Source organism: Maribellus luteus, assembly GCF_003576475.1.
GTDB classification, from domain to species: Bacteria; Bacteroidota; Bacteroidia; order Bacteroidales; family Prolixibacteraceae; genus Draconibacterium; species Draconibacterium luteum.
On the sequence record NZ_QWGR01000011.1, the window covers coordinates 57672 to 115342 of the forward strand.

46 protein-coding genes (2 of these 46 cut by a window edge) are annotated in these 57671 nt (G+C 43.5%); 27 read left to right on the top strand and 19 right to left on the bottom strand.

Annotated features, from left to right (window positions below; all coding sequences use genetic code 11):
* Positions 1-652, bottom strand: partial view of an arginine deiminase gene (locus D1614_RS16895; RefSeq protein ID WP_119439154.1) — the 5' portion only. Its footprint begins 608 nt before the window's first position; the window shows 652 of its 1260 coding nt (coding positions 1-652); its start codon is at positions 650-652; its stop codon lies off the left edge, out of view.
* 109 nt (positions 653-761) lie between these two features.
* Here D1614_RS16895 and D1614_RS16900 point away from each other — a divergent pair, with 109 nt between their 5' ends.
* From D1614_RS16900 to D1614_RS16910, 3 genes are read left to right on the top strand one after another with little or no spacing between them, the layout of a single operon-like run.
* Complete coding sequence (locus tag D1614_RS16900; protein ID WP_147384290.1) at positions 762-1346, top strand: DUF4294 domain-containing protein; 585 nt, start codon at positions 762-764, stop codon at positions 1344-1346.
* Between the two features lies 1 nt (position 1347).
* Complete coding sequence (gene thpR / locus D1614_RS16905) at positions 1348-1914, top strand: RNA 2',3'-cyclic phosphodiesterase (RefSeq protein WP_119439156.1); 567 nt, start codon at positions 1348-1350, stop codon at positions 1912-1914.
* Entirely contained in the window at positions 1911-2237 is a 327-nt protein-coding gene (locus D1614_RS16910; protein WP_119439157.1) for an antibiotic biosynthesis monooxygenase family protein, read from the top strand. The genes thpR and D1614_RS16910 overlap by 4 nt, the downstream gene beginning before the upstream one ends.
* A 246-nt stretch (positions 2238-2483) precedes the next feature.
* Here the strand turns inward: D1614_RS16910 and D1614_RS16915 are convergent, their stop codons facing one another.
* Both D1614_RS16915 and D1614_RS16920 read right to left on the bottom strand, forming a co-directional pair.
* Positions 2484-3902, bottom strand: a complete 1419-nt coding sequence (locus D1614_RS16915; protein WP_119439158.1) for a sugar transferase — start codon at positions 3900-3902, stop codon at positions 2484-2486.
* 95 nt (positions 3903-3997) lie between these two features.
* Positions 3998-4861 carry a Gfo/Idh/MocA family oxidoreductase gene (locus tag D1614_RS16920; protein WP_119439159.1) on the bottom strand — a complete coding sequence of 288 codons (864 nt, stop codon included), beginning with the start codon at positions 4859-4861 and terminating at the stop codon, positions 3998-4000.
* Positions 4862-5020: 159 nt separating this feature from the next.
* Between D1614_RS16920 and D1614_RS16925 the strand changes: the two genes are divergently transcribed.
* From D1614_RS16925 to D1614_RS16950, 6 genes are all read left to right on the top strand, one after another.
* Entirely contained in the window at positions 5021-5674 is a 654-nt protein-coding gene (locus tag D1614_RS16925; protein WP_119439160.1) for a protein-L-isoaspartate(D-aspartate) O-methyltransferase, read from the top strand.
* Position 5675: 1 nt separating this feature from the next.
* Positions 5676-6314, top strand: coding sequence for an MBL fold metallo-hydrolase (locus D1614_RS16930; protein WP_119439161.1), 639 nt, complete (start codon positions 5676-5678; stop codon positions 6312-6314).
* Positions 6315-6420: 106 nt separating this feature from the next.
* The gene (gcvP, locus tag D1614_RS16935; protein WP_119439162.1) at positions 6421-9294 is read left to right on the top strand and encodes an aminomethyl-transferring glycine dehydrogenase; all 2874 of its coding nucleotides are present in this window, start codon (positions 6421-6423) and stop codon (positions 9292-9294) included.
* Positions 9295-9341: 47 nt separating this feature from the next.
* Positions 9342-10145, top strand: a complete 804-nt coding sequence (gene ispE, locus D1614_RS16940) for a 4-(cytidine 5'-diphospho)-2-C-methyl-D-erythritol kinase (protein ID WP_119439163.1) — start codon at positions 9342-9344, stop codon at positions 10143-10145.
* Between the two features lie 177 nt (positions 10146-10322).
* The gene (locus tag D1614_RS16945) at positions 10323-10658 is read left to right on the top strand and encodes a hypothetical protein (RefSeq protein ID WP_147384292.1); all 336 of its coding nucleotides are present in this window, start codon (positions 10323-10325) and stop codon (positions 10656-10658) included.
* A 129-nt stretch (positions 10659-10787) separates the two neighbouring features.
* Positions 10788-11798, top strand: coding sequence for a PorP/SprF family type IX secretion system membrane protein (locus tag D1614_RS16950; RefSeq protein ID WP_262707224.1), 1011 nt, complete (start codon positions 10788-10790; stop codon positions 11796-11798).
* 3 nt (positions 11799-11801) lie between these two features.
* Here D1614_RS16950 and D1614_RS16955 read toward each other — a convergent pair whose 3' ends face one another.
* The 5 genes from D1614_RS16955 to tgt all read right to left on the bottom strand — a co-directional run bounded on the left by D1614_RS16955 (position 11802) and on the right by tgt (position 19833).
* On the bottom strand, positions 11802-15440 hold the full coding sequence (locus D1614_RS16955; RefSeq protein ID WP_119439166.1) for a PKD domain-containing protein: 3639 nt from the start codon (positions 15438-15440) through the stop codon (positions 11802-11804).
* A gap of 83 nt (positions 15441-15523) precedes the next feature.
* Positions 15524-15847 carry an acyl-CoA carboxylase biotin carboxyl carrier protein subunit gene (locus tag D1614_RS16960; RefSeq protein ID WP_119439167.1) on the bottom strand — a complete coding sequence of 108 codons (324 nt, stop codon included), beginning with the start codon at positions 15845-15847 and terminating at the stop codon, positions 15524-15526.
* A gap of 17 nt (positions 15848-15864) precedes the next feature.
* On the bottom strand, positions 15865-17409 hold the full coding sequence (locus D1614_RS16965) for an acyl-CoA carboxylase subunit beta (protein ID WP_119439168.1): 1545 nt from the start codon (positions 17407-17409) through the stop codon (positions 15865-15867).
* Between the two features lie 213 nt (positions 17410-17622).
* Positions 17623-18699, bottom strand: coding sequence for an LptF/LptG family permease (locus D1614_RS16970; RefSeq protein WP_119439169.1), 1077 nt, complete (start codon positions 18697-18699; stop codon positions 17623-17625).
* Positions 18700-18705: 6 nt separating this feature from the next.
* Positions 18706-19833, bottom strand: coding sequence for a tRNA guanosine(34) transglycosylase Tgt (gene tgt, locus D1614_RS16975; RefSeq protein ID WP_119439170.1), 1128 nt, complete (start codon positions 19831-19833; stop codon positions 18706-18708).
* Between the two features lie 184 nt (positions 19834-20017).
* On the opposite strand from tgt, the gene D1614_RS16980 reads away from it, so the two are divergent.
* Genes D1614_RS16980 through rsmG form a run of 3 tightly spaced genes read left to right on the top strand, consistent with a single transcriptional unit; the run spans position 20018 to position 22399 of the window.
* Positions 20018-21181: a glycosyltransferase gene (locus tag D1614_RS16980; protein WP_119439171.1), complete on the top strand. Its 1164-nt coding sequence runs from the start codon at positions 20018-20020 to the stop codon at positions 21179-21181.
* Positions 21163-21771 (top strand): RNA polymerase sigma factor, encoded by a 609-nt coding sequence (locus D1614_RS16985; RefSeq protein WP_119439172.1) that lies wholly within the window; start codon positions 21163-21165, stop codon positions 21769-21771. Before D1614_RS16980 ends, D1614_RS16985 begins: the two co-directional genes overlap by 19 nt.
* The gene (rsmG, locus tag D1614_RS16990) at positions 21740-22399 is read left to right on the top strand and encodes a 16S rRNA (guanine(527)-N(7))-methyltransferase RsmG (RefSeq protein WP_241558128.1); all 660 of its coding nucleotides are present in this window, start codon (positions 21740-21742) and stop codon (positions 22397-22399) included. Before D1614_RS16985 ends, rsmG begins: the two co-directional genes overlap by 32 nt.
* Before the next feature lie 63 nt (positions 22400-22462).
* Here the strand turns inward: rsmG and D1614_RS16995 are convergent, their stop codons facing one another.
* Entirely contained in the window at positions 22463-23509 is a 1047-nt protein-coding gene (locus D1614_RS16995; RefSeq protein ID WP_119439173.1) for a 6-phosphofructokinase, read from the bottom strand.
* A 205-nt stretch (positions 23510-23714) separates the two neighbouring features.
* On the opposite strand from D1614_RS16995, the gene D1614_RS17000 reads away from it, so the two are divergent.
* On the top strand, positions 23715-24473 hold the full coding sequence (locus D1614_RS17000) for a 3-keto-disaccharide hydrolase (protein WP_119439174.1): 759 nt from the start codon (positions 23715-23717) through the stop codon (positions 24471-24473).
* A 195-nt stretch (positions 24474-24668) separates the two neighbouring features.
* The gene (locus D1614_RS17005; RefSeq protein WP_119439175.1) at positions 24669-25082 is read left to right on the top strand and encodes a hypothetical protein; all 414 of its coding nucleotides are present in this window, start codon (positions 24669-24671) and stop codon (positions 25080-25082) included.
* An 86-nt stretch (positions 25083-25168) separates the two neighbouring features.
* Here the strand turns inward: D1614_RS17005 and gldB are convergent, their stop codons facing one another.
* Positions 25169-26185, bottom strand: a complete 1017-nt coding sequence (gene gldB, locus D1614_RS17010; RefSeq protein ID WP_119439176.1) for a gliding motility lipoprotein GldB — start codon at positions 26183-26185, stop codon at positions 25169-25171.
* 146 nt (positions 26186-26331) lie between these two features.
* Here gldB and D1614_RS17015 point away from each other — a divergent pair, with 146 nt between their 5' ends.
* Positions 26332-27975, top strand: a complete 1644-nt coding sequence (locus tag D1614_RS17015; RefSeq protein WP_119439177.1) for an NAD+ synthase — start codon at positions 26332-26334, stop codon at positions 27973-27975.
* Between the two features lie 24 nt (positions 27976-27999).
* On the opposite strand, the gene D1614_RS17020 is transcribed toward D1614_RS17015, so the two are convergent.
* The gene (locus tag D1614_RS17020; RefSeq protein WP_119439178.1) at positions 28000-29223 is read right to left on the bottom strand and encodes a DUF6051 family protein; all 1224 of its coding nucleotides are present in this window, start codon (positions 29221-29223) and stop codon (positions 28000-28002) included.
* A gap of 369 nt (positions 29224-29592) precedes the next feature.
* Between D1614_RS17020 and D1614_RS17025 the strand changes: the two genes are divergently transcribed.
* On the top strand, positions 29593-30294 hold the full coding sequence (locus D1614_RS17025; RefSeq protein ID WP_119439230.1) for a Crp/Fnr family transcriptional regulator: 702 nt from the start codon (positions 29593-29595) through the stop codon (positions 30292-30294).
* Between the two features lie 56 nt (positions 30295-30350).
* Here the strand turns inward: D1614_RS17025 and D1614_RS17030 are convergent, their stop codons facing one another.
* Both D1614_RS17030 and D1614_RS17035 read right to left on the bottom strand, forming a co-directional pair.
* A complete protein-coding gene (locus tag D1614_RS17030; RefSeq protein WP_119439179.1) occupies positions 30351-32822 on the bottom strand; it encodes a bifunctional UDP-N-acetylmuramoyl-tripeptide:D-alanyl-D-alanine ligase/alanine racemase in 2472 nt (823 codons plus the stop codon).
* 2 nt (positions 32823-32824) lie between these two features.
* The gene (locus tag D1614_RS17035) at positions 32825-33400 is read right to left on the bottom strand and encodes a thymidine kinase (protein ID WP_119439180.1); all 576 of its coding nucleotides are present in this window, start codon (positions 33398-33400) and stop codon (positions 32825-32827) included.
* 66 nt (positions 33401-33466) lie between these two features.
* Between D1614_RS17035 and D1614_RS17040 the strand changes: the two genes are divergently transcribed.
* The 8 genes from D1614_RS17040 to D1614_RS17075 all read left to right on the top strand — a co-directional run bounded on the left by D1614_RS17040 (position 33467) and on the right by D1614_RS17075 (position 47524).
* Positions 33467-34279 carry a DUF8457 domain-containing protein gene (locus D1614_RS17040; protein WP_119439181.1) on the top strand — a complete coding sequence of 271 codons (813 nt, stop codon included), beginning with the start codon at positions 33467-33469 and terminating at the stop codon, positions 34277-34279.
* Positions 34272-34952: a 16S rRNA (cytidine(1402)-2'-O)-methyltransferase gene (gene rsmI / locus D1614_RS17045; RefSeq protein WP_119439182.1), complete on the top strand. Its 681-nt coding sequence runs from the start codon at positions 34272-34274 to the stop codon at positions 34950-34952. The genes D1614_RS17040 and rsmI overlap by 8 nt, the downstream gene beginning before the upstream one ends.
* Before the next feature lie 49 nt (positions 34953-35001).
* Positions 35002-35724 carry a YjjG family noncanonical pyrimidine nucleotidase gene (locus D1614_RS17050; RefSeq protein ID WP_119439183.1) on the top strand — a complete coding sequence of 241 codons (723 nt, stop codon included), beginning with the start codon at positions 35002-35004 and terminating at the stop codon, positions 35722-35724.
* An 813-nt stretch (positions 35725-36537) separates the two neighbouring features.
* A complete protein-coding gene (locus D1614_RS17055; protein WP_119439184.1) occupies positions 36538-39738 on the top strand; it encodes a SusC/RagA family TonB-linked outer membrane protein in 3201 nt (1066 codons plus the stop codon).
* Between the two features lie 18 nt (positions 39739-39756).
* The gene (locus tag D1614_RS17060; RefSeq protein ID WP_119439185.1) at positions 39757-41202 is read left to right on the top strand and encodes a SusD/RagB family nutrient-binding outer membrane lipoprotein; all 1446 of its coding nucleotides are present in this window, start codon (positions 39757-39759) and stop codon (positions 41200-41202) included.
* Positions 41203-41260: 58 nt separating this feature from the next.
* Positions 41261-42046 (top strand): hypothetical protein, encoded by a 786-nt coding sequence (locus D1614_RS17065; RefSeq protein ID WP_147384294.1) that lies wholly within the window; start codon positions 41261-41263, stop codon positions 42044-42046.
* A 759-nt stretch (positions 42047-42805) separates the two neighbouring features.
* Positions 42806-46063: a SusC/RagA family TonB-linked outer membrane protein gene (locus D1614_RS17070; RefSeq protein WP_119439231.1), complete on the top strand. Its 3258-nt coding sequence runs from the start codon at positions 42806-42808 to the stop codon at positions 46061-46063.
* A 12-nt stretch (positions 46064-46075) separates the two neighbouring features.
* The gene (locus tag D1614_RS17075) at positions 46076-47524 is read left to right on the top strand and encodes a SusD/RagB family nutrient-binding outer membrane lipoprotein (protein WP_119439187.1); all 1449 of its coding nucleotides are present in this window, start codon (positions 46076-46078) and stop codon (positions 47522-47524) included.
* A gap of 311 nt (positions 47525-47835) precedes the next feature.
* On the opposite strand, the gene D1614_RS17080 is transcribed toward D1614_RS17075, so the two are convergent.
* Positions 47836-49257, bottom strand: coding sequence for an amidophosphoribosyltransferase (locus D1614_RS17080; protein ID WP_119439232.1), 1422 nt, complete (start codon positions 49255-49257; stop codon positions 47836-47838).
* 559 nt (positions 49258-49816) lie between these two features.
* Between D1614_RS17080 and D1614_RS17085 the strand changes: the two genes are divergently transcribed.
* The 3 genes from D1614_RS17085 (at position 49817) to D1614_RS17095 (ending at position 52390) form a co-directional block, all read left to right on the top strand.
* Positions 49817-51610 (top strand): S41 family peptidase, encoded by a 1794-nt coding sequence (locus D1614_RS17085; RefSeq protein WP_194086713.1) that lies wholly within the window; start codon positions 49817-49819, stop codon positions 51608-51610.
* 131 nt (positions 51611-51741) lie between these two features.
* The gene (locus D1614_RS17090; RefSeq protein WP_119439189.1) at positions 51742-52032 is read left to right on the top strand and encodes a nucleotidyltransferase family protein; all 291 of its coding nucleotides are present in this window, start codon (positions 51742-51744) and stop codon (positions 52030-52032) included.
* Positions 52025-52390 (top strand): HepT-like ribonuclease domain-containing protein, encoded by a 366-nt coding sequence (locus tag D1614_RS17095; RefSeq protein ID WP_119439190.1) that lies wholly within the window; start codon positions 52025-52027, stop codon positions 52388-52390. Before D1614_RS17090 ends, D1614_RS17095 begins: the two co-directional genes overlap by 8 nt.
* A gap of 48 nt (positions 52391-52438) precedes the next feature.
* Here D1614_RS17095 and D1614_RS17100 read toward each other — a convergent pair whose 3' ends face one another.
* From D1614_RS17100 to D1614_RS17120, 5 genes are all read right to left on the bottom strand, one after another.
* Positions 52439-53704 (bottom strand): asparagine synthetase B, encoded by a 1266-nt coding sequence (locus tag D1614_RS17100; RefSeq protein WP_119439191.1) that lies wholly within the window; start codon positions 53702-53704, stop codon positions 52439-52441.
* A 137-nt stretch (positions 53705-53841) separates the two neighbouring features.
* Positions 53842-55365: a replicative DNA helicase gene (gene dnaB, locus D1614_RS17105; protein WP_119439192.1), complete on the bottom strand. Its 1524-nt coding sequence runs from the start codon at positions 55363-55365 to the stop codon at positions 53842-53844.
* 124 nt (positions 55366-55489) lie between these two features.
* Positions 55490-56482, bottom strand: coding sequence for a D-alanine--D-alanine ligase (locus tag D1614_RS17110; protein ID WP_119439193.1), 993 nt, complete (start codon positions 56480-56482; stop codon positions 55490-55492).
* A complete protein-coding gene (locus tag D1614_RS17115; RefSeq protein ID WP_119439194.1) occupies positions 56475-57521 on the bottom strand; it encodes an RluA family pseudouridine synthase in 1047 nt (348 codons plus the stop codon). The genes D1614_RS17110 and D1614_RS17115 overlap by 8 nt, the downstream gene beginning before the upstream one ends.
* A 5-nt stretch (positions 57522-57526) precedes the next feature.
* Positions 57527-57671, bottom strand: partial view of a PASTA domain-containing protein gene (locus tag D1614_RS17120; protein ID WP_119439195.1) — the 3' end only. 662 nt of this gene lie beyond the right edge of the window; 145 of the gene's 807 nt are visible here — the last part of the coding sequence; the start codon falls outside the window, past its right edge; the stop codon is at positions 57527-57529.

A 57671-nucleotide genomic window follows, 5' to 3' on the forward strand; every position in this document is an offset into this window, starting at 1 on the left:
CGATCACAAAAATATCTTCGCGGGCAATCTGAACATCGCCGCCTTCGATGGTGGAGCGCGGATGCACCTGGATTTCAGAAGCCGGTTTTGACGGGTTTAAAACAGTTGTTTCAATCTCGGGATGATGGTTAAAGATGGCATCCATGATCATCGACTCGCGTTCGCGAACCGGGTTGGCCATTTTTCCCACCAGCATGCTGTCGTTCATTCCCATGGCCGAGTCGCGCGTGAAAAACAGATTGTGCAGCGGTCGCAACCAAAAACGTTCGTTGCTGAGGTAGTTGGTCAGGTTGTTCTTCTCCAGTGCAACACCTTCTATCAGCAGTTTGCTCATTACATCCGCCGGAGTGTTAAGCAGCGATCTGCTGAGCTCATTTTTTTCGAGCGTGCAAATGTCGTTTAGTAACTGGCGTCTCACTTCCTCTTTTTCAAGAATAACCGACAGCAGGTCTTTTACCTCGAAAACTCGGGTAACTTTTTGCAACACACCTTTTAACTGTGCGTATTCTTTCGAGGCAATCGAAAGATTCAGAATGTCGCTGTACAAGGCCCGTTCGGCATTTTCGGGTGTCATGTTTTCTACTTCCGACCCCGGTGTGTGCACAATTACGCCTTCCAGTTTGCCGATCTCAGAATGAACGCTTGTCTTCATACTTCGTATAGTTTTTTAGTGGATCAAATATATAAACTTTGCTTGGCCTGTAATGGATTAATTATTTATTCGTTCTACTTTTACACGGATAATTTTTAAAAACATTCGCTTGAGGAAATGGGTATTGATATTGGCAGGGCTTCTGATGGCGGGGCTTACACGGGCACAACAACCTGAGCGGAAAGAAGTAAATCTGGGCATAATTCAGAACGGCGATACCGTGGTGTTTAAAAACATCAAGGAAGTGATTGTTTTTCCGGAACGAGAGTTTAAGAACAAACGCGACTACCGGCGTTATTCAAGGTATGTGCAGAAAGTGAAAAAGGTGTATCCTTTGGCTGTTGAAGCGCGCGAACTGCTGGTTGAATACCAGCCGCGGTACGAAGCGCTGGAAGACCGGGGCGATCAACGAAAGCTGATGAAGAAGCTGGAGAAAGAGCTGCTCGATAAACACAAGAACGAACTGAAGAAATGGTCGATCTCCGACGGTAGGATCCTGTTAAAGTTGATCAACCGCGAAACCGAGCGAACACCCTACAGCCTGATTCAGGATTTCAGAGGAGGCTTTAGCGCCGTGTTCTGGCAGGGCATTGCCAAGTTGTTTAAAAACGACCTGAAAGCCGGCTACAATCCCGATGACGAAGACAAAATGCTGGAAGAAATTGTAACCTTAATTGAGTTGGGGTATCTATAAAATGAACAAGGAAATAAGAACTTTTGTTGCGGTTAAAATCATTCCGGAGAAAGCATTGATGGATCAGTTTCAACAGTTCAAAAGTATTTTTAGGGGCGATGGTATCAACTGGGTGCAGGAAGATAATTTCCATCTTACTCTTCGGTTTTTGGGGAACACGTCCCGTTTCCAGGCAGAACAATTATCGGAACGTTTTGCTGAAGTAGCCAGCGGTTTTACTTCTTTTGAGTTTGCAGTAAAAGGTGTCGGTTATTTTAAAAGCAAGGGCAGTCCGCGTGTGCTGTTTCTGAAAATCAGTGATTCGGAACAGCTGTCGGCTTTGGCATCAGAAATTGAGACGTCGGTAGTTGCTGCCGGTTTTCAGGAAGAACAGAAAGCATTTCGTCCACACCTTACGCTAGGCCGAATCAAGCACTTGGGTAACCGCAATCGTTTTTGTTCGATTGTTGATGATTTGCCGGAGGCTCTTTACCAGCGGGTGAAAGTTTCGGAGTTTATTTTTTACCAGAGTATTTTGCGGCCGGAAGGGCCCGTTTATCAACCCATAGAAACATTTCAGTTAAAATGATTGCACAAACACCACAACCACCGTATTACGCGGTGATCTTTACTTCGGTACGAACCGAAACCGGCGATGGCTATAGCGAGATGGCTGACAAAATGGTTGAGCTGGCTAAAAAGCAACCCGGATTTCTGGGCGTAGAAAGTGCCCGGAACGAAATCGGAATTACGGTTTCTTACTGGGAATCGCTGGAAGCAATCCGAATGTGGAAAGCGAACATTGACCATTTAGAGGCACAGCTTTTAGGAAGAAAGAAGTGGTATAAAACTTATAAGACCCGAATTACAAAAGTGGAACGGGATTATGAGTTTGATGGGCTGAAGAGTTGAAGGACTGAAGGATTGAAGGATTGATGGACAGAGGGACGGAATGCAAGAATGCTTGAATGGAAGAAAACCGAGACATCGAACCTCGTTTAGTTGCCTATTGAATTTTGCCTATTGCCTATTTTGGGTTGATGGACTGATGGGCTGAATGCTTGAATGCAGAAATAAGCTACGAGCTGCTAGCTGTTTCGGCAATACAGCATCTCCGCAACACAATAATACCACATCTCTGAACTTTGAACACTGAACTCACTTCCCATTTCCCTTCACACTGACCATAACCGTATAGATCAGTATTTTAAAGTCGATGTAAAGCGAGATGTTTTTCAGGTACATCATATCGTAGGGAAGCCGTTCTAGCATTTCGTCGACATTGGATGCATAGCCGTATTTTACCTGCCCCCACGAGGTGATTCCCGGCCGCAGTTTGTGCAGGTGGGTGTAATAAGGCGCACGCTCAACTATTTGTTTTATGTAGAATTCTCGCTCGGGGCGCGGCCCTACCAACGACATTTCACCAATCAAAACGTTGTAAAACTGCGGGATTTCATCGAGGTGTGTTTTTCGCAAAAAACGGCCAATTTTGGTGATTCGCCCGTCGTCTTCCGAAGAGAGAGCAGGGGTGCCATTCTCGGCATCCTTTACCATGCTGCGCAGTTTATGAATATGAAAAGGCCTTCCAAAGCGGCCAACCCGCTCCTGTTTGTAAAACACCGGTCCGTGCGAAGTGCTTTTTATGATAACCGCGAGCACAACAAAAACCGGGAAAAACAAAATCATGGCAATCAGCGAAAAAAGAACATCGAGCATTCGTTTGGTGTTTTCCTGCCAGGCAGGCATTAATCCGTTGCTGATTTTTATAAGTGGGCTGCTGTAAATCGTATTTACTTTAACGGTTCCCGAGAGGAAGTCGTACAGGTCGGGAATGCCCCAGATCGTTACCTGCCGGTTTTCAATTACCGTAAGAATTTCGCTGGCTTTGGCTTCTTCGTGGGGTTCAAAAGCCAGGATCACTTCTTCGATGTTGTTTTGCTGAAGAATGTTTAAAATATCGTCGATCTCTCCCAGGTTGGGTAAATGATCTTTCAGTGCATCTTCGTTGTTGTCTTTCAGCGCAATGTATCCCACAAATTTATTTCCGGCCGGACGCAGCTGACTGTTCATGTCCTCAAAAAGTTTCAGGGCCTTTTTATTGCTGCCGACAATCAGTGTGTTGAACCCGATTTTACGCCGGTGAATTTTATGGATGGTTCCGGTGGTTAATACCAGCCTGAAAAAGTAAGTCAAAGAGAAATGTAGTCCGAATAAAACCAGCAGCGACTGGTAGTAGTTTTTGTACGATTCAATCCAGTCGTCGAGCATAAAGGCAAAGAAAAGTACGATAACACCCACTACGGACGTAGCAAAAGTCTGTCCCAGTTCGAGTAACCGGGAGCGGCGGAAAATATTCCGGTAAAAACCGGTGATGTAATAAAACAAAATCCAAAAGGAAGGAATGATGATGAGCGCCAGGAAAAACTGGGGAGTGAGCTCAAAAGGCACATCCCAGCCTCCAAAAAACTGGGGCTCAATAATCTCTTTCCGATAGATAAAAAACAAACCCCAGGAAAGGGCTGCTGCCAGAAAATCAAAAGTAAGGTATTTGACGACCTGCCGCTTTTTGTTCATTCGCTCCGATTAAGTCTGGTTCCGTTTATTTGCAATTCAGCAGTAAAACGGACGACCTGGATTTTTATTGCCGCAAAAGTAGGCTTTTACATTCACTAAAGGGAAGAAAACTGCATCAATTTGCGGTTGATCTTTTGCACCACATGCATGGCAATCAGGTAATCTTCGAGGCAGCTGTTTTTCTTTACCTTTTTTTCGATGGTTTGCACAAAATGATCGAACTCGTTTGTGCGGGAGTATTGGTCGAGGTTCACCGCCTTGTTGTTGCATAGAAATGTTCCCTGCGTAAAGTTGAAGGCCACAAACTGGTTGTCGGCGTATATTCTGATTTTGAAATCGTTGAGCGATTCCAGTTTGCCGTAATTAAGGCTGATAACCGAGGCGTCGTTGAATTCGAGGCGCACGTTGGAAAAACGGGAGCTGTTAAAGCCTGGAAAAGCAACCGCGCCTATTTTTTTGGGGCTGATACCTGTAATGCCAAGCAGCATCAGCAACATGGTATACAACGATTCGCTGGCCGTTCCGCCGGGTTCGAAGTTCGAATATTCGATGAAGGCAGGTGTGTGCACGTTTTCGTTCATCCACTGAATGGCCGGTGTGAAATAGTATGGATTAGTGATTTGTACCACCGATCCCGATTCGTTGGCGAGCTTGTTCAGTTCGGTACATTCGTCGATCGTAAGTGCCGGATGTTCGGTGCAGAAAATATGCTTCGACTTTTTGATCATTTCCTGCATGAGCCTGAAGGCGTGCGGAGTGGAGTTGTCCATCAGAATTACATCGGCACGTTCAACCAGTTCCACCCGGTTAAATTCGGGTACCGAGTAATGAAAGCTATTTAGCTGGGTATGACTCCCAACGGAGGCTTTCCCTATGATGTTTACTGAAGAATTTTCCTTTAATTTTAATGCATGAGGTTCCAGAATAGCTGTCTTCCCAATTAGCCCGACATTCATCATTTTTCCAGATATTTATACGGTTTCAGCAAAGGTAAACGTCAGTTTCATATAAATTTGATATGTCAGCGCTAATTTATTAACGTTAAATGTTAATATTGAACAAGGGTGCGCCTCGTTTAAAAGGGGCAATTCGTTTAATTTTGTGATTTAACTTCAGGAATGGATCAAAATGATAATCCTCGTCACCAGGGCCTCCGCAAAAAGCTGGTTGACGGATTGAAAATAAAAGGAATACGAAACGAGAATGTTTTGGCGGCCATCGGAGAGGTGCCGCGCCACCTGTTTATGGACAGCGGGTTTGTAAACTTTGCCTACAAGGATCAGGCTTTTCCTATTGGTGCCGGGCAAACCATTTCGCAGCCCTACACGGTGGCTTTTCAAACGCAGCTTCTGGAGGTTGAGAAAAACCAGAAGGTTTTGGAAGTAGGCACTGGTTCGGGCTACCAGGCAGCAGTTTTGTGTGCCATGGGAGCTAAAGTGTTTACCATCGAACGGCAAAAAGAGCTGTACAACAAGGTGCATAAGTTTCTGCCTGCAATCGGGTATTCGCCGGCCTGCTTTTTTGGAGATGGCTACAAAGGCTTGCCTACCTTGGCTCCTTTCGACCGGATTATTGTTACTGCCGGTGCTCCCACTGTTCCGCTTCCCCTGAAATACCAGTTGAAAGTGGGCGGGAAAATGGTGATCCCGGTGGGTGACAACAATAAACAGGAAATGTACGTTGTTAACCGTGTAGGCGAAAACGACTACAGGATTGAAAAACATGGCCGCTTTTTATTTGTGCCCATGTTGAAAGGAATCGTTAATTTCTGATATGATAACAATACAAAAATTTGTAGTGAATCCTTTGGGTGAGAATTCCTACATTCTGTCGGACGAAACAGGCGAATGTGTGTTTGTTGATCCTGGGTTTTATTACACCGAAGAGAAAGAAGAAGTAAAGGAATACATTGCTGCAAACAAGCTAAAACCAGTCATGATTGCCAATACGCATTGTCATTTCGATCATATTCTGGGGGTGGAATTTGTGCGCGAACAATACGGAATTCCGTTTTATGCCCATGCCGAAGATGCTTTCCTGGTGGAACGGTCGGTTAGCCAGGCACAGATGTTTGGTTTCGATATGCAGGAGGTAAAGCCAATGGACGGCTGGTTGCACGAAGGAGAAACACTCAAATTCGGAAACACCAAAATGAAAATTCTTCATGTTCCCGGGCACTCGCCGGGACACGTAGTTTTTTACTCCGAGGAAGAGAATATTCTGGTTGTTGGCGACGTGCTTTTTTACGGAAGCATTGGCCGGACTGATCTTCCGGGAGGAAATTACGATACCTTGATTTCGGGTATCAAAACAAAATTGTTAACGCTTCCTGAAGATGTTAAGGTGTATTCAGGACACGGACCCGAAACATCGGTTGGCGTTGAAAAATGGTCGAATCCGTTTTTAACGTAGACAAAAAGTTCATTGAAAGGAGTTGTTGGTTTAAAATCATTTTTTGAATGCCCGGCTCCGACTAATTTTGTAGAAAATTCAATCAAATAAATTAATTCATTCACAAATGTCTCAGGATAGATTCGTAACCCGCCACATTGGACCGCGGAACCACGAAATAGCAGAAATGCTGGAAGCAATTGGCGTATCCTCTATGGAGGAATTGTTGGAACAAACCGTACCTTCCAATATCAGGTTAAAGCAACCCCTTAAATTGAACGAGGGTTTGTCGGAGCGGAAATATTTCAGAAGGATTCTGGAACTGGCATCCAAAAACAAGGTGTTCAATACGTACATCGGCATGGGCTATTACGATACCATTACTCCGGCAGTAATTTTACGTAATGTGTTGGAAAGCCCGGCGTGGTACACTTCTTACACTCCCTACCAGGCGGAAATTTCACAGGGACGATTGGAGGCTTTGCTCAATTTTCAAACCATGGTAAGCAGCCTTACCGGAATGAAAATTGCCAATGCTTCGCTGCTCGATGAGTCGACTGCCGCTGCCGAGGCCATGGTTATGATGGCCAATCTTCGTTCGCGCCAAATGGTGAAAGCGAATGTAAATACGGTTTTGGTGGATGAAAAAATGTGGCCGCAAACCCACGATGTACTCAGAACAAGAGCACTTCCGCTGGGATTTGAACTGAAAATTCAGCCCAAAGACAGTTTTGAATTTGATGAGACTGTTTTTGGTGTTATCGTTCAGTATCCGGATTCTAACGGCGAAATCACCGATTATGCAGAATTGGTTGAGAAAGCACACGAAAAAGAGATAAAAGTGGCCGTGGCAGCCGATTTGCTTTCGCTGGCTATTTTAACACCTCCCGGTGAGTGGGGTGCTGACATTGTGTTTGGAAGCACGCAGCGCTTTGGCGTTCCGATGGGATATGGTGGTCCGCATGCAGCCTTTTTTGCTGCACGCGAAGAATACAAAAGACACCTGCCCGGCCGCATCATCGGTATTACAAAAGATATTCACGGGAAACGCGCGCTGCGCATGGCGCTTCAAACCCGCGAACAGCATATTAAACGCGAAAAAGCAACATCGAACATTTGTACTGCCCAGGCCCTTTTGGCCATTATGGCAGGTTTCTTTGGCGTTTATCACGGTCCGGAAGGAGTTGTGGCGATCGCTCAGCGCATTCATAATATTGCTGCTTTCCTGTCGCTCGAAATTGAAAAACTGGGATACAAACAGCTCAATACAAACTTCTTTGATACCATCCGGATTGAACTTCCGAAGCATGTAAAACGCGAAGACATTGAATGGTTGTCGCTGGATTTGGAAATGAACTTCCGCTATTTCGAAAACGGAAATGTGGGAATCAGTATCGACGAAACAACCAACCCGCAGGACATTGCGTGGATTATTGAGGTGTTTGCCAAAGCGGCGAATAAAAAATTCCAGGTGGCAATGGAATATCCCAAGGGATTTGCAGTAGATGCAAAATTTGCCCGTACCAGCGAATTTATGACCGAAGAGGTTTTCAATAAATACCGTTCGGAGACTGAAATGCTCCGCTATATTAACCGATTGGCACACAAAGACATTTCGCTGACCCAGTCGATGATTTCGCTGGGGTCGTGTACCATGAAACTGAACGCTGCCACAGAAATGCTGCCATTGAGTTGGATCGAATTTAACGGTCTTCATCCTTTTATTCCTAAAAACCAGGCACGTGGTTACCAGGAAATGATGGAAGAGCTTCGCCGCGATTTGGCAGAAATTACGGGTATGGCTGATGTAAGCCTGATGCCCAATTCTGGAGCTGCGGGTGAATATGCCGGATTAATGGTGATCCAGGAATACCACAGAAGTCGCGGTGACGATCAGCGCGATGTGGTACTCATTCCTGCTTCAGCCCACGGAACCAACCCTGCCAGTGCTGTAATGGCCGGTATGAAAGTGGTGGTGGTTGCCTGCGATGAGCGCGGAAACGTGGATATGGCCGATTTGCGCGCCAAAGCTGAACTGCACCGCGACAGGTTGTCTTCTTTTATGGTAACTTATCCTTCTACTCACGGTGTGTTCGAAGCTTCCATTATCGAAATGTGTGAGGTGATTCATGATAACGGCGGTCAGGTATACATGGACGGTGCGAATATGAACGCACAGGTAGGTTTGACCAATCCCAGAATGATTGGCGCAGACGTTTGTCACCTGAACCTGCACAAAACATTTGCGATTCCGCACGGTGGTGGCGGCCCGGGTGTTGGCCCGATTGGCGTTGCCAGTCACCTGGTTGACTTCCTGCCTTCGCATCCGGTGATTAATAACGGACATATTGGTATTACGGCTGTTTCGGGTGCTCCATGGGGAAGTGCTTCGGTACTGCCAATTACTTACGGTTACATCAAGATGATGGGCGCCGAGGGACTAACCGAAGCTACAAAAGTGGCCATTCTGAATGCCAATTACATTGCCGGAGCATTAAAAGACAATTACGGTGTTTTGTACACAGGCGAAAACGGCCGTGTAGCTCACGAGCTGATTCTGGAATGCCGTCACCTGAAAGCTTCATCCGGAATTACAGAGGAAGACATTGCCAAACGGCTAATGGATTACGGATTCCATGCTCCAACGCTTTCATTCCCGGTTCATGGAACACTGATGATCGAACCAACAGAGAGCGAGTCGAAAGCGGAGTTGGATCGCTTTATCAGCGCCCTGAGTTCGATTTTTGAAGAAGTGAAAGAAGTGGAGACAGGAGTGGTAGATAAAGAAGATAACGTGCTGAAAAATGCACCACATACTGCTGAAAGTATTTGTGCCAACGAATGGACACATGCCTATCAGCGAGAGAAAGCCGCTTACCCGCTGGAGTGGGTGCGCGAAAACAAATACTGGGTTCCGGTAGGCCGGGTAGACAATGCCTGGGGCGACCGAAACCTGATTTGTACCTGTGGTTCGCCTGAAGAATACGAAGCATTCAAATAAAAAGCAGAGCCATCCGTATTTTCGGATGGCTTTTTTATTTTTGTGCCATGATATCGTTTCCGAATGCCAAAATAAACATAGGACTGAACGTTGTTTCCAAACGTGCAGATGGTTACCATAACCTGGAAACGGTATTTTACCCGGTAAAGCTGGCCGATGCTCTCGAACTGGTTGAATCAGAAAAACCGGAATTTTCAGCGTCAGGAATACAAATTGACGGAGCACCTGAGAGTAATCTTGTTTTCAAAGCTTACCATTTGTTACAATCCAAATTCAATTTGCCGCCGGTTCATCTTCACTTGCATAAGGTTATACCTTTTGGTGCGGGCCTGGGAGGCGGTTCTGCCGATGCTGCTTTTACCCTGAAAGTGCTGAATGAATACTTTTCATTGGAATTGAATGACGATCAATTGGAAAAGTATGCGACAACACTGGGAGCCGATTGCCCCTTTTTTATCCGGAACAAACCTACCTTTGCGCATGGTATCGGGGATCAATTCGAGGCAATCGAGCTGGATCTTTCTGGCTATGAAATAATTCTCTTAAAACCGGAATTTTCGGTTGGCACTGCCGATGCTTACCGGAACATCATTCCTCAAAAATCAGATTTTGATCTTCGAAAACTGGCTGATTTGCCCATTGAAGAATGGAAAGACCGGGTGAAAAATGATTTTGAAAAATCTGTTTTTCCGCAGTTTCCGCAAATCGCATCCCTCAAAAATCTGTTGTACGAAAACGGTGCAGAGTATGCTTCCATGTCGGGAAGTGGTTCGGCCGTTTACGGCATTTTTCGCCATTCACCGGTAGATTTGGCTAAATTCACCCCTCCAGGTATTTTTATTTACCGATAGTTTTGGCTTTTCGCCGACCTTAGGATTTCATTAACATTTTTTTTATTCTTTTTAACAACGAAGGGTGTAACCTTTGTATCCGTAAATAGTCTATTAAACTGAAGACAGAAACAGAAAAAAGACCTTAAAGAAGGCAAACAGAAAACAACAGAAAGAAAACAATTAACAAGAAGAAAGATGAAAACTAGAATGAATCACTTAGCTGCAATAGCCATTTTCGCGATCATAATTTTTACCGGAAATGTGAATGCACACGAAAACAAAGCAAAAGCCTCGGGCCATGAAGCATTGACTGAAACTTCGCTGCAGATTGAAAACTGGATGACTGACGAGCACGTTTGGAACGTACAGGCAGCACCCGGTACTGCTCGCGAAGCTGAAGCAGAATTGAAAGTGGAAAGCTGGATGACGGATCAAAAAGCATGGGAGCTTGCCTACCTGGCAGCCACCGAAACCGAAGGTGAGTTAGCACTAGAAGACTGGATGATGAACAACACATATTGGAAGATATAAGTTAAAGAACGCGATTAGTTTTATTTGAATTTTAGGGGTTGTCAGTAATTGACAGCCCTTTTTGTTTGGGGTCTTTTATAATAAGCACCTTTTAAAATATATATTTGCGAACGAAAGAAAAACCGAACTGTGTCAAGGCTAAAACTCAATATCCTGTTTTACGTTTTATTTTTAACCTCATTTTCTTTGGCAGGACAGGATGTTTCTTTTTCCCAGTTTTATGCCAATCCGTTGTATCTAAATCCCGCATTTGCAGGAACCATGGGAGTGCCCCGAATAGCAGTGCAATATCGGAATCAGTGGCATGCATTTGATAATGCTTTTACCAGTTACACGGCCTGTGTTGATGTTCCTGTGCCCAGACTGAGAGGGGGCGTTGGAGTGTATTTTTTGAATGACCTGCAGGCTGACGGTGCACTGAACGCTTACCAGATAAATGCAGCTTATTCGGTTTTTGTTCCCCTTAGTGAAGATTTTGTGATGAATGTTGGTATTCAAGCTGGATTTAACCAGAATTCTTTGCGTGTGAGTGAATTGGTATTTGCTGATAACGTAGATATTGTTAGTGGGAATCATGGCGTTTCAGGAGAATTGGCATACTTAACAGATCCGAATTATTCATTTTGGGATTTTGGAACGGGTGCCTTGGTCTACAGTGAACGCTATTTTGCCGGGGTTTCAATAAACCATTTGTCGGAGCCCTACCACAGCCACTCTTCCGGTGAACTGTCAGGATCCAGGCTAAACAGGAAATATACTGGGCACTTTGGTGCAAGGCTCCCCGTGTATTTGCATGGGCATCTTCGGAAAAAGTTTGATATCTCTCCGCAGGTGATTGTACAGAAACAGGGCGATTTTCAGCAATTCAATTACGGATTGTTTGCTACCAAACGAGGGATTGCCGTTGGTACCTGGTTTCGCCAAAACTTCGGGTTGCGATACGACGCTGTTATTTTATTGGTCGGATTTGTTAGGAGTAGGTGGCAGTTTACTTATAGTTACGATTTTACGGTATCAGGATTGGCCGGAAACTCTGGTGGAACAAGCGAGGTCTCACTTGTGTTTCTGTTGCGTGAGAACAAAAGAAAAAGCCGGCTTCCGTTTTATGAGCAGTATTACGACGAATTCGGAGAAATGTGATACTTAGCGTATCAGCAGTACCTGCCCTTTTGGCTCGTGATCAAAACCCTGGATGTCTTTATAATGAGCTATCCAGATGTAATTCCCCATTGGAGCTTTTCCTCCTTTTCTGCTGCTGCCATCCCAGGGCGCATTCGGAGAATGGGACTCAAAAACAAGTTGTCCCCAGCGATCAAATATTTTTAAATTGAAATTATTTTCGTCTGCTCCAAGACCAACCGGCATGAATGTCCGGTTTTCAGAAATTTCACTGTCGGGTCTGAATGCATTGGGGGTAAATACCGTAAATGGTAAAATTTTGATACTAAAATCGGTTGTGTCCTTGCATCCAAATTTTGATTCAATAATAAGTTGGGTAACGAATTCACCCAGGTTTGTAAAAGTATGTACCGGGTTTTCTTCAACCGAAGATGTTTCGTCGCCAAAATCCCAACTATAAAAATCTGCACTTTCTGAGTAATTTGAATAAGTAATAGTTGAATGCTCGAGTAAGGCTATCGGATAGTCTACTTCAAACGCTGCAACCGGTTTGGGATGTATCCAGATCCAGTCTTCTTTTTTCAGGGTATCACGGCATCCGGTTTCCTGTGATAAGGCCATTACTGAAACATCAAAACGGCCGGAGTCGGGGAAATAATACAAACGTGAATTCCCTGTGAGATAAGGCAAGGTGTCAGTCAGCCATGTATAATTAATGTAGTTGTCTTGTGATGTGGTTCTGATTTCAGTTGAAAAAGGTTGACATCCTTCTTCATCAAAAGTTGAAATATCAAATTTTGGTTTTCTTTTTAGAGTTAAATCGGTGGGCTGGCTAACACAACCAAATTCATTTACGTGTAAAATTGCTTTGCCAAAAGGTTCATCCAGAATCATGGTAATGGTGTCATTTCCCGGACCTGACTGATGCGCACCTTCAAAACTCCAAAAACAAAGAGAAGAGTCAATACTGTTCACATAAATAATTTGAGTAGAATCCGGATGACAGGTGGTTGTATCTGCAATTATTTCAGCAGTTGGAGTGGGGAAAACCTTGATCATACTGTCGATCTGGAAGCCGATTTGACACCCTGATAAACTGTTGGTGATTAACAAGCTTACATCATAAAATCCCGGATTCTGATACAGGTGTTCGACTGCTTGCATATTGCTGGTTGGAGATCCATCTCCAAAATCCCACTCAAAACTCAGCGCATCCTCCACTTTTAGTTCTCCTTTAAAAGAAACGGTTAGGGAATCACAACCGCGAGATCTGGGTGTTTCCAATACAAAATCGGGATTTGCTCCGAGTAAGGATGAGGTGGTGTCGCTCCAGCAGCCGTTTTCTTCCACGAAAAGCGTGAGGTACGGATTTGTATTGTACGCTCCAACTGAAACAATAAAATGATTCCAATCAAGCGAATCGATGAGTTTGGCACCACCATAATCCCAAAAGTACAACGCATTCTCGGATGCATTCCCGGTGTATTTTACTTCTCTAGAATATCCTTTGCATTTATCATTCGGATCGTCAACAAATATAAATTCAGAAGTTGGGGTGGGATAGAAGCCGATTTCGAAAGTGTCTTTTACCGAACATCCATCAACGGTTGTTAATTGGTAATAGATTTCGTATTGCCCCCAATCCGGAGCATCGATACTTGCTTGCCTATGGCTTGTATTGGTAATTTTTACTCCCGGATCATTTGAACTCCAGGTAAAACTGTTGTTGTAGTTCCATACATAATCGGGTGTTCCCGAAATATCAACGCTTAGATCGCATTGTTTTGTGTTGCACAATAGATGTTCTCCCCTTAGGTCAATATCTGGCACAGGAAAGACGACCAACTTAAAAGTATCTTTGTCGGTACAATTGAATTTGTCCCAAACAGTTAATCGGTATTCACTTGTTTTATCGGCCATAATTGTTTGGGAAGTGGATAAAGTATCGTTGTTCTCATTTTTCCAGAGGTACTTCATAAATTCATTTGTAGCATTCAGTTCAATCGAGTACGGCGAGCATCCTTCATCAGAATCAATTTTCAAGTCAACATCCGGAGCGCTGACATAAACGAATATGGAGTCTTCCAGTTCGCATCCGTCGATCGTAGTTGTTTTAACCTGATATTTACCTCCTGTAGTCACTTCCATACGTTGCGTCTGATCTCCGGTATTCCAGGTGTAAGTGTCAAAATAAGGACCGGCATCGAGAATTCTTGAATCGCCATTACAAAGCAACAATGTATCGCCGTTAAAATCGATGCTTTTTCCCAGGTCAAGTACCAGATCGAGATTAAAGCCAACCCCGTAACCATACGATTCAACGCCACCATAGCCGTATACATAGGCCAGAAATCCTCTGTTTTTATTGGTGTTGACAATTTGATGGGTGCCGGTTGAAATTTCCTTTTGGGCAAACGAGTAATCGCTGTCGGGAAAAGGTTGGAATTCTCCTGCAATGGAATTTCCGTCAAATCTGATGTTATTTACTTCTTCAGTAAGCGTAACAATGTTTACATAGTATCTTGCGATCTGATCCGAATTATAAGCAACAAAAGTGACATCGTTTTTTGTTTGTGTGGTCGAGCTTAGTATAATCATGAACGGGTCTCCATTGCCGTTTGTATAGTTGTTGTCAACGTCTCTTGATTGACTGAACTGTGCGACCATGATTGGCTGATCTCCATAAATCTTTTTGGGGTCGTTGTGATAGAACACAAGTTCTTTGAATTCCCCTTTATTCAGCGAGAACGGATCAAGTCCTGAAATATAAACAGTTGTATTGTCGTAGGCTGCCATGATCCGGTAACGATCCTGTTCTCTTGATTTTAAAGGAACCGCATAATATTCCCGGCCCCATGTATGGATGGGTGGGATTTGTTCGTACAGATGGTCCCAGCAGCACTTTCCTGTCGGAACACGGGTGCTCAGTGAGCCGGAATAAAAAGCAATAGGTTTGCTTGAATTTATAAAGCTCCCGGTTAAGTCTCCCTGTCCCTGGTCTCCGGTATTTACTTCATTTTCTGATTGAACCTGAAATATCTGGCCTCTATTCAGTGTTACTGTGAAAGTAGAATCTTTTGGCCTGAGTTTGTCCGTAATTTTTGAGGGGGTTATTGCTATTAAGGTTGAATCTTCCGCTGCAACAATCAGAAACTCGCTGTTACGACCATTGCCTTTGGTGGGATTGTTCAGGTCAATGTCGGGCTCGTAACACATGGCATAATATTCTTTCCCCAATGATTCAACGGGGTAAATAACAGCAACATCGGCAGAATTTTGGTCCCAGTTAAGGGCGTAAACATTTACCGGTTTTTCAGAAACCAGGTGAATCCCTTTTCGTTGAATTTCTTCTGAACCAATTGCTTCCACAGTCTCCCAGGGGAGTTGTATCTGTATCGAACTATTGGCATTTACGGCGAGTGATTTTGAGTATACGTTTGAGCCATTAGCATCCTCGCCAACGGTGATGGTAATGTTGGTTTTTTCGCGGGCAGTTACAGTAACTTCGAGGTAGTGACCATTATGGTAATTCCGGCTTTCCATAAAACCAAACCAAAACTCTTTTCCTTCGGTAGATCTGCGGCATGGATTGCCTGTTTCCTGTGCTGAAAGCAGACCAAAGGAGCCGAAAAAAGCAATGAGTAGAAGTAATCTAAAGTTCATAAGTCGGATCGAAGCTAAATATTATTTACAAAAAAACCGCAAAAGGAATCCTTCTGCGGTTTTTTTTATGCTTTTAGCTTCGTTTACGCCGGTTTGATTTCAAGCATCAGGTGGCGTTTCGGAATAATTTCGTCTTTCTTTATGTGGATTTTTACAATCACGCCATCAAAAGGCATGCGCACCTGGTTTTCCATTTTCATGGCTTCCAGCAGCAGAAGCGTTTCGCCTTCTTTTACCTTTTGGTTTGTTTTTACAAAAATGTCCACAATGGTTCCCGGGATGAACGAGTAAATAAGATTCTCGTTGGGCGTTTCATAATTTTCCCTGTTCTCAAATTTTTTAGTATAGGTCGTCTTGTAAACCGCCCCCTGTATAATCAGGTTTTTAAGCTCTTTTTGATCTTCCATTTGGTAGAATTTTACGATTAAAACGGTGGAATTCCATGTTTTTTGTTAGGCATGGAAGCCGTTTTGTTTTCAGAAACCTGTAGTGCATGTAAGATACGCGAACGGGTTTCTCCCGGTTCAATAACTTCGTCGATATAACCCTGTGCAGCTGCTACATAAGGGTTGGCGAATTTCTCTTTGTATTCCTGAATTTTTAGCTGACGCATTTGTTCCGGATTCTCCGCTTCCGAGATTTCTTTCCGGAATACAATGTTGGCGGCTCCTTCCGGTCCCATTACTGCAATTTCGGCGGTTGGCCAAGCAAACACAAAGTCAGCACGCAGGTGGCGCGAGTTCATGGCAATGTAACCACCTCCGTATGCCTTGCGAACAATAACGGTGATTTTCGGAACGGTAGCCTCACTGTATGCATAAAGAATTTTGGCTCCGTGACGGATAACTCCGGCATGCTCCTGGTCAACACCCGGCAGGTAGCCTGGCAGGTCTTCCATGGTCACAATCGGAATGTTGAAAGCATCGCAGTAGCGGATGAAACGGGCTGCTTTATCCGAGCTGTCGCAGTCAAGAACCCCTGCAAGTACCATCGGCTGGTTGGCCACAAAACCTACAGTTTCTCCGTCCATTCTACCAAAACCAATAATGATGTTGGGCGCAAATCCTTCCATTACTTCAAAGAATTCAGACCCGTCGGTAATGCTCTTGATCAGTTCGCGCATATCGTAAGGAATCCTTGGATCTACCGGAACGATATCGTCGATGGCTTTTCCTTTTAAAGGTGCTTTTGGTTTATGGGCAAGCGCTTTTTTCAGGTTGCTTCTTGGGATGTAACTGATCAGGGTTTTGATTTGCTCAAAACATTCCAGTTCCGTTTCAGCATAAAAATGTGCGTTACCTGTAATTTCGGCGTGAACTTTGGCTCCGCCCAGTTCTTCCATCGAAATTTCTTCGCCCAGTACCGATTTAATTACAGACGGGCCGGTAATAAACATTTTAGAAATATTTTCTACCACAAATACGAAGTCGGTAAGGGCCGGAGAATACACAGCACCGCCGGCACAAGGACCGAGAATTACCGAAATCTGAGGAATCACACCCGAGGCCAGAGTATTGCGGAAAAAGATTTCGCCATAACCGGCAAGCGAGTTTACACCTTCCTGGATACGTGCACCACCGGAGTCGTTGATCCCAATTAACGGAACCCTCATTTTCAGAGCGTGGTCCATAATTTTGGTGATCTTACGGGCGTGCATCAATCCCAGCGAACCTCCGGCAACCGTGAAGTCCTGGGCAAAAATACATACCGGTTTATTGTAAATAGTTCCTGTTCCGATGATCACACCGTCTCCATGAAGGGTCTTGCCTTCCATGCCAAAATCTTTGGCTGCGTGTTCAACAAACAGATCGTATTCGTGAAATGAGTTTTTATCGAGCAATGCGAGGATACGTTCCCGTGCAGTCAGTTTCCCCATTGCAGCTTGTTTCTCAATGGCTTTATCTCCACCACCTTTTTGTACTTCTTTCTTTCTTTTGCGAAGATCAAGTACGTTGCTTCTTAGTGACATAAAGTTTTTTTTAAGTTATAAATTAACCCTAAGATTCCGGGTCTTTTTTAATAAGCGAAAGCAAAATTATAATTTTTTTCAATTGCCATTTGTAAATGCAATTATGTACTACGTAAATTCACATAGTGAGGTTCGAATTGTTCGAATTATAGTATTCTTTGTTTGAAAATTGTTCGAATACCTTGTTTCTAAAGCGGTGCAGAATTGGCAAAACTATTTAGCCGCCCAACGGTAAACAAAGAAAGCAATTACTGCATAACACAGGTTGGGAATCCAAATAGCCACAAAAGGAGGCGTGCTTCCGCTAATGGCAAAAACGGTTGAAATTTGCATAAAAAGAATGTACGAGAAAGCCAGCAATAGACCGATTCCAAGGTGCAATCCTAGTCCTCCTTTTATTTTACGCGATGCCAGGCTCATGCCGATAACCGTTAAAATAAAAGTCGAAAACGGGTTGGCAATTCTTCGGTGTTTTTCCAGCTCCCATTCCACGTAGTTGATTCCCCTCATTTTCATGAGTTTTATCTCTTTCAGGAGATTGGGAGTTGTGTACGTTTCCATTTCGTTTTTCATGACCACAAAATCCTGCGGAGTCATACTCAATGTTGTATCGATCTGGTAACCTTTGCTCAAATCTTCATGATCATCATAAATCACCCGTTTCGAGTAATTGTTGATGACCCATTTTTGAGTTTCTTCTTTCCAGCTAATGCTTCGGGCCGTCAGTTTCTCTTTCAGTTTACCGTCTTCAAATTTTTCGAGGGTGAAAGGTCTGCCAACATTGTTGCTAAAACTCTTCATATAAATATAAACCCCCGGTTCAATCTGGCGATGAATGTTATGCTCTGTATTTACTGTGTTTGATTTTATATATTTTTCGCGGAAGCCGATCATGGTTTTATTGGCTGGCGGAATAATAAAATTACCCAGTAAAAAGGAAAAAATCCCGATAATCAGTGCCGAAACCAGGTAGGGGCGCATAAAGCGCGAAAAGGAAACACCGCTGCTTAAAATGGCAATAATTTCGGTGTTGTACGCCATTTTTGAGGTAAAATAAATAACCGCAATAAACGTAAACAGCGGGCTGAAAAGGTTGGCAAAGTAGGGGATGAAATTCAGGTAGTAATCAACAATAATATCTTTTGTCGGAATTTCCTTGGAGAGGAATTCATCCAGGTTTTCAGAAATGTCAAAAACAATGGCAATGCTGAGTATTAATGCAATGGCATAAAAAAATGTACCCAGGTATTTCCAGGTAATATAAAAATCAATTGTTTTATACCACTTCATCTTCACCTACAGTCTGTGTTTTAATTTAAGCACCATTTCGTTTTTCCAGCTAACAAAATCGCCGCCCAGAATTTTTTCTCGGGCAGTTTTTACCAGCCAAAGATAAAAAGCCAGGTTGTGCTGGCTGGCGATTTGAGCTCCCAGCATTTCTTTCGAAATAACCAGGTGACGAAGATAAGCTTTTGAATACTGGTCAACAAACGAAGTCCCGTTCGGATCGATGGGAGAATGGTCGTTTTCCCATTTCTGATTGCGGATGTTGATGATGCCTTCGCTTGTGAACAACATGCCGTTGCGGCCGTTGCGGGTTGGCATCACACAATCGAACATATCTACCCCCCGGTGTATGCCTTCCAGTATATTTACGGGTGTACCAACTCCCATCAGGTAACGCGGTTTGTCTTGCGGCAGATCGGCAGTTACCACTTCGGTCATTTCGTACATTTCTTCTTCGGTTTCTCCCACCGACAAGCCCCCAATGGCGTAACCGTTGGCATCAAAATTACGGACATGCGCCACTGATTGCCTGCGCAGATCAGCATAAGTTGCTCCCTGTACGATCGGGAAAAGCGACTGCGAGTAGCCGTACTTAGGTTCGGTGCTGTTAAATCGTTTGAAACAGCGGTCGAGCCAGCGCCGGGTAAGCTCCATTGATTTTTTTGCATAATCGTAATCGGCATCTCCGGGAGTACACTCATCGAATGCCATCATAATATCGGCCCCGATCGAACGCTGGATGTCCATCACACTTTCCGGAGTGAACTGATGATACGAACCATCGATGTGCGACTGAAAGCGCGCACCCTCTTCGGTGAGTTTTCGCAGGTCTCCCAGCGAAAAAACCTGGAAGCCTCCGCTGTCGGTCAGTATGGGGCGGTCCCAGCCATTGAACTTGTGTAACCCGCCTGCTTTTTCAATCACGTCAATCCCCGGCCGGAGGTATAAATGATAGGTATTTCCAAGGATGATTTCAGCTTTTATATCATCCCTGATATCGCGTGTATGGATTCCTTTAACCGATCCGGCAGTACCAACCGGCATAAAAATCGGAGTTTCTATTTTTCCGTGGTCGGTGGTAATTACACCCGCTCTGGCCCGTGAGTTATCAGTAGTTTTTTCTAACAGAAAATTCATTCACCTTAAATTGATGGGCAAATATAGATATTTAACTTTAATTGAAAGGACATAGAGAATAGTGCCCTTGTTAATAAAAACTAATTCATGTAAATAAATATCGGGCAGATTTCAAGCCTGATTCTTTTTAAATTCCCACATTTGCCCTTAGCAATGATTTTGATTTACCGAATTAATTTTCTGCATGAAACAAGCGATTCTGGATAGCCTGAACGGGATGTCGGTTACAGATTGGATCGTTCCTGGCATTTTTTTGTTTGTTTTTCTTTGCCGCTTTTACTACCTGCTGTTTTTTTCGGCGCGGGTGGTATTTAGCAGCCGGAAAGAAGTAATTGTCAACCAGAAAGCCAGGCAACCCATTACTGTATTTCTGACCGTCAGGAACGAGGAGGATAACCTGCGAAAACTGTTGCCCCAATTACTTGGGATTAAAGACGACTGTTACGAAGTCGTCGTGGTGGATGATTATTCGCTCGATAATACTTTTACTGTATTGGGGAGTTTTAAACATTACCCGAATTTTCACTTTTCATCGCTTAACGAAGAAACTCGCTTTTCGGTAAAGCTGGCGCAGAACATTGCATTAAAGGCCGCTCAGCACGAATGGGTGCTTACTTTGCCCATCGAAACTACGGCAGTGGGGAAAGACTGGATCAACGGTTTTTCGGTAAACACAACCACCGATAACCGGAATGTAATGATGGGATATTCAGGAATTCAACGCAAGCCGGGGTACTTCAATTTGCTATACCGTACCGAAAACTTTTTGCAGCAGTTACGCAGCGTGGGATATGTGGCCAACGGTATTCCTTTTGTATATTTTGAAGATAACGTGGCTTTCCGAAAGGAAGAATATTTTAAACTCGGCGGATATGGTCAGAAAACAAAAGAAGCGTATGCCAACCTGGAGTTGATCATTAACCAGTTTATCACAAAGAAGAAAACGGTGTTATTGTTCAATGAAAACACCTGTATTACAAAAGAGGTAGAGACAAACCGCGACGATTTTTACAATTTGCTCAACCGAAGTTTCAGAATCGAAAAGTATTTGCCCGCCTGGAAAAGAACCTTGCTGGGCTTCGATACGCTTACCAATTTGTTGTACACGCCTTTGCTGATTGTGCTGTTTGTTTTTTATTTTGATCTGTGGCCCCTTTTTGTGGCACTGGCCGGGATTAAAATTATGTTACATCTTATCCTTCTGAAAATCACCTTAAACCGTTTGAAGGAACGTAAAATATTCCTATCTTCGTTAGTGTACGGTTGGTTAATGCCTTATTTCAAGACTTTTTACAAGTGGTATTTTAACCAGTCGGCACGCCGAAGCAAATGGAGGATAAAGGTGTAATATTATCGGACAAAGCCCGTCAGGATTACGAACTCGTCAAGACCGCTTTAACGGGTGACGAAAAAGCTTTTGCCCGGCTGTTAAACCGATACAAAGACGCCATTTATTTCATGCTTCTGAAAATGGTGAATAACCGCAGTGATGCGGAGGATTTAACGCTGGAAGCTTTTGGCAAAGCTTTTAAAAGCCTTCATCAGTATTCGCCCACCTATGCTTTTAGCACCTGGTTGTTCAAAATCGCCTCCAACAATTGCATCGATTTTCTTCGAAAGAAAAAAGGTGTGCAGGTTTCGATCGAGAACAAAGACCAGAACGAGAATAACGAGCCACTCAAACTTAAATCAAAAGACCCCGATCCGGAAGAACGCTTGATCAGGCAGCAAAAAGCCATTCTGCTTCGGAACGTAGTTCGAAAATTAAAGCCACGTTATCAAATCCTGGTTGAGTTGCGTTATTTTAAAGAGTATTCGTACGAAGAAATCGCAAAAGAATTAGCTTTGCCGCTGGGTACGGTAAAGGCCCAGTTATTCAGGGCGCGGGAAATGCTTTTTAAAATGATTGAAAGTACCGAGATTGGTCAACGAGATTAACGATTTTATGGATATTCTGTTAAAATATTTTTTCGGATTAAGCGATCAGCAGATTACTCTCTTCCGGCAACTGGAACCTTTGTATGCCGAGTGGAATGCACAGATTAATGTGATTTCAAGAAAGGATTTCTCAGAGTTTTACGAACGGCATGTATTGCATTCGCTGGGAATTGCAAAACTGATCCGGTTTAATAAGGGGACGAAAATACTGGACGTCGGTACGGGTGGTGGATTTCCTGGAATTCCTTTGGCGATCATGTTTCCGGAGGTACAATTTCATTTGGTGGATTCTATCGGGAAAAAAATAAAGGTGGTGCAGAATGTGGCTGATGGGCTGGGTTTGAAAAATGTAACAGCAGACCAAATTCGCGCCGAGCAACTGACCGATAAATACGATTTTGTAGTTAGCAGGGCTGTTACCCGTTTGCCCGAGTTTGTTCCGTGGGTGCAGAAGAACGTATCCAAAAAACAAATAAATGCTTTGCCAAACGGAATTATTTACCTGAAAGGTGGCGATTTAACTGAAGAGCTGAAGCCGTTTCGGAAAAGGGTGTTTGTACAGGATTTATCGGCTTATTTTACCGAAGAATTTTTTGATACCAAAAAGGTGGTTCACCTGCCTTTGTAAAAAACGTCCTCCGGTTTTCGGAGAACGTTTATGAGATTACTTTTTGTATGTAATTTTTCTCTTTTACAAGAATTCGTCCCCAAAAGAAACACCCATTTTCCGGGCTTTGGAAATCAGCGGATGGTCTTTATCCACAAGGCGTAGTTTCCCGCCCACATCTTCCAGCGGTACCGTAGTTAAATCGTTGTCTTTAACGGCTACCATTGTCCCAAATTTCCCTTCGGCAATACACTGTGCAGCAAACGATCCGTAACGAGTGGCCAAAATCCGGTCCATTGGTGTGGGCGAGCCTCCCCGTTGAATGTAACCCAGTACGGTTTCGCGGGTTTCAATTCCGGTGTATGTTTGAATGGATTCGGCAATGTGCGATGCAGCCGACTTGTTTTTGGGGTGTTCAATGCCTTCTGCCACAACTACAATGGAGTAAGGCTTGTTGTCTTCGTAGCGGCTTTCAATTTTTTTGCAAACCGAGCGGATGTTGTATTCCAGTTCCGGCAGCAAAATAATATCGCCTCCGCCGGCAACGCCCGAGTACAACGCCAGCCAGCCGGCATGGTGGCCCATGATTTCGATGATCATTACCCGTTGGTGGGAGTTGGCAGTTGTATGCAGCCGGTCCATGGCTTCGGTGGCAATCTGAACCGCCGAATCAAAACCAAAAGTAACATCGGTACCCCAAACGTCGTTGTCGATGGTCTTGGGAATACCTATCACATTGAGCCCTTCTTTCGAAAGCAGGTTGGCTGTTTTCATGGTGCCGTTTCCACCGATACAAACCACGCAGTCGAGCCCCAGGTTTTCGTACGTTTCAATAATCTTTTCAGGCTTGTCGTTTTCGCCGCCGTCTTCTTTAACGAGTTTATAAGGCTTCTCGCGCGAGGTGCCAAGTATAGTGCCTCCCAGGGTTAAAATGCCCGAGAGTTTTGATTCTTTTAATTCAATGTAGTCGCTATTGATCAATCCGGTATAGCCGGCATTAAACCCCAGGACTTCCATGCCATACTCCACAATAGCGGTTTTTCCCACTCCCCGAATGGCTGCATTCAAGCCAGGGCAATCTCCTCCGGCCGTCAGAATGCCGATCTTTTTTTGCTTTTTTGAATCACTCATAATGAATTTTTCTATTGGATAATTGCAATATTATCCGAATTTACAAAAGTTGTTTTGAAAATGTGGCGATCAAAAGTCTTTAAATTGTATTTGGATTAAAATTTGTTTTTTTCTGACTGACAAGCTTAGTTTTTGATATTTTTGTGGTGTTACCGGGAAACCGGTGGCAAGAATTTTAATCTTTAACCAATTAAATTTTTATCCAATGAGAAGATTTTTTGCCTGCTTGTTAGCAGTGGCATTTGTTTTTACGATTTCTTGTAAAAGCTCAAAAACCGGAGGTTCTGCCGGAGTAAACCAACTTAGCAAAAAAGAAAAAGAAGAGGGCTGGGTTTTGTTGTTCGACGGAAAAACAACCAATGGCTGGAAAGGTAATAACAAAGACCATTTTCCAACAGCCTGGGAGGTTGTTGACGGAACTTTACATTTTAAAGGCTCAGGTGCCGGTGAAGCCGGAGCCAAAGACGGTGGAGATATTATTACAACCAAAGAATATTCAAACTTCCGCTTGAAACTGGAATGGAAAATTTCTCCCGGGGGAAATTCAGGTATTTTTTATTTAGGAAAAGAAACTCCGGGATGGCCTATTTACAAAACGGCTCCTGAGTGCCAGGTGTTGGATAACGAAAGACATCCGGATGCACGTGCAGGAAAAGACGGTAACCGCATGGCCAGCTCGTTGTACGACCTTATTCCTGCTGTTCCGCAAAATGCCAAACCGGCAGGCGAGTGGAACCAGATTGAAATTGAAGTGTACAGAGGCAGTGTGTGGCACCGCATGAACGGAAAAACAGTGGTTGAATACCACTTGTGGACCGACGACTGGAACGAACTGGTAAAGGGCTCAAAATTCCCTGGCTTGAATCCTGACTGGGCAAACATTGCCAAAGAAGGCGTAATCGGCTTGCAGGATCACGGTGATGATGTTTGGTTCCGGAATATTAAAATTTTGGTAACTGATTAGTTGCTGCAGTAAATAAAATACGAAGCCCGGGAAGTTTACTTTCCGGGCTTTTTTTGATTAAAAAAAGAATACAATGTAAATGCTTATAATCAACAGGTTGTGGATGATTCTCTAAAAAAGGTCAAAGAATGGCGCAACCTTTTGCCTAAAAAACGAATCTATTGGTAGGACGCTTATTTTTTAAACCCATCAATAATGAATTCAGGTGCATTAAAAACCTCCCTGTTGCTTTTATTGCTGCCGCTTATTGTCGGTGCTGTAAAAGTTGAGAATTTCTGGAAAGTAAAGGAAGATAATTTGGTTCGTATTCACGGGAGCTGGGAGTGGGTCGAATCATTTGCCGGTGTTACGAACTATCGGATTTATCCCGAAAACGGGCAGAAACGGATTTTGGAAGCGATAAAAAGCCGTGTAATGGTTTTTAACGAAGAAGGAAGGATTCTGACCAGCGGCGAAATTCTGAACGATACCGTAGCTCTTGTGATGAACGACGGAGTTCAGCTGCGAAACACCTACGAGGTTCGAAATGACTCGCTTTTTATAAGGGAATCGGGCAGGCTGAATTCAGGTGCACATCCGGTACTTTCAGTCTATGTTCGAATGAAATGACCCTGAAAACAGGTTTTCATACGAAATCACAATGTAATTTAATCGAAGTTCCAGGTTCGTGAGGCGAAGATTGATCTGGAGGCTAATTATTCCGGGTTGTACCCTGAATCGTTTAGTATCTGCTGGTAATCTTTGTTTTTCATTAATTCCTGAAGCGTAATTTCAGGGTGTTTTTTCATGTAAAGTCTTACAATTTGCCACCCCAGCCAAACGCCGGTGCGCCCCGGCGATTCAATTGGAAAACCACTGGTGCTGGGAGCATCGTTGATATAGCGAACAATGTCCATCCGTTTCGACGAATACAACATTTTGTTCTCAATCAGGTAGGTCCACATCGAAGCTTCGTTCATTTTGCACCACTTAAGCTGGGCGCCTGTGTAGCCAATTTTTACGGTGTCTTTTACGTTGGGTAACATGGCGTCAACCATGTACATCATTTTTCCTTTCTGAACCATCTGGCTAAGCAGGTTTGTCGCCGAATTTTCATCCTCAAATTCAGTAATGGCCCACGCGTATGCAACGTCCGGGAGAATTCTTTCTTTGTACATGTTCATTGCCTTGTAGCGTGGCGTGGTTTCTAATTCTTTGTAAAACTGGCACTCACGCCCGAGGTATTTGTCAAGGCTGATTCCGATGATGTTTTCTGCGGTTACCACCGACTGATTAAAGCCAGAGACATAAGTGTAGATAGTTGGCAGTTCTTTCTCGGGGAAATGAAACGCGTAGTATTTAAATGCCTTTTTTAGCTGCTTTTCCAGTTTGGCGAAATCTTTAAACTCATCATCAACTGCCGATCTTACCTCGTTGATCATCGTGTCAGCCAAAAAGGTTTTCATGTAATCTTCAAAATATTCATCTCCCATGCCGCCTACACGAATTATCCGGTAGGTAAAAAGATTAAAAAACTCGGGGTATTGGTTACTCAACTCCGCAATCGTCGCCAGGGTGTCTTTTCCTTCCAGGTTTTGCAGTGTTTCGCCAAAACGCACCACCTCAACCTCCGAATCAATGTTTGAAATATCCACTTTTAACGGATTGCGCTGACAGGCCATAAAAACAAGCACCAACAAAACTAACAAAGAATAGAATCTGAATCTCCTCATTTTACATGAAATTTAAATCATTACGTGCGTCTCGTTATAATATTGCGAAATTGAACTAAAAATTGAACTTTTGCAATTAACATTGTTACGGACTTAAAGTTTGGAGCTTGTTTTAAACTTCGAGTCCTAAACGTTAAACTAGAGGAATGAAAGTTGCACTTGCCCAGTTGAATTATACGATCGGTGATTTTGAAGGAAATGCGCAAAAAATTGTTGATGCGATCACCAAAGCCAAATCGTCAGGCGCTGACCTTGTGGTGTTCTCCGAGCTTTCGGTTACCGGTTATTATCCGCACGATCTTCTGGAGAAAAAGGAGTTTATTCACAAAGCAGAAGCCGCTGTGAATGAAATCGCGAAACACTGTGTTGGTATTGCAGCTGTGGTGGGAGCGCCGCGCATCAATGTGCACGAACAGGGGAAAAATTTGTACAACTCTGCTTTCTTCCTGGCCGATGGAAAGATTCAAAGTGTGCATAACAAAACGCTGTTGCCGACTTACGATATTTTTGATGAATACCGTCATTTCGAGCCCAACAGTACATTCGATGTGGTTCATTACAAGGGCGAGAAAATTGCGATTACCATTTGCGAAGATCTGTGGGACGAGCAACCAACAGCCAATGAATTTGGGAAAGACAAGCTTTACAATGTTTCGCCCATGGAAGAGTTGTCGCGTTTCGATCCGGATTTTATGGTGAATCTTTCCGCATCGCCTTTCTCTTACAATCAGGAAGGATGGCGCAAAAACGTATTGATTTCCAAGGCGCGGGATTATAAAACCCCGATTCTGTATTGCAACCAGGTTGGTGCGCAAACCGAATTGATTTTTGACGGTGGTTCGGTTTTTATTGATGAAACCGGTGAGATTGTAAAAGAACTGAAATATTTTGAGGAAGACTTTTTACTGATCGATACCGGTAGCCGGGGCGGCAAGGAACTACAGCCCGAGGCCGGTTACATTGAAAAGATCCACGATGCACTGGTATTGGGGATCAGGGATTATTTTCAAAAAATGGGATTCAAACAGGCAACGCTTGGTTTGTCGGGTGGAATCGACTCGGCAGTTACCGTTGTTTTGGCTGTGCGTGCACTGGGTGCCGAAAATGTTCGGGTACTGCTGTTGCCTTCAAAATATTCTTCGGAACACAGTGTGGAGGATGCGCGTGTTTTGGCTGAAAACCTGGGAATAAGATATGATATTGTCCATATCCAGGAGGCGGTGGATGCGTTTGAAAAAGAACTGGCGCCGTTGTTCGAAGGCTGCCCGCCCGATGTAACCGAAGAAAACCTACAGGCGCGGGCCCGTGGAATTTATATGATGGCGATTTCGAATAAGTTTGGCCACATTCTGTTAAACACTACCAACAAAAGTGAATGTGCGGTAGGTTACGGCACGCTTTACGGTGACATGAACGGAGGTCTTGCGGTGTTGGGTGATGTGTATAAACTCGACGTGTATAAACTCTCGCGTTTTATGAACAAGGACGGTGAGATTATTCCGGAAAATTCAATTGTTAAACCACCGTCAGCCGAATTACGTCCCGATCAGAAGGACTCGGATTCGCTGCCTGATTACGAAGACCTGGACGCGATGCTGTTCAACTACATCGAGCTGAATAAATCGCCGCTGGAGATTACCGCGCTTGGATTTGATGAGGCTGTTGTTCGCCGGGTAATCCGGATGGTGAACATGAACGAGTACAAGCGTTTCCAGGCCGCACCTATTTTAAGGATCAGCTCAAAAGCATTTGGCTTTGGCCGTAAAATGCCACTGGTAGCACGGTATTGATCTGCCTGAAAAATTGAACCTGGGCTAGCCGTTAAAAAAGCGGCAAACTTTATCAAAGACCTCGTCAAAATTTTTGTTGATTAATGCTGCTTCCTTCGGATGGGATGGAAAAGGATTTTCATGTGTGTAAGCATGTTCAAAATCCATGTTCTCCACCTTTATTTTGATGTCGCGAAAGGCGCCGTTCAGTGTATTCATGATTTCAAAAGGCGGAATAACATCGTCTTTCCGTAGTGAAACCGCAAAAAACTGATCTTCGTATTTTCGCAAAAGTTCCTCCCTGAAATCCCTCATTCGCTGAAAGTCAAGCATCGAATAAAATACAATTCCTTCGGGGTGGTTTTCTTTTATGTAATGATGGAGCAGGTTATCTTTTTGAACGATTTTGTCAAAGTGTTCAACCAGAAACGAATACAAGGCAACGTTGGCCTCGCTGTCGAGAATAAAACGCGATACCGGTGATATGCGGTTAAAAGCAGCCCCACTGCAAAAAAGTCCTACTTTCGAACGATCGAAATAATTTTTATGGTTGGTAAGTTTTAGGATTTGAGCCAGGAAGCCCCCGATGGAGTAGGCGAATATATTGAACTCAAAATCTTTGTCGATGCAGGGATGATTGCCTTGCTTGCAGTCTTCAATCAGTTGAATGACATCGTAATAGGTTTGCAGTCCCGACCAGATAAAACGCTGCGGCATGGAGTGCAAGCGCATACTGATGGCCACGTTCGATAGCGTGGAGTTTACGATGTTCGGGAATCTTTGTTTGCGAAGTTCGCTGAGTTGATACATTTCTTTTTTACTGCTCCAGTAAAGCGGTGCCCGCTGCATGTGGAACGCAATGGGGAAAAGAACAACCGTGCTTCCGGTTCCTTCGCAAATGGCCTTTGCCCATGGGAGGTATTTGTCCCACTTTTTTTCGTTGAACCCGTGAAAAAGGAACGTAACTTTTTGGGCTTTTTTTACTCCTTTGGGAGAAAGTATCTGGTAATTAAATTGCTGATTTTCTTCCACAAAAATATCCTTGATGTGGACGTGGTCTTCCAGGGTTCCTATTTCGGTGAAAAAAGAAAAATTGCTTTTCAGCTTTTGGTGGTGAGAGTCGCAGTGGTATTCTTCTGTACCTGGCAGAATCTGGTAGGAATGGGAAATAAAGTGCGCCTCATTTAGTTCAATAGTATCATAAGTTTTGTTGGATTCAGCGGATTCAAAAAGGTCTTTTAAGGCTACGTAATCTTTTGTATAGTGCATGTTTAACAGAATTTGTTGCACGCAAATTAGTACAATAAAAAGGAGCAGCGTGCACTTTATGTTTCATTTTTTGAGTTGTAGATTTTGCTGAGTGTTTGTGTGATTTTGGGTTGTCTACTCTTTCTTATTGTTGAATTTTTCTTGTCATAAGTTTGATATCTTGTTAAGTGGGGTAAAGCAGTTGTGCCCGGCAGATTAAGAAGGCAGATAGTGCAACAGAAAGATTGGCCTTGTAATGTGTTTAAGAGTAAATAATTGCCCGAAAATCTTGTTGTATTAATTTGGAATGGATATAAAATAACCGATAGTGGATATTTTAATCTCGCAATTTTTTTTAGCTTTGATGCTATAAAACATGCAGGCGGTTATATGTTAAATTCAGAATTGGGAGTAAAGGATATTATTGATAGCCCAAAATCGATATTTTATCTTTTAACTCAAGACGAAAAAGAAGAATTACAGCACCATATTTCTTTGTCTCATTATAAAAAGAATGAGTTTGTTTTTAAAGAGGGTGACAAGCCCACGGGCTTTATGATTCTGATAAACGGCAAAGTAAAGATTTTCAAGGAAGGTGTTGGCGGCAGGGAACAAATCATCCGTATGGCCAAGCCAATGGGATTGATTGGTTATCGTGCCTTGTTGGGAGAAGAAAATCACATTGCGTCAGCAGTAACGCTTGAAGAATCTACGATTTGTACCATTGGTGGTGAATTCATTTTTAACTATGCGCTTAAGAACCCCGATTTTTCTATGCGTATGATTCGCAAACTGTGTAAGGAATTGGGATTTTCCAATGCCCGTACAGTTACTTTAACCCAAAAACATATTAGGGGGAGGCTGGCCGAATCGCTGATTTTGCTGAAAGATAAATACGGTTATGAAAACGATGGTTTTACTTTGCGTGCTTATCTTTCGCGTGAAGATATTGCCAATCTTTCGAACATGACCACCTCGAATGCCATCCGGACCTTATCGACCTTTGCGAGCGAGAAGGTAATTGCGATCGATGGCCGGAAAATCAAGATTTTGGATGCGCATCGTTTGGAACGTATCAGTAAGCTGGGCTAACAAATTGATAAAGATATTTAACAGAAATGCCAGTTGGTTTTACCGGCTGGCATTTTTTATTCCTGCAAGTAAATACGTTTTACTCGTTGCGAGATTCCTGTTAAAATTTCATACGGAATGGTGCCGATTTTTTCAGCCAGTTCCGTGATCGGAATGTGCGGGCCAAAAAACTCGACCGTATCACCCACTTCGGCGCTTGTTCCGGTGACATCCAGCATCAGCATGTCCATGCAAATATTTCCTACAATCGGAACACGCTGGCCTTTTATAAAAGCTACGCCGTTTCGGTTTCCCAGTTTGCGGTTCATACCGTCGGCATAGCCAATGGGAACAATGGCAATCCGGCTTTCTGAGTCGAGCTTGCCTTTACGGTTGTAGCCTACGGTTTCGTCGCTTCCGGCTGTTTTTATCTGCGAAACAGTGCTTTTCAATGTGCCCATGTTTTGCACCGGAAGTCCGGTGAGCGAAACGCCATACAGACCAATGCCCAGCCGGACCATTTCGTATTGTTTCTGTGGAAATCGTTCAATTCCGGCCGAATTCAGAATGTGGCGATCAATGTGATAGGGGAGAGCGGATGAAATTTGGTCAAAAGCCCGGTCAAATTTTTCGAATTGAGATTGAGTGAAATTGTCGAGTGCCGCTTCATCGCTCCCAGCCAGATGAGAAAAAACTGACTTGATTTTTAATGCATCGGAATTTTTGAGGAATTCGCATGCTTCCGATATTTCTTCACTCGATTTAAATCCAAGCCGGTTCATTCCGGTGTCAATTTTCAGGTGAGCCGCGAAGCTTTGTATACCGGCTGCCGATACGTTTTGTGCAAAGTTTCGAAGCAGTTCAATGCTGTATATATTAGGTTCCAGCCCAAAGTCGATCATGTTTTGAAAACTGTCCTGTTCGGGATTCATAACGATTACCGGCACTGAAATTCCAGCGTTTCGCAGGCGCACTCCTTCGTCGGCCACTGCCACTGCCAGGTAATCTACATTTTGGTGTTGAAGCACACGTGCGACCTCAATGTCTCCGCTTCCGTATGAAAAGGCCTTCACCATCACCATGATTTTGGTTTCAGGCCGAAGTCGTTTGCGGAAAATATTCAGGTTGTGAACCAGCGCATTGACACTGATCTCCAAAACCGTTTGATGTGCTTTTTGCTGTAATAGTCCCGAAATCCGTTCAAAACGAAAACGACGGGCGCCTTTTATCAGTATGGCCGACGATTGAAAAGCCTGGCGGTTGAACCCGGCTTCAAACTCTTTGTAATCGCTAAAAAGGGTGGTTTTGACGGAGAAACAATTTCTGTGCTTCGAAATCTCTGCTCCGATACCGATCAGCTGATCGATTTCCCACTCTTCGAGCAGGCTATTTACTTTGCTGTAAAGCTCTTTTTTTGATAGCCCGGTTTGGAGAATGTCGGAAAGGATCAATACCTTTTTTTGCTGAGCGCTTACTGCCTGTTGTTTTAATACCGACAACGCAATGCTTAGCGAGTTAAGGTCGGAGTTGTAAAAGTCGTTAATGATCGTGCAGTTGTTGATGCCCTGTTTGAGTTCGAGGCGCATGGCAACGGGTTGCAGTTGGCTGAAGGTTTCCCTGAAATCAGCGGGGTTTTGTTGTAAAGCCAGCAATGCAGCTGCGCAATGGCAGGCATTTTCTATTGCTGAGTCGTTGACGAAGGGAATCGCAAATGAAAAAGACCGGCCTTGGTAGTTGCCACTTATTTCAGTTTGCCTTGTATTCTTTTTTAAGCTGAAATTCAAATCAGTATGCTGGTTCTCAATGCTCCAGAAAATGGGTTCGATCTTATTTTCTTTGCAGAAATCAGCTGCTTGCGTGTAAATCCAGTCCTCGTCTATGCGGCAGACCAGTTTTTTGGCACCGGTAAAAAGCACTAGTTTTTCCTGGAGTTTTTCTTCGAGCGATGAAAAGAACTCCTGGTGTGCATCGCCGATGTTGGTCAGGATTCCGATTTCCGGAGAAATAACCGGAGCCAAATGTTGCATTTCGCCGGGTTGCGATATTCCTGCTTCAAAAATGGCCAGGTCAAAATGATCGTCCATCAAAAGAACCGAGAGAGGGACTCCTACCTGGGAGTTGTAGCTCTTTGGACTTCGCACGATCTTATGCCCGTCCGAAAGTAAATCGTGGAGCCATTCCTTGACGATGGTTTTTCCGTTGCTGCCTGTTATGCCAATTACCGGGTAAGAAAACTGCTTTCGGTTATGGGCTGCCAGTTTCTGAAGGGCAAGCGTGGTATCGTTCACCCAAATAAAAGCTGCATCGATACTGGGCTTGGGTTCTTCTGAAACAAGAAATGCCCGGATGCCTTTCTTTATGAGCTCCGGAATATAGTTGTGTGCGTTGTAAACCGGCCCTTTTAAAGCCACAAACAGCGAGTTTTCTCCCCGGTGAACGGTTCGGCTGTCGGTAGCTAAACTTGAGATAACTGGCGGTGTAAACGACGGAGACATTAGCAGCTTTCCGCCAACCGCCTGCGCTATTTCGTGAAGCGATAAATCCAGCATTACTATTTTTTTGCTTTGTTGTAGCAACTTCTGCAAAGCGGTTCGTAAATGTCTTTTTCTCCCAGAAGAACTACCTGCTCTTTTTCCGAAAGCCGGTGCGAGAATTGCGCGATGCTTCCGCAGCGGACACAAATGGCATGAACCTTTGTTACATAGTCGGCAACCGCCATCAGACCCGGTATGGGGCCAAAAGGTTTACCTTTAAAATCCATGTCGAGTCCGGCAATAATGACACGGATTCCCATGTCGGCCAGTTTTATGACAACATCTACGAGCCCGTTGTCAAAAAATTGGGCTTCGTCGATACCTATTACATCCACATCGCCTGAGAGAAGAAGGATGTTGGCCGAGTTCTCAACGGGTGTTGAACGGATCGTGTTTTCATCGTGTGAAACCACTTCGGTTACCGAGTAGCGCACATCCATTGAGGGTTTGAAGATTTCTACTTTTTGCCGGGCAATTTTAGCCCTTTTCAGACGTCGGATCAACTCTTCGGTCTTCCCGGAAAACATAGAACCGGCAACAACTTCAATGGTGCCCACTTTTTTGTGGTTGTTTACATCTCTTTCGATAAACATTCCGCGTTACTCTTTCAGATTTTACTACTTTTACAAAAGTATAATTTAAACCTAAGTTCTTCGAGAATGGAAAATAAAAAACTGCTCAAATTTTTATACAAAGACATAGCTGAGATAGAAGAAATCTTTGCAGAAAAAGGGAAAAACGGCTTCGATAATTTTGAGGTCGAATTTATACAAAGTCGCTTCGCCGGAGCGAAACAGATCATCCAGATTTTAAGCGAAAAGGAAAATCAGTTTCTGAAGAAAACCGGACAGTGGGCCAAACATCGGGAAGAACTCGACCGGTCAGTCCCGTCGCCCGTAATTCCTGATAATTTGCATGATGAAGAATTTGGATCTGACGAAACGGAAGAGGTAGCAGAAGAAAATGAAGAAAAAGGAGAGCTGTCAGACCTGGGGGCTCCGGTAATTTCCGATAGTATTGTTTCGGATGAAAAGGCAGATGCCAGCACTGAGGTTACAGAGAATTTAGAGGAAGAAGGAGCGCAGGTTTCGGAAGTGCCGGAAAGTGATGAATTGGAGATGGATGAGGACGAAGAGCCAGTTGCTGGTGGTCAGCGGTTGGGAGATAGCTTTTTGAAGGAAAAGTCGGTAAATGACTTGATGGGAAGTGGAAACAATAAGCTGGAGAATAAAATTTCAAACAGCCCGGTTCGCAGTATTCAGGCAGCAATAGGCATAAATGACCGTTATCAGTACATACGTGAGCTTTTCGATGGAAATGCTGAGCGATTTACTGAAGCTGTTACCGATCTCGACAAAATGGGAAGTATTCAGGAAGCAGTGGGCTATCTTCAGTTGAACTATAAGTGGAAAAAGACAGATACCAGTCTGAAGTTTGTTAACCTGGTAAAAAGGCGGTTTGCGAATGTCTAAAACCGGAAAGTTAATATTGGTTCCCACTCCTATCGGCAATTTGCAGGATATTACGCTCAGGGCAATTACTGTTTTAAAGGAGGCCGACTTGATTCTTGCCGAAGATACACGGGTTTCGGTGAAGCTGCTCAAGCACCTGGAGATTGAGAAACACATGATCTCGCATCACAAGTTTAATGAGCATAAAACAGTGCCTTACATTGTTTCGCAGATTGAGATGGGAAACACTATTGCTTTGATCTCAGATGCCGGAACGCCCGCGATTTCCGACCCCGGTTTTTTACTGGTGAGAGCCTGTGTCGAAAAAGAGATTGAAGTAGAATGTTTGCCGGGGCCAACAGCCTTGGTTCCGGCACTGGCTGTTTCTGGTTTGCCTACCGAACGGTTTGTTTTCGAAGGTTTTCTGCCGCAAAAAAAAGGCCGTCAAACCCGGTTGAAAGCATTAGCGGAAGAAGCCCGTACCATGGTTTTTTACGAGTCGCCGTTTCGGCTGGTAAAAACGCTGGGGCAATTTGCCGAGTATTTGGGCGATGAGCGCAAGGCCTGTGTGTGCCGGGAGTTGAGTAAGATGTTTGAGGAAGTTAAGCGGGGAAGTGTAACCGAATTGGCAGAATATTATACCGATCACCCGCCCAAAGGTGAGATTGTTATTGTTTTGGAGGGGAAATCGTAGCATTTCGGAATGCTGTTGTTATATTGGGTGAGATTCACAAATTCGTTTTATGAATAAAAAGTACACCCATCTGTTTTTTGATCTCGACAATACATTGTGGGATTTTTGTCTAAATTCCCGTCAGGCCATTTACGAAACTTTTCTTTATTTCAACTTGGATGGTCGAGGACTTGATTTTGACGAGTTTTTTAATACCTATTCTGCGCACAACGATCGCTTGTGGCAACAGTACCGAAAAAAGGAAATTCACAAAAACGAATTGAAGCGGCAGCGTTTTCAGGCAACATTTGATGATTTAAGTATTGAAGGAATTGACGCTGTTCAAATGAATGATCATTACTTGGGAGTGATGCCGCAGCAGACCATGCTGGTGGATGGGGCGCTGGATGTTTTATCGGCGCTTAAGGCGCGGAGGTACAGACTTTTTATCATAACAAATGGATTCTCGGAGGTCCAGCACAAGAAAATGCAAAACTCCGGCCTTGCTTCTTTTTTTGAGAAGGTCTTTATCTCAGAAGAGGTGAAGACTCCTAAACCTGGACGTGAAATCTTTGACTATGCAATCACTTCCACCAATGCAAGAAAAACAAAGTCATTAATGATTGGCGACGACTGGGAAGTTGATGTAATGGGGGCAGTAAATAATGGTATTAATGCAATTTATTTTAACCCAAAGTTCATTAAAAATTATACGAAAAATGGAATTTTGGGCGTGGATAATGGTGTTTTCGAAATTAATAAGTTAATTGAATTGTTAAATATTTTGCAATAGCCGCATTGTTTTGTGTTTATTTGGTGTTTGTTTCATTATTTTTTTTATGTATTGTATAACATATTGAATTTCTTGCGTAATTCATCTTTTTGTAGATATTTGTAATAGTTTTAAAAGCAATATGCGTTAATTCAATAGTGGGGTGAGAATTGTGGATATTAAGATTTGGGGGAATCTTTCGCAATTAGTAAGTATACATTATTTTATTATAAGTGCTGTTTAATTATTAATTTAAAACTGTTTCTATGAAGGGAAAAAAATCATTGAGTTATATTTTGGCGTCATAGGAAAGATTTAATTGAGCTTTGGTTATTAGATTTTGATGATGCTGGTAAAGAGGTGCTTTCAGTTTGTGCTGTATGGTTTTTGTGCGCATTCCTAATTCTTGAAAGTATAATTATTTGGAGTCGTTTGTGACAATTAGTGCTAGGGCGATTTGCAATTAGAGGATTGGGGAATTCAGACAAAGTGTCAACTTTATTTATAAGCTGTTTAATTACTTTTTAAAACTGTTTCTATGAAGGGGTATTTAGGTGGCATCCATTGTTTTTCCAAAATTTTAGTATTGAAGCGATTGCGACTGAAAGAAATGAATAGCCGGGGGGCGCTCACTCTGCATATACTCACTATTACCCTTCGTAGGAATTTTCAAAGCCTCCCGGTTTTTTTGTTTGTTGCCAGCTCCTCAGATCGGTGAAATCAACATAATACTCTAGTTTTCGATTCAAAATACTGGGATTATATCCCGTAACGCGCTGTTTAGAAAGAAACTTTAATGTTTATAGCTGTTTATTAATAACTAAAATTATTTCTATGAAAAAAATTGCGATTCTTTTATCGATTCTCCTTTTCATGGGAAATTTGGTGGTAAATGCTCAGACGAGGACCATAACAGGAACGGTTACCTCGTCAGAGGATAGTAAGCCAATTCCCGGGGTGTCGGTTGCAGTAAAAGGTACAACCTTAGGGACTATTACTAACATTGACGGTGAGTATACACTGAAAGCTCCCCTGGAGGCACAAACCTTGGTTTTCTCTTTTATTGGCATGGCAACTCAAGAGTTTGCCATTGGCGAAAGAACTGTTATTAATGTTGTATTACAACCGCAGGCAATCGGTGTTGATGAGGTGGTTGTTACTGCCTTGGGTATCCAGAAAGACAAGAAAGCGCTTGGGTATTCAGTTCAGGCGGTAGGAGAGGAAGAGCTTGTTAGAACGGGTAATGCCAGCCTGCTTGGAGCCATGCAGGGAAAAATTGCGGGTGTTGACATTAAACCCTCCAGTGGTATGCCTGGCGCATCCTCTCAGATGGTTATCAGGGGGGCACGTTCGTTTACGGGGAACAACACTCCTTTGTACGTAGTGGACGGTATGCCCATTGCCTCAACGTCTCCCTACTCAACCGGCAACAGTGTAACAGGTACAGACATCGCCAATCGCGCGATTGACATCAATCCTGCCGATATTGAAAGCATTGACATTTTGAAAGGGCAGGCAGCTGCCGCACTTTACGGTATTCGTGCCTCCAACGGAGTAATTCTGATCACCACCAAAAGTGGTCGCGGAATGGCAGTCGGTAAGCCGGTTGTCACGATAACGCATAACAGTAGTTTTGATGTGGTATCCCGTACTCCGGATTATCAGACAACCTATGCGCAGGGAAGTTATGGGCAATATTCTCCCACAATGTCCTTTTCTTGGGGGCCCAAAATCAAAGATCTGCCCAACGATCCGAAATATGGGGGCAACACAGACAATACATATACGCAGAGAGACGGAATGCAGCAGGGAAAATTCTATGTTCCCCAACGAGAACAGGCTGGGTTAAACCCATGGGCAACTCCACAGGTCTATAACAGTTGGGAGGACTATTTCCAGACCGGCTATACAACTTCGAATAATGTGAATGTTTCACAAGCAACCCAGGAAGGCAACTTTTCCCTTGGCCTAAGTGTGACCGACCAAAGCGGTATTGCTCTTGCGACCGGGATGACACGATACAACGCAAAAGCTGCAGGTGAGCGAAACCTAAATAAAAACTTCAAAGTAGGTTATAGTGCCAATTATTCTAAAAGCGATATCGACAAATTATCCGGAGCCAACGACGGGTCACTTACCGGAATCCTGGCGGCTCCGCGTAGTTATGACTTGAAAGGTACTCCTTATCATTATCCAGGTGATCCTTATCGGCAGATCTATTTCCGCGGAGGCTCTTTCGACAACTCATACTGGATACCGGATAACAATAAATTCAATGAAAGAACAGAGCGTTTCTTCGGAAATGGTTATATAAATTTCGTAACACCTTTGGCTGATGGTATGAATTTAAGCATTCGTTACCAAGCTGGTGCCGATACTTACACCACACACCTTCAGGATATCTTTGGCTACGGAAGTGCAGCTCGGTCGAAAACAGGTGAAATAAACAACTATGGAACCACCTATACTTTATTTAACTCCACCGCAACGGCCAACTTCGACTGGACAATCAACAGTGAATTGGAATTGAGCGCCATGATTGGTAATGAGTTAAATAATAGTATGTCAAAAGGTTACTCTGAAACCGGAACTGCTTTTAACTTTGGTGGTTGGAACCATATTGGAAATGCCAGCATTGTTACTGCCGACGAGTCGCAAAGTAAATCGCGCGATGTGGGGATATTTGGCAGCCTTGCCCTTTCGTGGAGATCGATGCTGTTTCTGAATGCCACGGGGCGCAACGATATTGTTTCTGGAATGCCACGAAATAACCGCACATTCTTCTACCCATCAGTTTCACTGGGTTTTGTACTTACAGAAATACCCGCAATTCAAAATGCATCGTGGCTTTCATTTGCCAAGCTCAGGGCCTCATATGCCGAAGTTGGGCAGGCTGGTCGTTACTACGAAAACTATTTCGTAACTCCCGGTTATGGAGGTGGATTCTGGGGGACAGAACCCATCCAATACCCAATTGGTGGTATTAATTCATATGTGCCTAATACCACTCAATACGATCCGAAGCTGAAGCCGCAGAATACGGAGTCCTATGAGCTGGGTGTCGATCTGAAATTCTTTAACAACCGTTTCGGTGTGGATTATACCTATTCCCGCCAGGAAGTAACAGATCAGATTTTTGCTGTTCCGCTTGCCGGCTCAACTGGCGCGTCATCACTGGTAATGAATGGAGGAGCTGTGCGAACTAACTCTCACGAAGTAATGCTTTACGTAACTCCGATAAAAGCTCGCGACTTTCAATGGGATATGAGTTTCAATTTTGCTGCTGTTGAGAACAATGTTCTCGAACTGGCGGAAGGCGTTGAAAGCATCTTCTTGGGAGGCTTTGTTACGCCGCAGGTTCGTGCCGGTATTGGAAATACCTATCCGGTTATTTATGGGGTTTCATTTGTGAAAGACGATGCCGGCAACATAGTTGTCGAAGACAGCCCGGGAGCATGGAATCATGGGATGCCTAAGACAGGCGATCCTGATGTTATCGGAGAAGTTTCGCCTGATTTTATTCTGGGCGCAACCAATAGCTTCACCTACAAGAATCTTTCGTTAACCGCAGTTTTTGAATGGAAAAACGGAGGTGAAATGTATTCCGGATCGAATGGTCTACTCGATCTTTACGGCGTATCAAAAGTTACAGAAGACAGGGAATCAACCTTTGTTTTCAAAGGGGTAAAACCAGACGGCACGCCGAACGATATCGTACGGGGAGGTCCGAACGATCCAGATGCGCTTCAGGATTTATACACCAACGTACTTTCAAATATCGACGAATATTACATTCACGAAAACTCTTTTATAAAATTGCGTGAATTGTCTCTACGATACAAATTTGCCAAACCAATTTATAAAACACTGAATGTGGGTGTTTCTCTGTACACCAGGAATATTCTCATTTGGACGGCTTTGCGTAACTTGGATCCGGAAACCTCACAGGGGAACAACAACATGGGGGGTTCTTTCGAAAGGTTCTCGCTGCCACAAACCACCAGTTATGGATTTGGTTTCGAAATAACATTCTAACATTAAAAACTGAAAATTATGAGAAAGATATTAAATATCCTTTTGTCAGGACTACTGCTTGTTGCAGTCTGGTCATGCTCAGAAGACACCATGGATGATATCAATAAAAACGTAAACGACCCAGTCGATGTGGGGTCGAATCTAATTATTACAGATGCCATGGTAACCTCTGCATTCAGCATTACGGGAAGCGACCTGGCTTTCTATGCTTCGGTTTACATTGAGCACAACGTTGGAATATGGAACCAAAGCTATAACGCAGAAATCCGCTCCGGGGAACCTATTAGTGCCACTACCTACAACAACTCATGGAATTCTATTTATCAAAACCTTTACAACTTAAAGGTTATTATCAATAAGTGTTCAGAAGGCGGCTCCGAAGAAGGTAATTACCATACTCTTGGTATTGCTCAGGCCCTGACTGCACATAACCTGGCGACGCTTACCGATTTAATGGGTGATGTTCCCTGGACTGAAGCCTTGCAGCCGGGCTTTATTTTTACTCCGGTGCTTGACAAGCAGGAGGACATTTATACCGAAGTTTTAAAATTGCTCGATGATGCCATCGCCAACTTCAATAAGGAAAGTAGCTTTCCTTCGCTGGGAGACCAGGATTTCATATACGATGGTGACATTGATCTATGGAAAAAATTTACTTATGGGTTAAAAGCGCGGTATACCATGCGGCTGTCTTTGAAGAATGCTGCATACGAAAATGTAATCAGCTTCGCCAATCAGTCCTTTGCCTCCAGTGATGAGCAGGCACAGCTCAACTACAATGGCAGCACTGCAATCAGTCCTTTTTATAAGTTCTATACCGACCGGGACTACTTCGGCGCCAGTCAAAGCCTTTATGATAAGCTTAATGAACGTAACGACCCTAGAATTGATATCTTCTGGAAACCTCATCCAAATTCAGGTGAATTTATACTAGCGCCCAATGGTACTCCAGTTCAGGTTCAGGGGAATTACAGTATTTCAGCAATCACGGAGAAAACCGCGCCAACCTACCTGATGAGTTACCATGAAGTTGAATTTCTTAAGGCTGAAGCTTACGTAAGATTAAATGAACTGGAAGATGCTGAAGCAGCATTGAAAAATGCAGTAACGGCAGCATTCCAGAAAGTTAACATAGGCCTTACGGAAGAAGATGCAATAACATACTTTGAAGACAATGTTTTGCCCAAGTTTGGTAGTAATCCATTGTCTGAGGTAATGAACCAGAAATACATTGCTTTTTTTGAAGAAGAAGCTGTTGAGGCCTATTGCGATTATCGCCGGCTGGTTGCCATGGGCAATAATGTCATTAAGTTAGACAATCCGAAGAACTCTGCCAACCAATTCCCGCAGCGTTTTACCTATGGTAATAGTGATGTAACTACCAATAAAAATGTGCGCGAAGCTTATGGCGATGGAAATTACGTTTATACTGAAAAAGTATGGTGGGCTGGAGGTACGCGTTAAGAATGATTTATTATCAATATAAAACAATTGAGATATGAAAAAAATTAAAATATTCGGCTTGATAGCCACTCTGATTCTGACCTTTTCATCCTGTGAAACCGATGTTGACGATCCTGCAGGAGTAAGAGGTGTTGGAGTAGTACCTGCAATAGTCGATCTAAACCCCGCAGTTTATGACTCCAATGATCTGGAAAATACTTTCGTTCAATTCACTTTGGATATCACCGAATCATCGGTTAGTGAGGCGGTCGTAGTAGCCTCTTACAATGGAGATAAGAAGAGGACTGAAATGACAAGAATTAGCAGCTTTCCGTCAACAATCAAACTGACACTGAAGGATGTGGCTGCTAAGTTGGGAATATCCTTGGCTTCTGTAGAGCTGGCTGATGTGTTTACCTTTGAAATCGTTACCATTCAAGGGCAAGAAAGCTACTTTTCCAGTGCCGCTTTTAACGCAGCAGTGGTTTGTGCCTATAATCCTGAGATGGCTTCTGGCAGCTATCATGCCGTAAGCGATGGCTGGGGCTTAGACGGGAATGTTACCATAACTGTAGATCCGGAAAATGAGTACATAGTATATGTCTCTGGTTTGGCAGCAATTGAAGGTCTTAACGAGGATAAGGGACCGTTAAAAATGATCATTAACGAACTGGACTATTCTGTAGACGCAGAAAAAACCGTTTTGGCTTCCGATGTGGCACCGTGGGGACTCCCGTATACAGGATACAATTACCAGGGATTTGGAGAACTTAACACTTGTGACGGTACCTACAAAATGACATTTACCATTGGTGTTGATCAAGGCTCCTGGGGGGCATATGATTTTGTACTAACAAAGAATTAAAAAAGATTCAATACGCTTATTTGTGTATTGTTAAGTGTTAGATAACATTTTGATGACAGAAAAGAGTGGGCTGATGAAAAGTTGGCCCGCTCTTGTTGGGATGCAGGGTAGGTCCAGAAAAACTCCAGGCAAATTTTTGATTTAGGAAACGTATAGCAATAAGCAATGTATTTAAATCATATTCTTATTGCCGTTGTAGAGAGTCCTTTGTGAACTATTTATGAAAAGTATTTTAATGGACCTTGTTTCTTATGTATTAGTAATGTTTGTTGAAAAATACTTTCAATTTGTTTTAAAAATTGTTTTTTTTTCACACTTTTGTAATTGTTAAAAAAATTAACCATTTAATACCGATTTTAACAATTAACACTAAGATGATTTGTGATTAAAGGATTTGGGGGAATCCTAACAAAGAGTCAACTTTATTTATACGCTGTTTAATTATTTTTTAAAACTGTTTCTATGAAGGGGTATCTAGGAAACATTCATTGTTTTTCCAGAATTTTATTATTGAAAAAATTGCAACTTAAAGGAACGAATAGCCGGGGGGCGCTTACTCTGCATATACTCACTATTACCCTTCGTAGGAATTTTCAATGCCTCCCGGTTTTTTTTAGCTCTTGCCCTTCAGATCAGAAAAGTTAATATAATACTCTAAGCGTTTGACTCAAAATAAATACCGGGACTATGTTCCGGAAAGCACTGTTTGAAAGAAACTTTAATGTTTATAGCTGTTTATTAATAACTAAAATTATTTCTATGAAAAAAATTGCGATTCTTTTATCGATTCTCTTTTTCATGGGGAATTTGGTGAATGCTCAAACGAAGAGTTTAACCGGTACGGTTACTTCTGCTGAGGATAATATGCCAATACCCGGAGTATCGGTTTCAGTAAAGGGAACAACCCTTGGAACAGTTACCAATCTGGATGGTCTGTTTGAATTGACTGTTCCGAATGATGCTAGATATTTACTATTTAGCTTTATCGGGATGAAAAATCTCGAAGTTGAAATTGGTTCACAAACCAATTTTGCCGTGAAGATGGAAAATGCGATTATTGGAGTTGACGAGGTGGTTGTTACCGCTCTTGGCATTTCCAGAGAAAGGAAATCTTTAGGCTACTCTGTGCAGCAAGTAGGTGGAGAAGAAATCAGCACAATAAAAGGAGCTGATTTTACCTCGGCCCTTTCAGGTAAAGTTGCCGGGCTTGACATAAAAACAAACACAAACTTTGGTGGATCTACAAACGTTATCGTTCGTGGATCAGCTTCATTAACTGGAAACAACCAGGCTTTGTTTGTTGTCGACGGAGTGCCGATTGACAATACCATTATGAATGATTCGTATCAGAAAAGAGGAGGCCGTGGATACGACTACGGTAGCACTGCTTCTGATATTAATCCTAATGATATTGAGTCGATTTCGGTATTAAAAGGAGCAGCGGCGACTGCCCTTTACGGATCGAGAGCTGCGAATGGAGTGATTCTTATAACAACTAAAAAGGGAGCTAAAGGGAAAAACCTGGGGGTATCTTATACCGGAAATGTTACCCTTGGATTTGTAGATAAAAGTACATTCCCTGAGTACCAAAAAGAATACGGTGCCGGTTATGGTTTAGACTGGTACAGTGATTCAGATTATCCGGGACTTGAGTACTGGGACTGGAACGATGACGGGACTGATGAATACATTGTTCCTACTTATGAAGATGCATCAATGGGAGAACCTTTCGATGCAGGTTTAAATGTTTACCAATGGAATGCATTCTGGCCTGGCTTAGATACCTACGGTAAAGCAACACCTTGGGTGGCTGCTAAAAACGATCCGATCGAATTTTTTGAAACGGCAACTACGAAGTCTAACTCAATTCAGGTTACTGGCGGCAGCGATAATTTAACCTACCGGTTTTCTTACCAGAATCTGCAGCAAGGTGGTATTATGCCAAACAGTGAGCTGGATAAAAACAATTTTAGCTTTTCCGGTAGTTACGATATTACCTCTAAATTGAAAGTGTCGTCTTTTGCCAATTTCATTAAAACCGAAACGAAAGGAAGAAACATTACCGGTTATTCTGGCAACCTGATTTCAGGGTTCCGCCAGTGGTGGCAAACCAATGTTGATATTCTTGAGCAGAAAAGGGCATATGAGCAATTGGGGGTAAATGTTACCTGGAACATGAACGAGCCAGGCGATACCAGCCCGGCCTATTGGAATAACCCATATTGGCAACGTTACCGGAACTATCAAACCGACTCACGTAGCCGCTTCATCGGTTATACCAAGTTCGATTGGCAAGTTGCCGACTTCCTGACATTTACGGGGCGTGTATCTGTAGATTATTATTCTTTCCTTGAAGAAGAGAGACTTGCTGTAGGTTCCATTGCAGAGGCTTTTGGTGTTGGGTATAACGATACATCGTCGGGTTATTCGGTGAAAAGAGGTGACTTTTCGGAGTACAACTTCGATTTGATGGCCAATTTCAATAAAGACATTACCGAGAAGTTGAACTTAGCAGGTTTGGTAGGTACAAACATTCGTAAACAAAACTCTTCCGATTTTTGGGCGTCCACAAACGGCGGTTTGGCAGTTGAAGGAATTTATTCGCTTGCCAATACAGCATCTCCGTTGGAATTGCCGATAGAGCATGCACCAAAGATCCAGGTGAATGGTTATTTTGCAAATGCATCATTGGGGTACAACGATATTTTATTTCTTGAAGGTTCGGTTCGTGTTGACCAGGCTTCTACTTTGCCCAAAGACAATCAGACTTATGTGTATCCATCAGCTACCGGTAGCTTTATTTTTACAAAGTTCATTGATAAAGATTGGTTTAGCTTTGGTAAAGTGCGTTTAAACTATGCTGAAGTGGGTAACGATGCTCCTTTTGCCAGTTTATTTAATACTTACGACCAATACTATCCTTTTAGCGGAAATGGAGTTGCATCAAACAGTAATACAATAAATAATAAAGAGTTAAAATCGGAAAGGACAAAAAGTTTGGAAGCAGGTTTAACTCTGAACTTTGTGAAAAACCGCTTGGGTCTTGATTTGGCTATCTACGACAACAGAACCGTTGATCAGATTATGCCGGCAGCAATTTCCTATGCTACAGGTTCGAGCTTCAAATTCGTAAATGCCGGAGAAGTTAGCAATAAAGGTGTTGAAATAATGCTGAATGCAACACCTGTAAAACAACGTGGTTTTACATGGGATGTAGCCCTAAACTGGTCGAAAAATAAAAACAAGGTTATTGACCTGGCTGAAGGTTTGGAGAAATTGCAACTTGCTGATTTGCAGGGAGGTGTTACTGTTAATGCTGTAAAAGGCCAAGCTATGGGAACCATTCATGGTACTGACTTTGTTTACTATAATGACATTAAAGATGAAGCCCACCGGATTGTAACGGATGGGTATTACGATGTTAGCGCATCAGACCAGATCATTGGAGATGTAAACCCGGATTGGATTGGCGGTCTCCGTAATACGTTCAGTTATAAAAATCTTAGACTTAGTTTCTTAATCGACTGGAAACATGGTGGAGATGTATTCTCGTTAGACCATTGGTACGGTTCGTCTACAGGTTTGTATAAGGAAAGTGCAGGTTTGAACGACCTTGGAAACCCCGTACGTAATTATGTCGCTGATGGTGGTGGTGTGATACTTAAAGGAGTAACTGCTGACGGCGCACCAAATACGGTACGTTCAGAAGATATGGGAACGTATTATACGCCTGTTGGATCATATTATGCGCCCAATGCTTTGTTTATTTACGACGCCAGCTATGTGAAGTTGAGAGAATTGTCGGTTACTTATAACTTGCCTAAATCACTTTTTGATAACATCTTTATTCAGGACGCTTCAATTGCATTGGTTGGTTCAAACTTGTGGATTATTCATAAAAACCTTCCTTACGCAGATCCGGAGACTTCTCAAGGTGCAGGAAATATTCAAGGTTGGCAAAGTGGTGTAATGCCATCAACGCGCAATATTGGTTTTACATTAAATGTTAATTTTTAATACGTTGTAAAAATGAGAAATAGAAAATTATATATAGTTGTACTTTTTCTGGGGTTTCTGTTTGCATGTACTGATGATTTCACAGAAATGAACGTTGACACGACCCGGCCGGAAGAAGTAAGTGCAAGCGTTTTGCTTACCAATGCACAAATAGAAATTATTGATCAACTATCCAGTACAAACGTTAATTACAATATTTGGAAGCTGATGGCCCAGTATTGGACAGAGCGTTCGTACAGGGATGAAGCGAACTATAACATTACAAGCCGTGAAATTCCGGAACAGATTTTCAGGGTGTTTTATGCTGCTTTATACGATTTAAAAGATGCGTATGAAATTATTGACGGGCAGACGCTTACTGAGCCTAACCTGGAGTCAAAGCAGGCTGTGAAGGCAAATCAGCTGGCAGTTATTGAATTGGTAAATGTTTTTGTATACCAACGTTTGGTGGATATTTTTGGTGATATCCCTTATAGCGAAGCTTTAGACAAGGATAATTACACGCCCGCCTATGATGATGCGCAAACAATCTATAAAGATTTAATTGCCCGTGCCGAAGCCGCTGTCGCTGCCCTTGATGATTCTGATGAAAGTTTTGGTACGGCTGATTTGATTTATGACGGAGATGTGGCATCCTGGATTAAATTCGGACATAGCTTATTGGTGAAGCTGGGTATTGGTATTGCCGATGGTCCCTTGTCTGCTTTAGGGAAATCAACCGTCGAAGCACATTATGATGGTGTTTTTGCCAGTCAAAGCGAAAGTGCATTCTTCCCGTACGAAAAATCATTGCCTTATGTAAATGAACTTTACAATGATTTGGTAGCCAGTGGACGTCATGATTTTGTGATGGTTACGGGTATGGTTGATTTAATGAGAACCATTGAAGACCCCAGGATTGACAATTACTTTGATAATCTTGAGACCGGTATTACGACCGATTACGGTGCATCTGGCGGTTCGTACAGTACAAAAGTACATTACGATGCAGCCTTGGAAGAACCCGATTTCCCTGGCTTCTTCATGACTTTTGATGAGGTTCAGTTCTACCTGGCCGAAGCTGCTGCCCGTAATTGGAATGTGGGTGCCGACGCTGAAACCTACTATAATGCAGGTGTTACGGCTTCCATTATACAATGGGGAGGTACAGAGGCTGAAGCTGAAACCTATTTAGCTTCACAATCCTATTCTTCCTATGACGTATGGAAAGATGCGATTGGTACACAAGCCTGGTTGGCCATGTATACCAGAGGCTTTATTGGTTATACTTTCTGGCGGAGATTGGATTACCCGTCAGTATTGGTAATGCCTCCAAGCCCTCCAACCGGTGTTACATCTATTCCGGTTCGTTTTACTTACCCAACAAACGAACAGCAATACAACTCAACAAACTATGCCGCTGCAGCCGCAGCTATTGGTGGTGATAAAATGAGTACAAAATTGTTCTGGGATATTTATTAGAGATAATAAACATACAAATTATAAAAAAGCTGCCTCGCCAGGCAGCTTTTTTATTGTTTCTTCGGTCCGAAAAGTACTTCCATGTCAGGCCCTTTTTCTACAAAACGTTTTATCGGGAAGGGCTGATTCGAAAGTCAAACGACTGGCCTGAGTTTATCCTACACCTGCTGCAACGGCACGAAAAACTGTTGCAATAAGCCAATCCTCGCAAGTCTAGCTGTCTGGCGACGCCGTTATGGCAATCCCTGACAATCGAGAGACGCAATCGGGTTATTTCTAATTCTTTTAATCAGACCACAGTAATCCCGACACTAAAAATGACTCGAGCCGTCCCAGCAGTGCGTGCAAAGTTTTTCTTTCGGAAGTCCAATTGCTTCCACCAAATCCTCTAATTTCTGAAATTTCAGCGTTGTCAGGTTCAGGTTTTTGCAGATTTGCTCCACCATTGCCTGGTGCTTGGGCGAATTGCTGTCAGAATACTCCGACATGTCGTAGCCAATCATCTCTTCTTCCGTTTTATTCTCAAGCTGGGCAACAGCCTTGTAAGTTGCCAGGTCGAAGTTGGAACGCGAACGGCTGAAGTTCAGAAATTCGCACGGATAGGTGAGGGGAGGACAGGCAATGCGCACGTGTACTTCGCTGATTCCGGCAGCATGCAGGTCGGTTACATTGTCCTTCAGCTGGGTTCCGCGAACAATTGAGTCGTCGAGAAATACGCCGCTGTTTCCTTTCAGAATTGAATTATTCGGAATCAGTTTCATTTTGGCCACCAAATCGCGCATGTTTTGGTTTTGAGGCATAAAGCTTCGCGGCCAGGTGGGGGTGTATTTCGAGTAGGGGCGTTTGAGCGGGATTCGCTTTTCGTTGCTGTAGCCCATCGCATGTCCGACTCCTGAATCCGGAATTCCGGCCACAAAATCGGCCTTTGCATTGTCGTCTTTTGCAAGGGCAGCACCACAACGGTAGCGGCTTTCGTCCACATTTATTCCTTCGTAAAACGATGGCGGATATCCGTAATACACCCACAGAAACGAGCAAATCTGCATTTTTTCGCTGGGTTTGCGCAACTGTTCGCAACCGTCGGCAGTTACCGAAACAATTTCTCCCGGACCAAGGTATTTTTCTACTTCGTAGCCCAGGTTGGGGAATGCACAGGTTTCAAAAGTTAAGCCGTAGCCGTTTTCTTTTTTCCCAACGATAATGGGAGTTCGGCCCAGTTTGTCGCGCGCTGCAATAATTCCGTTTTCGGTCAGGATCATCATCGAGCAAGATCCTTTAATACGCTTGAAAACATTTTCAATACCGGCCACAAAATCCTCGCCTTCGGCAATCAGCATGGCCACTAATTCGGTAGGATTCACCGAGCCCTGGCTGGTTTCCGAAAAAGTGCGGCGCATTTGCATAAACTGCTCTTCCAGCTCATCAATGTTTACAATTTTGCTTACCGTTGCCACTGCAAAGCGGCCCAGATGAGAAGTTACCAGTATGGGTTGCGCTTCGCTGTCGCTGATTACGCCAATACCGCAATTGCCTTTGAATCCGGCAATGTCATTTTCAAATTTGTTTCTGAAATAGCCATCTTCGAGGCTGTGAATAGCCCGTTGAAATCCTTTTTCAGAACAGTGAAAGGCCATACCGGCCCGTTTGGTTCCCAGGTGGGAATGATAATCGGTGCCGTAAAACACATCGGCCACACAGTCGTTTTTCAAGACACTACCAAAAAATCCGCTCATGAGATAGTTGTTTTTGTTGTCAAAAGTTTTTGATGAGAGGGCAAAAGTATTAGAAATGTAGTTGCCCGAAAGCAAAGGTTAATAAGAGAAGGTGAATTGTTAATAGAAATATGACGGCTATGGAACAAAAACGCGGATCAATGGCGTTTAAACTGACACTGAAAGTGTCGGAACTTAACAGCGCGCTACGAAGTGCCGGGTAAGCTGTCCCTTGTAAGATTTTTGGTCGCCCTGTGTTTAGGTCGGGCGCCCTGTTGGATCTTGACCCTTCCTGTTGCATTTTTGGCACTTCCAGTTAAACAGGACGGGAAAAATTTGTATAGGATTTGAAAAAAAACTTACAGGGCGATAAAAAAACTTACAGGACGTTCCAAAAATCTACAGGAATGCGAAAAATGACTACAGGGAGGCAAAAAAGTTAACAGGACTGCTTTTCACTTAGATTGGCATATGGGTTTTCTTTTATACCCTGCCAACAAGGAAGAGAAATTATGTTTATTTTTAGAAAGCTAGAAACCTAAAATTTCCCAATACATTGAGAATAAAACTAATTATACTATTGTCATTATTTGTAGTAAGCTGTCAACCTAAAAACAAGACTTACCAAGCTGACTTTGACAATGCGCCTGATTCAGGGACACATACAGAAATGCCGGAATTAACAGATGACTTAATTCAGAACCTGGCTTTATTGGGCAAAATTTGGGGTTTTTTAAAGTATCATCACCCTGAAGTTGGAAAAGGTAAATATGATTGGGATGATGAACTGTTTCAGATTTTGCCAGAGTATATAAACGTAAACAGTACCAGGTATCGGGACAAAGCATTACTTCGATGGATAGAAAGATACGGTGAATTGCCTGAATGTACTTCCAGTAAAGAAACAACTGCCTGTGCTTATCAGAAACCTGACTTTTTATGGGTTGAAAACGGAAATATCAGTGCTGCCTTAAAAGAAAAGATAAAAAAAATCTATCAGAACAGGCACCAGGGAACTCATTGCTATATTAAGAAGGCGTATCATGATGGTAATCCAGAATTTTTAAACGAAGAACCTTATTCAACTTCTTTCCCCGACAAAAATCTTCGGTTATTGGCCTTGTATCGGTACTGGAACATCATCCAATATTTTTTTCCATATAAATATTTAACGGATAAGAAATGGGATGAAGTATTGAGAGAATATATCCCTGTATTCATAAACGCAAAATCGGCATTGGAATATCAATTGGCCATACTTCAACTTGCAGCCGAGACCAATGATACGCACGCAAGATTTCTTATGGGAGCAGATGAAATTGGCTTTTTGAGAGGGACAAGGTACGCACCTCTTCGGACAAATGAAATAGACTCATTGAGAGGGACAAAGTATGCACCTTTTCGGGTTCGGTTTATTGAAAACAACCTAACGGTTATTGACTATTTCAAACCGAGATTGAAAGAAACTACAGGTTTGGAAATTGGCGACTTCATAACTCATATAGACAGCAAAAAGATAGAGTATATCATCGACAGTATCAAAGCATATTATCCGGCATCGAACGAAGCAGCAAGAATGTATTACATGGCAACGGATTTGGTACGTTCGAATAATAATTCAATTCATATCGTTTATAATTCTTCCGGAGTAATAAAGGAAAAAGAGTTAACGATGTACCAAAGGTCTGATTTGAATATGGACGAACCAAATAGCAAATTGTCTTATGATAGTATAATGCTTGATAATGATTCGATGTTTATCGGATATATTACACTAGCAACCATCAAAGACACAGAAATATCGCATATTAAAAAGTCTTTTATGAATGCAAAAGGTATCATCATTGATATTCGGAATTATCCTGCTTCTCGTGTGGACTTTTCATTGGGTGAATTTTTTACTTCGAAAAGAAAGCCTTTTGTGAAATTTACAACAGGAAATTTAAATAATCCGGGAGAATTCAATTTTAGTAATAATGTTTATTTTTTAAATTATAAGGTAGGAAACCGTAATAGCTTTTTTGATTTTGAAAAACCTATATCCGAAAATTATTTTCAAGGAAAATTAGTCGTCCTTGTAAATGAAGAAACCATAAGTCTAGCCGAACTTACTGCTATGGCATTCAGGGCTGGAGATAATACGGTTGTAATTGGCAGCCAGACGCAAGGAGCTGACGGAAATATATCATTTATCCCTTTACCTGGCGGATTAAAAGCCGGGATTTCAGGTATTGGTGTTTATTATCCTGATGGGAGAGGAACTCAGCGTATTGGCATAGTTCCGGATATTGAGGTAAAACCTACTATTCAGGGGATTAGGGAAGGAAGAGATGAACCCTTGGAAAAGGCAATTGAATTGATACAAAAAGAGTAGAAACCAGCTGATAGCAATGAAGTATTCCGGTTTTCTGCACAGCCAAGCCTGTATCCGCGTTAGCAAGACGGTAAATTTTGTTAACGTAGCCGGTTATAATCTTAGTGATTAAAAATTTGTACTTTTGAAATATGAGAAGTTTACAGGAAATCAAGAATACATTGAGTAATCATAAAAGCCGGTTATTCAAGGATTATCCCATAAAATCAATGGCGATTTTTGGTTCTTATTCGCGTAGGGAACAGAACGACTCCAGTGATTTAGATATTCTTGTGGAGTTTTCAGACAAAATTGGCATTCGATTCATTGATTTGGCGGAAGATTTGGAAGAAATAGTAGGGGTTAAGGTTGATCTGGTGTCAAGAAAAGGAATAAAAGAGAAGTACCTGGAATCCATCAATTCTGATTTAATTTATGTCTAAGCGAGATACCCGGTTGCTATTAGATGATATGTTGCAATCCGCATTAAAGATTAAGCGGTACACAAAAGGCATCGGTTATGATTCATTTGTTTCCGATGACAAGACTGTTGATGCGGTTGTGCGAAATTTTGAGATCATTGGAGAAGCCGCCAATCGCATTGATCCTGATTTTAGGGATAGAAATCCTGAAATTGAATGGAACCGAATAAGAGGCTTTCGCAATCGAATTGTACACGATTATTTCGGAATTGATTATGAAATTGTTTGGAGCATTATTGAGTCGTACCTCGATGAACTCATTGGCTGGATTCAAACAATCAACGATGATGACAAAGCCTTTCCTCCGGACAATTTGTAAGCCGAATACTACCTGACTTCTTTAAAATCCCACTGATTGTATAATCCGTTACGTTTTCCTTTTCTTCTTTTTGGCGGCCGGGAAAAGAATGTTGTTCAGGATTAAGCGGTACCCCGGAGAGTTGGGGTGCAGGCTTAAATCGGTTGGCGGATCGCCGATCAGGTGCTGGTAATCTTCCGGGTCGTGGCCTCCGTAAAAAGTCCAGAAGCCTTTGCCTTTTTCCCCGTGAATGTAGCGGGCTTCGTGTGCCGGTTTGTTCTCGCCCATCACCAGCACATTGGGTTTTACCACTTCTTTGCGGTAAGCCGTGGTTTGTCCCATAAAACCTTTGATCAGGTTGCGGTGGTTCTGGCACAACATGGTGGGGATGGGGTCCCACTTGGCCGAAAATTCAAACAGCGTGAAAAAATCGTTTTCCCGCACCACTTTGTTGCGCCGCGATTCGGTAGCGTCGATGTCCGAAAACTCGTACACATTCGGGCTTTTTTCCAGGTGAAAATTCTCGAACGCACAGGTATGTTGGAAATTCAGTTTTTCATCGGCATCCGGGTCCATCGAGTCACCGTCGAACATGGGCTGGCAAATATCCACGCCCTCCGCCGCCAGCGAAATATCGTATGTGTCGGTAGCGGCGCACATGGCAAAAAGGAAACCGCCGTTCAGTACATATTTGTCAATTTCGCGGGTCACAAACGACTTCATTTCCGAAACCTTCAGAAAACCCAGTTTTTGCGCCAGCTCGTTGTTTATTTTTACTTCTTGCTGGTACCAGGGCATGTGCTGGTAGGTACGCCAGAATTTTCCGTGTTGCCCGGTAAAATCTTCGTGGTGAAGGTGCAGCCAGTCGTAATCGGCCAGTTTCCCGTCCAGTATTTCTTCGTCGTAAATTACATCGTAATCAATCTCGGCATAGGTCAGCACCAGGGTTACCGCATCGTCCCAGGGTTGTTTATTGGGCGGCGAATACACCGCAATTTTGGGCGCTTTTGTCATGCTTATGGCATCCTGGTTGACTTCGGGGCGTGCTATTTCGGAAAGGATAGCGCTGGCCTGCGCATCGGCAATGGTTTCAAAAGTCACCCCGCGAATCACGCATTCGTTTTCAATTTCAGGAAAATGCTGCAACAGGAAACTGCCGCCCCGGTAATTGAGCAGCCACTTTACTTCCACATCTTTTTGCAGGGTCCAGTAGGCTATTCCGTAGGCCTTTAAATGATCTTTCTGCGTATCGTCCATCGGGATAAGAAGATACAGGGCTTTTGCCTGAAAAACGACCAAAAGGACAAGTAGGGAAAGTATTGTTTTAAGCTTCATGACTCTGTTTTCCGAAATATACAACTTTGAAACGATAAAGTTCAAATGCGCGGCGCTACATCAGGTGTGCGCAAACAGAAAGCTGATGCGCAGACCCGTGTTTTATGCCGGTAGCACTTCTCGCATGGGCTGCATCATCAGAACGGTACATCCGAAGTGGATGATCCGCTTTCGAAGCCACGGTTGCCCGCAATTCCAACATCGTAGGTTTCGTTGTCCTCGTTCATCGACGAGCCAAAAGTCTGTACCGAATTAAAACCTCCCGATTCGAATTGCGGATCAAGATCGGAGAATTTCGCCATTTCTTTCTGGAATTTTAGCGGCACATCGGCGGTGGCACCGTTACGGTGTTTGGCAATAATGAGCTCTGCAATTCCGCGCAGCGAGTTCCCTGATTCGTCTTCGGTGATCCCAAAATATTCCGGGCGGTGGATAAAACAAACAATATCGGCATCCTGCTCAATCGCACCCGATTCACGCAGGTCGGAAAGCTGCGGGCGTTTTCCTTCGCGCGATTCCACGGCACGGCTCAACTGCGACAGCGCAATAATCGGCACGTTCAGTTCCTTGGCAATGGCTTTTAACGAACGCGAAATCATACTCACCTCCTGTTCACGGCTGCCGCGTGTATCCGTTCCGGCGGTCATCAGCTGAAGGTAGTCGACAATAATAATGTTGATGTCGTACTGCATTTTCAGGCGGCGGCATTTGGCCCTGAATTCAAAAATGGAAAGGGCAGGGGTGTCGTCGATAAAAATAGGCGCATCATCCAGGGTTTTGATACGCTGGTTCAGCTGTGCCCACTCGTAATCTTCCAGTTTACCGGTTTTAATTTTCTCACCTCCCAGTTCGGTCTCGGCTGATATCAGACGGTTCACCAACTGCAGCGATGACATCTCGAGCGAGAATATGGCAACTGCCTGGCGGTGATCAACCGCCATGTTACGTGCCATGGATAGAACAAAGGCCGTTTTACCCATCGCCGGACGTGCGGCGAGAATAATCAGGGCCGAAGGTTCCCAGCCCGAAGTAATGCGGTCTACAGCCGTAAATCCTGAGGGCACACCACTTAACCCATCGGGTTTGCTACGTGCCGCTTCAATTTGAAGTACGGCCTGGTTCAGGATGGGTTTGATCGGCACCGTTTCCTTTTTGATGTTTCCTTCCGAAACCTTGAAAAGTGCGGATTCCGAGAAGTCGATCAGGTCGTCCACGTCAATGGTGTCGTCGTAGGCTTTTCCCTGAATTTCGCTGGAAACACGGATCAACTCGCGCTGAATGTATTTTTGGGCAATGATTCTTGCATGGAATTCAATGTGCGCCGCTGAAGCTACCCGCCGGGTAAGTTGGGTGATGTACCCGGGGCCGCCAATTTCGTCGAGCTGGTTGCGGTCTTTTAGTTCCTGGGTAACCATCAAAAGGTCGACGGGTTTTTCTTTTCCCGACAATGACTGGATGGCTTCAAAAATTTTGCGGTGCTCGTCTTTGTAAAAGCTTTTGGCTTCAATAATATCGGCGATGGTAACAATGGCGTCCCGCTCCAGCATCAGGGCTCCCAAAACTGCTTCTTCCACATCTACTGCCTGGGGTGGGAGTTTGCCATACTGTGCGTTTATCTGGTCGATGGTTGGAGATGGGGTGCCTCTTCTTCGTTCTGCCATGGTTTGCTAAAAAGTTAAAATATGTGTGGAATTTGAATGTCAAAAATAGGAATAACAAGGTCAGGCAACAAAGAATCTTGTTACCGTATTTTAACGTCTGTTATTCACAATTGTTAATTGGTATTTACGCTAATTTCGCCTCAATAATTTTTGTAAGGATTTCCCGTAAGCTTGATCCCATCGCCTCTATTTGCTGCGGGACAAAGCTCGTTCCTGTCATTCCCGGCGTGGTATTTACTTCCAGAAAATGAAACACTTCGTCTTTTAAAATGTAGTCGACACGCACAATGCCGTCGCACTCGCACAAGTGATAAATTTCGGAGGTAAGTTCCCGGCATTTTTTGGCCAGGTCTTCCGGAAGACGCGCCGGTGTTATTTCGTCGGTTACTCCGGGCGTATATTTGGCTTCGTAATCAAAAAACTCATTTTTGGGAAGTACCTCGGTTATCGGGAAAACGGTGATTTCGTTCTTGATTTTTACCGCTCCGCAGGTAAATTCCTTGCCGTCGATAAATTCTTCAACCAGGGCCTCTTCGCTTTCCTGCCAGGCTTTGTGGATGGCTGCCTCTACTTCCTCTTTCGTCTTCACTTTTGTGATACCAAAACTCGAGCCTCCGGCATTGGGTTTTACAAAAACAGGAAGGCCCAGTTTCTCCACCACAAAATCTGCATCGATGGTGTCGCCAACGGTGTATTTCAGTGATTTGGCCATCGGAATGCCCATGCTGCGCAGGTAGTTGCTGCAAAACCACTTGTTAAAAGTAAGCGAAGATGAATGAACGTTGCACGAGGAGTAGGGAATGCCCATCAACTCGAAATAAGCCTGCAAAATTCCGTCTTCTCCAGGTGTTCCGTGAATGGTAATGTACGCGAAGTCAAATTTGATTTTTTCGCCCTGAAACTGAAAGCTAAAATCAGATTTGTCGATGTCAGAAACTTTGTAATTGTTCTGAAAAACTTCCCAACGGTCGTTTTGTATTTCAACCAGCCAGGGAGTGAATTTATCCGGATCAACGGCCTGCATTACATTGGCCCCGCTTTTTACCGAAACTACAAATTCCGAAGAGTTTCCGCCGGCCACAACGGCCACATTGGGTTTTGAAACTATGTTATTCATTTCTGTTTGCTATATAATTTTCCCATTTTTCTACTGCCTGTGCCATGTCTTCAGGCAATTCTGAGTTGAACGACATTTTTTCTCCGCTGGTGGGGTGAATAAATCCGAGAGTTTTGGCATGAAGCGCCTGCCGGGGAAGTATTTTGAAGCAATTCTGTACAAACTGCCGGTATTTCGAAAAGGTAGTTCCCCTTAATATCTGATCGCCACCGTAGTTGGAGTCGTTGAATAAAGTATGATTAATGTACTTCATGTGGACCCTTATCTGGTGCGTTCTTCCGGTTTCAAGGCGGCACTCAATCAACGAAACATACCCGATTCGCTTTAACACCCGGTAATGCGTAACGGCCGGTTTGCCATAATCGCCTTCCGGAAATACCGTAAACACCTGGCGGTTGTTCAGGCTGCGGCCAATGTTGCCGGTAACGGTACCTTCGTCGTCTTTTACATTTCCCCATACAAGGGCATGGTAAAGGCGTTCGCTTGTTTTATCAAAAAACTGACGGGCCAGATGGATTTTGGCGTGTTCGGTTTTTGCCACCACCAGCAAACCCGAAGTATCTTTGTCGATGCGGTGCACCAACCCCGGACGCGGATCTTCGCTGTTAAACAACGGCAGGTCTTTAAAATAATAGGCCAGTGCGTTTACCAGTGTTCCCGAGTAGTTTCCATGCCCCGGGTGAACCACCAAACCGGCGGGTTTATTGATCACGATCAGCTGGTCGTCTTCGTAAACAATGTCGAGCGGAATATCTTCGGGAATGATCTTTAACTCACGCCTCGGATAATCCATTACGATCTGAATATCGTCGTTGGGCTTTACCTTGTAGTTGGATTTTACTGCTTCTCCGTTTACCCGGATATTGCCTGCATCGGCAGCGGCCTGGATGCGGCTTCGCGATGAGTTCTCAATCCGGTTCGATAAAAACTTATCAATGCGAACAGCCGATTGGCCTGCGTCAACCGACAGACGAAAATGTTCGTAAAGACCACCTTCCTCTTCTTCTAATTCTTCGTTATCTTCTATGTAATCCGTCATATATCTTATTGTTCTATGGCCTCGTCGCTTGTTAATTTTTCGTTGTCAACGGTTAGCCAAAGGTCGACTGAACTTCCCAGGTAAACTTTTTGCACCAAACGGCTGTCGGGCATTTGTTTCCATATCCGGGCGTTCAGCGTGTCTTCTTTT

Coding starts and splice junctions, on each gene's coding strand:
- rsmI (WP_119439182.1), top strand. CDS start 34,272: ATGTCTAAAACCGGAAAGTTAATATTGGTTCCCACTCCTATCGGCAAT.
- D1614_RS16995 (WP_119439173.1), bottom strand. CDS start 23,509: ATGAGTGATTCAAAAAAGCAAAAAAAGATCGGCATTCTGACGGCCGGA.
- D1614_RS16920 (WP_119439159.1), bottom strand. CDS start 4,861: ATGATGAATGTCGGGCTAATTGGGAAGACAGCTATTCTGGAACCTCAT.
- D1614_RS17115 (WP_119439194.1), bottom strand. CDS start 57,521: ATGACGGATTACATAGAAGATAACGAAGAATTAGAAGAAGAGGAAGGT.
- D1614_RS17015 (WP_119439177.1), top strand. CDS start 26,332: ATGAAAGTTGCACTTGCCCAGTTGAATTATACGATCGGTGATTTTGAA.
- D1614_RS16930 (WP_119439161.1), top strand. CDS start 5,676: ATGATAACAATACAAAAATTTGTAGTGAATCCTTTGGGTGAGAATTCC.
- D1614_RS17005 (WP_119439175.1), top strand. CDS start 24,669: ATGAATTCAGGTGCATTAAAAACCTCCCTGTTGCTTTTATTGCTGCCG.
- D1614_RS16960 (WP_119439167.1), bottom strand. CDS start 15,847: ATGGAAGATCAAAAAGAGCTTAAAAACCTGATTATACAGGGGGCGGTT.
- D1614_RS17055 (WP_119439184.1), top strand. CDS start 36,538: ATGAAAAAAATTGCGATTCTTTTATCGATTCTCCTTTTCATGGGAAAT.
- D1614_RS16965 (WP_119439168.1), bottom strand. CDS start 17,409: ATGTCACTAAGAAGCAACGTACTTGATCTTCGCAAAAGAAAGAAAGAA.
- D1614_RS17030 (WP_119439179.1), bottom strand. CDS start 32,822: ATGCTGGATTTATCGCTTCACGAAATAGCGCAGGCGGTTGGCGGAAAG.
- D1614_RS17070 (WP_119439231.1), top strand. CDS start 42,806: ATGAAAAAAATTGCGATTCTTTTATCGATTCTCTTTTTCATGGGGAAT.
- gcvP (WP_119439162.1), top strand. CDS start 6,421: ATGTCTCAGGATAGATTCGTAACCCGCCACATTGGACCGCGGAACCAC.
- D1614_RS16925 (WP_119439160.1), top strand. CDS start 5,021: ATGGATCAAAATGATAATCCTCGTCACCAGGGCCTCCGCAAAAAGCTG.
- dnaB (WP_119439192.1), bottom strand. CDS start 55,365: ATGGCAGAACGAAGAAGAGGCACCCCATCTCCAACCATCGACCAGATA.
- D1614_RS17050 (WP_119439183.1), top strand. CDS start 35,002: ATGAATAAAAAGTACACCCATCTGTTTTTTGATCTCGACAATACATTG.
- ispE (WP_119439163.1), top strand. CDS start 9,342: ATGATATCGTTTCCGAATGCCAAAATAAACATAGGACTGAACGTTGTT.
- D1614_RS16970 (WP_119439169.1), bottom strand. CDS start 18,699: ATGAAGTGGTATAAAACAATTGATTTTTATATTACCTGGAAATACCTG.
- D1614_RS17040 (WP_119439181.1), top strand. CDS start 33,467: ATGGAAAATAAAAAACTGCTCAAATTTTTATACAAAGACATAGCTGAG.
- D1614_RS17090 (WP_119439189.1), top strand. CDS start 51,742: ATGAGAAGTTTACAGGAAATCAAGAATACATTGAGTAATCATAAAAGC.
- D1614_RS17110 (WP_119439193.1), bottom strand. CDS start 56,482: ATGAATAACATAGTTTCAAAACCCAATGTGGCCGTTGTGGCCGGCGGA.
- D1614_RS17035 (WP_119439180.1), bottom strand. CDS start 33,400: ATGTTTATCGAAAGAGATGTAAACAACCACAAAAAAGTGGGCACCATT.
- D1614_RS17080 (WP_119439232.1), bottom strand. CDS start 49,257: ATGAGCGGATTTTTTGGTAGTGTCTTGAAAAACGACTGTGTGGCCGAT.
- D1614_RS17100 (WP_119439191.1), bottom strand. CDS start 53,704: ATGAAGCTTAAAACAATACTTTCCCTACTTGTCCTTTTGGTCGTTTTT.
- D1614_RS17095 (WP_119439190.1), top strand. CDS start 52,025: ATGTCTAAGCGAGATACCCGGTTGCTATTAGATGATATGTTGCAATCC.
- D1614_RS16910 (WP_119439157.1), top strand. CDS start 1,911: ATGATTGCACAAACACCACAACCACCGTATTACGCGGTGATCTTTACT.
- D1614_RS17000 (WP_119439174.1), top strand. CDS start 23,715: ATGAGAAGATTTTTTGCCTGCTTGTTAGCAGTGGCATTTGTTTTTACG.
- D1614_RS16985 (WP_119439172.1), top strand. CDS start 21,163: ATGGAGGATAAAGGTGTAATATTATCGGACAAAGCCCGTCAGGATTAC.
- D1614_RS17075 (WP_119439187.1), top strand. CDS start 46,076: ATGAGAAATAGAAAATTATATATAGTTGTACTTTTTCTGGGGTTTCTG.
- D1614_RS17020 (WP_119439178.1), bottom strand. CDS start 29,223: ATGCACTATACAAAAGATTACGTAGCCTTAAAAGACCTTTTTGAATCC.
- D1614_RS16955 (WP_119439166.1), bottom strand. CDS start 15,440: ATGAACTTTAGATTACTTCTACTCATTGCTTTTTTCGGCTCCTTTGGT.
- D1614_RS16980 (WP_119439171.1), top strand. CDS start 20,018: ATGAAACAAGCGATTCTGGATAGCCTGAACGGGATGTCGGTTACAGAT.
- gldB (WP_119439176.1), bottom strand. CDS start 26,185: ATGAGGAGATTCAGATTCTATTCTTTGTTAGTTTTGTTGGTGCTTGTT.
- D1614_RS16945 (WP_147384292.1), top strand. CDS start 10,323: ATGAAAACTAGAATGAATCACTTAGCTGCAATAGCCATTTTCGCGATC.
- D1614_RS17060 (WP_119439185.1), top strand. CDS start 39,757: ATGAGAAAGATATTAAATATCCTTTTGTCAGGACTACTGCTTGTTGCA.
- D1614_RS16915 (WP_119439158.1), bottom strand. CDS start 3,902: ATGAACAAAAAGCGGCAGGTCGTCAAATACCTTACTTTTGATTTTCTG.
- tgt (WP_119439170.1), bottom strand. CDS start 19,833: ATGAATTTTCTGTTAGAAAAAACTACTGATAACTCACGGGCCAGAGCG.
- thpR (WP_119439156.1), top strand. CDS start 1,348: ATGAACAAGGAAATAAGAACTTTTGTTGCGGTTAAAATCATTCCGGAG.
- D1614_RS17025 (WP_119439230.1), top strand. CDS start 29,593: ATGTTAAATTCAGAATTGGGAGTAAAGGATATTATTGATAGCCCAAAA.